Origin of the sequence: Pelagicoccus sp. SDUM812005, assembly GCF_031127875.1 — a bacterium.
Taxonomy (GTDB): Bacteria; Verrucomicrobiota; Verrucomicrobiia; order Opitutales; family Opitutaceae; genus Pelagicoccus.
The window spans coordinates 1-57671 of record NZ_JARXIA010000021.1; the positions used below are offsets into that span (position 1 = coordinate 1).

The 57671-nt window shown below is 59.3% G+C and carries 36 protein-coding genes (1 of these 36 running past the window's edge); 22 read left to right on the forward strand and 14 right to left on the reverse strand.

Annotated features, from left to right (window positions below; genetic code table 11):
- Positions 1-464 precede the first annotated feature (464 nt).
- Genes QEH57_RS20610 through QEH57_RS20620 form a run of 3 tightly spaced genes read left to right on the forward strand, consistent with a single transcriptional unit; the run spans position 465 to position 3769 of the window.
- Complete coding sequence (locus QEH57_RS20610) at positions 465-1280, forward strand: sugar phosphate isomerase/epimerase (protein WP_309008675.1); 816 nt, start codon at positions 465-467, stop codon at positions 1278-1280.
- A gap of 6 nt (positions 1281-1286) precedes the next feature.
- On the forward strand, positions 1287-3248 hold the full coding sequence (locus tag QEH57_RS20615; protein WP_309008676.1) for a CRTAC1 family protein: 1962 nt from the start codon (positions 1287-1289) through the stop codon (positions 3246-3248).
- Complete coding sequence (locus QEH57_RS20620; RefSeq protein WP_309008677.1) at positions 3245-3769, forward strand: RidA family protein; 525 nt, start codon at positions 3245-3247, stop codon at positions 3767-3769. Before QEH57_RS20615 ends, QEH57_RS20620 begins: the two co-directional genes overlap by 4 nt.
- 7 nt (positions 3770-3776) lie before the next feature.
- Here the strand turns inward: QEH57_RS20620 and QEH57_RS20625 are convergent, their stop codons facing one another.
- Positions 3777-5048, reverse strand: a complete 1272-nt coding sequence (locus tag QEH57_RS20625) for an aminotransferase class V-fold PLP-dependent enzyme (protein WP_309008678.1) — start codon at positions 5046-5048, stop codon at positions 3777-3779.
- A 164-nt stretch (positions 5049-5212) separates the two neighbouring features.
- Between QEH57_RS20625 and QEH57_RS20630 the strand changes: the two genes are divergently transcribed.
- The 4 genes from QEH57_RS20630 to QEH57_RS20645 all read left to right on the forward strand — a co-directional run bounded on the left by QEH57_RS20630 (position 5213) and on the right by QEH57_RS20645 (position 12333).
- On the forward strand, positions 5213-5914 hold the full coding sequence (locus tag QEH57_RS20630; RefSeq protein WP_309008679.1) for a peptidase E: 702 nt from the start codon (positions 5213-5215) through the stop codon (positions 5912-5914).
- 15 nt (positions 5915-5929) lie between these two features.
- A complete protein-coding gene (locus tag QEH57_RS20635) occupies positions 5930-7366 on the forward strand; it encodes an enolase C-terminal domain-like protein (protein ID WP_309008680.1) in 1437 nt (478 codons plus the stop codon).
- Positions 7367-7514: 148 nt separating this feature from the next.
- Positions 7515-9821 (forward strand): hypothetical protein, encoded by a 2307-nt coding sequence (locus tag QEH57_RS20640; protein ID WP_309008681.1) that lies wholly within the window; start codon positions 7515-7517, stop codon positions 9819-9821.
- A gap of 100 nt (positions 9822-9921) precedes the next feature.
- A complete protein-coding gene (locus tag QEH57_RS20645; RefSeq protein WP_309008682.1) occupies positions 9922-12333 on the forward strand; it encodes a hypothetical protein in 2412 nt (803 codons plus the stop codon).
- A 217-nt stretch (positions 12334-12550) separates the two neighbouring features.
- On the opposite strand, the gene QEH57_RS20650 is transcribed toward QEH57_RS20645, so the two are convergent.
- Both QEH57_RS20650 and QEH57_RS20655 read right to left on the reverse strand, forming a co-directional pair.
- Entirely contained in the window at positions 12551-15913 is a 3363-nt protein-coding gene (locus QEH57_RS20650) for a TonB-dependent receptor plug domain-containing protein (protein ID WP_309008683.1), read from the reverse strand.
- A gap of 588 nt (positions 15914-16501) precedes the next feature.
- Positions 16502-19831 (reverse strand): TonB-dependent receptor plug domain-containing protein, encoded by a 3330-nt coding sequence (locus QEH57_RS20655; RefSeq protein ID WP_309008684.1) that lies wholly within the window; start codon positions 19829-19831, stop codon positions 16502-16504.
- A 449-nt stretch (positions 19832-20280) separates the two neighbouring features.
- Here QEH57_RS20655 and QEH57_RS20660 point away from each other — a divergent pair, with 449 nt between their 5' ends.
- Together QEH57_RS20660 and QEH57_RS20665 are read left to right on the forward strand one after the other, a co-directional pair.
- Positions 20281-21291, forward strand: a complete 1011-nt coding sequence (locus QEH57_RS20660) for a Gfo/Idh/MocA family oxidoreductase (RefSeq protein WP_309008685.1) — start codon at positions 20281-20283, stop codon at positions 21289-21291.
- Positions 21292-21456: 165 nt separating this feature from the next.
- On the forward strand, positions 21457-22536 hold the full coding sequence (locus tag QEH57_RS20665; protein ID WP_309008686.1) for a LacI family DNA-binding transcriptional regulator: 1080 nt from the start codon (positions 21457-21459) through the stop codon (positions 22534-22536).
- Between the two features lie 115 nt (positions 22537-22651).
- On the opposite strand, the gene QEH57_RS20670 is transcribed toward QEH57_RS20665, so the two are convergent.
- Positions 22652-24757 carry a sodium:solute symporter family protein gene (locus QEH57_RS20670; RefSeq protein ID WP_309008687.1) on the reverse strand — a complete coding sequence of 702 codons (2106 nt, stop codon included), beginning with the start codon at positions 24755-24757 and terminating at the stop codon, positions 22652-22654.
- Positions 24758-24953: 196 nt separating this feature from the next.
- Between QEH57_RS20670 and QEH57_RS20675 the strand changes: the two genes are divergently transcribed.
- Positions 24954-26537: a hypothetical protein gene (locus QEH57_RS20675; protein ID WP_309008688.1), complete on the forward strand. Its 1584-nt coding sequence runs from the start codon at positions 24954-24956 to the stop codon at positions 26535-26537.
- A gap of 159 nt (positions 26538-26696) precedes the next feature.
- Here the strand turns inward: QEH57_RS20675 and QEH57_RS20680 are convergent, their stop codons facing one another.
- Together QEH57_RS20680 and QEH57_RS20685 are read right to left on the reverse strand one after the other, a co-directional pair.
- Positions 26697-28364: a GxGYxYP domain-containing protein gene (locus tag QEH57_RS20680; protein WP_309008689.1), complete on the reverse strand. Its 1668-nt coding sequence runs from the start codon at positions 28362-28364 to the stop codon at positions 26697-26699.
- A 7-nt stretch (positions 28365-28371) separates the two neighbouring features.
- The gene (locus QEH57_RS20685) at positions 28372-28893 is read right to left on the reverse strand and encodes a hypothetical protein (protein ID WP_309008690.1); all 522 of its coding nucleotides are present in this window, start codon (positions 28891-28893) and stop codon (positions 28372-28374) included.
- A 113-nt stretch (positions 28894-29006) separates the two neighbouring features.
- Here QEH57_RS20685 and QEH57_RS20690 point away from each other — a divergent pair, with 113 nt between their 5' ends.
- From QEH57_RS20690 to QEH57_RS20710, 5 genes are all read left to right on the forward strand, one after another.
- Entirely contained in the window at positions 29007-29774 is a 768-nt protein-coding gene (locus tag QEH57_RS20690; protein ID WP_309008691.1) for an amidohydrolase family protein, read from the forward strand.
- Positions 29775-29778: 4 nt separating this feature from the next.
- A complete protein-coding gene (locus QEH57_RS20695; protein ID WP_309008692.1) occupies positions 29779-30537 on the forward strand; it encodes an amidohydrolase family protein in 759 nt (252 codons plus the stop codon).
- Positions 30538-30672: 135 nt separating this feature from the next.
- Positions 30673-32538 carry a sodium:solute symporter family protein gene (locus QEH57_RS20700; RefSeq protein ID WP_309008693.1) on the forward strand — a complete coding sequence of 622 codons (1866 nt, stop codon included), beginning with the start codon at positions 30673-30675 and terminating at the stop codon, positions 32536-32538.
- Positions 32535-34529: a heparinase II/III family protein gene (locus QEH57_RS20705; RefSeq protein ID WP_309008694.1), complete on the forward strand. Its 1995-nt coding sequence runs from the start codon at positions 32535-32537 to the stop codon at positions 34527-34529. Before QEH57_RS20700 ends, QEH57_RS20705 begins: the two co-directional genes overlap by 4 nt.
- Positions 34530-34539: 10 nt before the next feature.
- The gene (locus QEH57_RS20710) at positions 34540-35766 is read left to right on the forward strand and encodes an aminotransferase class III-fold pyridoxal phosphate-dependent enzyme (RefSeq protein ID WP_309008695.1); all 1227 of its coding nucleotides are present in this window, start codon (positions 34540-34542) and stop codon (positions 35764-35766) included.
- 11 nt (positions 35767-35777) lie between these two features.
- On the opposite strand, the gene QEH57_RS20715 is transcribed toward QEH57_RS20710, so the two are convergent.
- From QEH57_RS20715 to QEH57_RS20725, 3 genes are all read right to left on the reverse strand, one after another.
- The gene (locus QEH57_RS20715; RefSeq protein WP_309008696.1) at positions 35778-36842 is read right to left on the reverse strand and encodes a hypothetical protein; all 1065 of its coding nucleotides are present in this window, start codon (positions 36840-36842) and stop codon (positions 35778-35780) included.
- A 12-nt stretch (positions 36843-36854) separates the two neighbouring features.
- A complete protein-coding gene (locus QEH57_RS20720) occupies positions 36855-37901 on the reverse strand; it encodes an NAD(P)-dependent oxidoreductase (protein WP_309008697.1) in 1047 nt (348 codons plus the stop codon).
- A gap of 75 nt (positions 37902-37976) precedes the next feature.
- Positions 37977-38753, reverse strand: coding sequence for a sugar phosphate isomerase/epimerase family protein (locus tag QEH57_RS20725; protein WP_309008698.1), 777 nt, complete (start codon positions 38751-38753; stop codon positions 37977-37979).
- A gap of 161 nt (positions 38754-38914) precedes the next feature.
- Between QEH57_RS20725 and QEH57_RS20730 the strand changes: the two genes are divergently transcribed.
- A complete protein-coding gene (locus tag QEH57_RS20730; RefSeq protein WP_309008699.1) occupies positions 38915-39790 on the forward strand; it encodes a hypothetical protein in 876 nt (291 codons plus the stop codon).
- Here QEH57_RS20730 and QEH57_RS20735 read toward each other — a convergent pair.
- On the reverse strand, positions 39787-40728 hold the full coding sequence (locus QEH57_RS20735; protein ID WP_309008700.1) for an aldo/keto reductase: 942 nt from the start codon (positions 40726-40728) through the stop codon (positions 39787-39789). The two genes, QEH57_RS20730 and QEH57_RS20735, sit on opposite strands and share 4 nt — an antisense overlap.
- 22 nt (positions 40729-40750) lie before the next feature.
- Positions 40751-41176: a GreA/GreB family elongation factor gene (locus QEH57_RS20740; RefSeq protein WP_309008701.1), complete on the reverse strand. Its 426-nt coding sequence runs from the start codon at positions 41174-41176 to the stop codon at positions 40751-40753.
- 854 nt (positions 41177-42030) lie between these two features.
- Here QEH57_RS20740 and QEH57_RS20745 point away from each other — a divergent pair.
- Positions 42031-42933 carry a LysR family transcriptional regulator gene (locus tag QEH57_RS20745; protein ID WP_309008702.1) on the forward strand — a complete coding sequence of 301 codons (903 nt, stop codon included), beginning with the start codon at positions 42031-42033 and terminating at the stop codon, positions 42931-42933.
- A 57-nt stretch (positions 42934-42990) separates the two neighbouring features.
- On the opposite strand, the gene QEH57_RS20750 is transcribed toward QEH57_RS20745, so the two are convergent.
- Positions 42991-43344 (reverse strand): hypothetical protein, encoded by a 354-nt coding sequence (locus QEH57_RS20750; protein ID WP_309008703.1) that lies wholly within the window; start codon positions 43342-43344, stop codon positions 42991-42993.
- A 74-nt stretch (positions 43345-43418) separates the two neighbouring features.
- Positions 43419-44600 (reverse strand): aminotransferase class I/II-fold pyridoxal phosphate-dependent enzyme, encoded by a 1182-nt coding sequence (locus QEH57_RS20755; RefSeq protein ID WP_309008704.1) that lies wholly within the window; start codon positions 44598-44600, stop codon positions 43419-43421.
- A gap of 683 nt (positions 44601-45283) precedes the next feature.
- Between QEH57_RS20755 and raiA the strand changes: the two genes are divergently transcribed.
- Positions 45284-45661 carry a ribosome-associated translation inhibitor RaiA gene (raiA, locus tag QEH57_RS20760; RefSeq protein ID WP_309008705.1) on the forward strand — a complete coding sequence of 126 codons (378 nt, stop codon included), beginning with the start codon at positions 45284-45286 and terminating at the stop codon, positions 45659-45661.
- Positions 45662-46720: 1059 nt separating this feature from the next.
- Here the strand turns inward: raiA and QEH57_RS20765 are convergent.
- On the reverse strand, positions 46721-47623 hold the full coding sequence (locus QEH57_RS20765; protein ID WP_309008706.1) for an AraC family transcriptional regulator: 903 nt from the start codon (positions 47621-47623) through the stop codon (positions 46721-46723).
- Positions 47624-48165: 542 nt separating this feature from the next.
- On the opposite strand from QEH57_RS20765, the gene QEH57_RS20770 reads away from it, so the two are divergent.
- From QEH57_RS20770 to QEH57_RS20785, 4 genes are all read left to right on the forward strand, one after another.
- Positions 48166-51087 (forward strand): TonB-dependent receptor plug domain-containing protein, encoded by a 2922-nt coding sequence (locus QEH57_RS20770; protein ID WP_309008707.1) that lies wholly within the window; start codon positions 48166-48168, stop codon positions 51085-51087.
- A 121-nt stretch (positions 51088-51208) separates the two neighbouring features.
- Positions 51209-52777 carry a sulfatase gene (locus QEH57_RS20775; protein WP_309008708.1) on the forward strand — a complete coding sequence of 523 codons (1569 nt, stop codon included), beginning with the start codon at positions 51209-51211 and terminating at the stop codon, positions 52775-52777.
- Positions 52778-52959: 182 nt separating this feature from the next.
- The gene (locus QEH57_RS20780) at positions 52960-56259 is read left to right on the forward strand and encodes a DUF5107 domain-containing protein (protein ID WP_309008709.1); all 3300 of its coding nucleotides are present in this window, start codon (positions 52960-52962) and stop codon (positions 56257-56259) included.
- Positions 56260-56265: 6 nt separating this feature from the next.
- Positions 56266-57671: the 5' portion of a sugar porter family MFS transporter gene (locus QEH57_RS20785; protein ID WP_309008710.1), read on the forward strand. 7 nt of this gene lie beyond the right edge of the window; the window shows 1406 of its 1413 coding nt (coding positions 1-1406); its start codon is at positions 56266-56268; its stop codon lies beyond the right edge, outside the window.

A 57671-nucleotide genomic window follows, 5' to 3' on the forward strand; every position in this document is an offset into this window, starting at 1 on the left:
CTTTGTTCGAGAAGTTTCACAAGTAAGCATAGTTCGGATACTTCGAGGCTCTAGGGACCTAGATCCAGCATTTGAAGAAGAATGAAGGCCATCAAGTCGCTCCTTACAACTTCGGCCAGCGCTCCGCACTAGCCTACGCGCATCAGCTCGGCTATCGTCGGGACACCAAAAGGGGGCAAACCGCGGGACACCAAAAGAGGTCAAACCGTAATGTTTGAAAAGAACTCCAGATGGGACAGGGCCTCCTCCTTCCCCTGTCGGTAGAAAGAAGCATCTGGGACCGACTCAGAACCGCTCTCGAGTAGGTAAGGGACTATGCCGATCGGAGAAGAGCGGGCGGTTCTTCCTGCCGCCTGACTGTCGGTCCTCTTGTTTTACCGAAAAGCGACTTGGCAACTGGCTCCCCAGCGTCCTCTTGCCCTACCTTGGAAGCTCGCTCCAACTTCCCATTCCCCTAACGCTACATGGAATTCTCAATCCTTTCCGACGAGATCTCTCTCGACATCGAAGAAGCGCTCCAGCACGGAGCCGCCCTCGGCTTTCGCAAGTACGAAATCCGCTGCATCGACGACTACGAACATCGCATTCCCTACTTCAAACCGGGCCGCGAGCAATACCTGCAGGAGAAGGTCGACTCCGGGGAGATCGAGGTGACCGCCGTCACTCCCGGCGTATTCAAGATCGACCTCAGCGATCCTGCCCGCGTGCGCAAGGAACTGGACGAAACCTTGCCGCTGAGCTGCGAAATGGCCGTCCGCCTCAAGGCTCCCACCGTGATCGTCTTCGGCTTCATGCGGGGCCCCGGCTCCGATCGCGAGCAAGCCGTTTCCTTGCTCAAGGAAGCCGCCAGCGTGGCCAAGAAATACAATCTCAAGCTCGCGGTGGAAAACGAGCCAGGCTCCTTTTGCGACACCGGGGCCGCTACCGCCGACATCGTGGAGGAAATCGGCATGGACCACGTCGGTATCAATTGGGACCCGGGCAACGCTCTCACGGTGGGCGAGGTCCCCTTCCCGATCGGCTACGAACGGGTCCGCCCTTACTTGCAAAACATGCACATCAAGGACACCATCCCGATCCCGCCCGACAAGTGGGAAAACCGCCTCGTAGGCGACGGCGGGGTCAACTGGATCGGGCAGCTGCAGGCCGTCATCAAGGACCAAGCCCTTCCGTTCCTCACAATCGAAACCCATGTCTTTCCCGTCCTAGAATCTACCCGCGAAGAGCTGCGACGGCTGAAGATCTACCTCGAAACCATCAAGCAGCTCGACTCCGCCTAGCTCGGTATGGCCCCGCTCTTAAAAGGCTTCGCCCCCGCCGCGCTGGCCCTGATCGCCGTCGCCGTAGCCCCCACGCAGGCGACTGCCCGCGAATGGGAGCGCGCCACCGCAAGCGCCGGACTCGACGGCATCGAGGCGTCCCGACTCAAATTCGTCGACCTCAACCAGGACCGACGGCCGGACGCAGTTATCCTGCCTGACAACAGCGCCTCCGCTCCCCGCATCTTTCTCAACCTAGCCCGCCCCAAGTCGCCACTCGGGTTTCGCTATATCGAAAAAACGGATACAGGCCTCCCGCTCCTCAGCAAGGCCGACATTATCGCCTTCGCCGATATCGACAACGACGGCAAGCAAGACGCTCTCATCGGCCGCAACCTCGACATCTACCAGAGCAACTACGCACCGCCTGCGGAGGCCCCCAAAACCAGCGCCTGGCTGCCGGGGAAAGGCGACGGCTCCTTCGGCGCCCCAATCCCGATTCCCGCCGCAAGCCTCGCGACCACCTGCTCCATCGCAGTCGGCGACGTCAACGAAGACGGACTGCCCGATCTCTTCATCGGCAACTGGTACGAGCGCTACTTTTCTGGATACGAGGCCTTTGCCAACGACCTCCTTTTGCAATACCGCCCTCCCGCAGGCAGCCCCGCCTTCGTTCGCTGGCCATTGCCCAACGAAACCGCCCCCACCGACTACACGACCGACCTAGGGGGACGTCCGACTTACGGTACGGCCTTCGCCCGCCTCGACGACGGTTTGCCGATGCTCGTCGAGCTCAACTACGGCCGCCGCTGGAACCGTCTCTACAAGATGGATACGCGCAAACCGCTGCGCGAGCTCAAGGACTATCCCGCCACGCCCTTCATCCTGCAAGAGCCCAAAGCCCTGGCCGCCCACCTCGTGCGCCACCTCAAAGGCCGCGACATCGCCGCTGAAGCCGGAGTAGACGGCGACGCGATTCGCCATGGCCGTCACCAAAAGTGGCCGCTCGAGCTCGCCAACGACAAACCGCGCTCCCTGCGTCCCGACGAGCCTCCTTTCCGAGCCAACGGGAACACCTTCGACGTCGCAGTGGGCGATATCGACAACGACGGCGACTTCGACCTCTTCGTCAGCACCATCTTCCACGCTTGGGCAGGCGACTCCTCGGACCGCTCCCGCTTTCTCGTCAACCAATTCGCCGACAGCGGAACGGTCGCTTTCCAGGAGTCCGAGCGACTTTCGGTGGACCGCCTTCCCGAGCCACCGGGCCCGGGCGAAAAGTGGCAGTACCACCACGTGCGCCAGAACCAGGGCGACATCTTCGCGGAGTTGGCCGACCTCGACCAGGACGGGCGCCTCGACCTGATCCTTTGCTCCTCCGACTATGCCGACGAAGCGCCTTACGAAGAACGGCTGCGAATTTTCCTGCAGCAGCCCGACGGGAGCTTCGCCGATCGCACGGCCCAGCTCGGCATCGACCATATCGGGGCCGGCATGCCTTCCCTCGCGGACGTCGATCTCGACGGCGACCTGGACTTGCTGGTTGGCCAGAGCTTCAATCGCCTGACCCAAGACCAGCGCCAAGCGGCCTCCGTCGCCAGCGGGGCCCTCCCCCCCAACCACCCGGCAGACGCAGCTCCGGAACGACGGGCCAGCCTTTTCCTCAACCCCGCCAGCGAACAGAACCATTCCATTACCTTCACCCTCGTCGGCAGTCCGGAAGACAACGTCAGCCGCGACGCCTACGGAGCCATCGTCCGCCTGACCGCCGACCTGGACGGCGACCCCAGCACGCCCGAGGTCACGCAAGCGCGACAACTCCTCGGTCCCGGCGGTCATGCCGGAAAGCAGCACCCGCTTCTCATCCACTTCGGGCTCGGCCGCGCCACGCACGCTAGCGCGGTAGAGATCGTCTGGCCCAATCCGCAACGCGAAACCACTCGCCTCACTCAGCTCGCCCCCGGGCACCACGAAATCACGTATCCATGAAATCACGACTCATCGCATCTACCTTGGTCGCCTTCTCCTGCCTATCGCTCGCCTCTTGCGCCGATACGCCGGAAAGCCGGCTCCAAGCCCTCGACATTACGCTCGTCACCAAAAGCGCGCCCGTAGCCAACTACGTCAGCGCCGTGCGCTCCGGCAATCTGATCTTCCTCGCCGGGCATCTGCCCAAGCGGGAGGATGGGGCCCTGGTGACAGGCAAGCTCGGCGACGGCCTCGCCACGCAGGAAGGCTACGACGCGGCCCGACTCACCGCCATTGCCCTGATCGCAACGCTCAAGTCTGAACTCGGCGAACTCAGCAAGGTAAAGCGAATCGTCAAGGTATCCGGCATGGTCAACGCAACGCCCGACTACACCGAGCACTCGCAAGTGATCAACGGCTGTTCGGACCTCCTGGTCGAGGTATTCGGAGATCGAGGACGGCACGCTCGGGTGGCTTGCGGCTACGCTTCGCTTCCCCTCAACGCCGCCGTCGAAATCGACCTCATCGTCGAGGTCGAGTAGAACGTATTTATAAGCTCGCTACGGTGGAGCGAACCGCATCCACGTAGCGAAGCGCGTCCGCTTCCTGATGATACACGTGCCAGGAAGCACGTACCCCGTTGAGATCCTCTTCCGTGACCACGCGGGTGCGGAACTTGAATTCCTTGGACAAGCGGCTGCTCACATCCATGCAGCTGACGCCCGGCACCCGGAAGGTCAGGATGGAGCTACGCATGGCGGAGTCGAGCGGGCTGAGAAGCTCCACGCCCTTGATTTCCTGCAAGCCTTGCGAGACCAGCTCCGACAAGCGAGCTCCGTGCTCGGCGATCCGTTCCCGGCCAATCTGTTCCTGCAGGGCGATCGCTTTCTCGAGCCCTACGACACTAGCCGCGTTGCGGGTGCCATACTCGTGGCGAGTCGCCGCTGCCGCGTACTCCAAAGTGTCCGGCAGTTCGTAGGCCGAATCTGAATACGCTCCGATGTGGCTGCATACGACTTCGTCGTTTCGCTCGGCTGCGATATAGAGAATGCCAGTCTCGATCGGTCCGTTGAGCCATTTGTGGCCGCTGGTCGCGTAGGAATCGCAGCCAAGATCCTTCACGTCGAAGGGAAACATACCGGCGCTTTGGGCCCCGTCCACATGAAACCAGATCCCACGCCGCTTCGCTTCCGCCGCGATGGCCGGGATATCGAAAATCAATCCGGTAGTGGCCGTCACGTGACTCACTTGGATCACGCGGGTGCGGCGGGTCACCTTGGCGAAGAGTCGCTCCAGGTTTTCCTCCACGCTGCGGGAAGACGGCTCGAAGATCTTCACCTTTACGCCATCCAGCTTTTGGCGATTCATCCAAGCGAAGGAGCCGCCAGGATGGGCGTGCGACTCGAAGAGCACTTCGTCGCCCTTGCGCAACTTCAGGCCGCTGGAGATGATGGAATTTCCTTCCGAGGCATTGCGCACGAAGGCGATCTCGTTCGGCTTGGCCCCCAGGAAAGCCGCCGCGCTTTCACGAGCCCCTGCGAAAAGCTTGTGGTAGTGCTCGCCGATGCGACCCTGCAGCTGGCACTGCTCCGCGACCGCGTCCAACACGGGTTGGGAGGCCGGCCCCAGACCGCCCGTATTCAAGTAGGTCACCTCGGAACGCAGCGGAAACAAGGCTCGCACCTCGTCCCAGTTGCCGACCGCCAAGCCGCTCGAGCCCGCGCTCTTTTGCGGGGTCAGCTTCGCCCCGAAAACCTTGGCTCCCGCCAGGGCGCTTGCTCCGCCGGCCGCGACCGTTCTAAGAAAACGTTTCCGATCCATATTTCCCATCCAAGCAACTTGAGAGATGAGCCCGGGAAATTGAAAGAAACTTCCGGTTTACGGTAACGAAAACTTCGCTGGCAAATCCTCGCCTCGGGCCCGGGCATGAACTAGAGTGTGCCGCTCACAAACAAGCCCTAGCTGGGTTCCGCTTTTACGTTATCATGATTCGCAAGCAAATCATCGCCATGGGGGGAGGCGGTTTTTCCATGGAGCCGGACAATCCCTTGCTCGACGCCTACATCGTAGCCGCTTCGCCCCAAAAACAGCCCACCGTCGGCCTGCTCCCTACCGCGAGCGGCGACTCCGACTGGCTCATCTCGCGCTTCTACCGGACCTTCAACAAGCTCCCTTGCCGACCGAAGCACCTGCCCCTTTTTCGCCAGCCCCCTGATCTTGCGGCCGAAGTCGCGGAATGCGATATCCTCTACGTGACGGGAGGCAATACCCGCAACCAACTCGCCATCTGGAAGGCCAGCGGCATGGACCTGCTGCTGCGGGAAGCCTGGGAACGCGGCGTAGTGCTGGCCGGGCTGAGCGCCGGCGCCATCTGCTGGTTCCAGCAAGGGCAGACCGATTCCACCGGAATGCTCACCGCCATCGATTGCCTCGGCTTCCTGCCCGGCAGCTGCTCGCCGCACTACGATGGCGAAGCCGAACGCCGCCGCTCCTACCACGCCCTGTTGAAATCGGGCCAGATTTGCGATGGCATCGCCCTCGACGACGGCGTCGCCGCCCACTATCACGGCACCAAGCGCGTCGCCATCGTGAGCTCCCGGCCCCAGGCTCGGGCCTTCGAGGTGAAACGGGTCGGCGACTCCATCCACGAAGACGCCCTCGAAACGCAGTTCCTTGGAAGAGCTTAACCACACCCCGAAACCATGATCCGACTCATCGATAGCCGTATCCACTTTTTGCCTATCAACACCCGTATGCCCTTCCGCTACGGAATTGCGACCATGACCCACCTGCCGGTCGCCTTCGTGTTTCTCAAGTTCCGGTTTGGTAAGGACAATGCGGATACGCAGTGGGGATTCGCCTCGGACCTGCTGCCGCCCCGTTGGTTCAAGAAGGACCCCCAACAATCTCCCGATGCGGAAATCGAGGAAATGAAATCCGTCCTGCAGCATGCCCTCGCGGCCGCGGCCAAGCTCGAGGCGGAAATCCCCTTTGCCTTTTGGGACCAGCTCTACCGGCTGCAGCTCGAATGGGCCCAAGGGCAGCAGATCCCGCCTCTCCTCGCCAACTTCGGTACCACCTTCGTGGAACGGGCCTTGCTGGACGCCTTCGCTCGCTTCCAGCAAAAACCGTTCTCCCAGTTTCTCCTCACGGAAAAGCTGAAAGTGGAGCTCGGCCCGCTGCACCCCGAACTTTACGGCCTCTCCGCCGCCCAGCTGCTTCCCTCCGCGCCCTTGCCGCGTATCCAGGCAAGGCATACGGTGGGCTTCGGCGATCCCCTGCTCGAAGCCGATATCTCCGCCGAGGATCGCGTAGCGGACGCTTTGCCGCAATCCCTCGAGACAGCGATCCAGCGCTACGGGCTTTCCCAGTTTAAGGTGAAGATCAACGGACGGCTGCCCGAAGACCTGGCCCGTTTGCAGGCCCTGACTGATATCTTTGCCCGGCTCTGCCCCAGCGGCTACGCGCTTTCTTTGGACGGGAACGAGCAGTTCGAGTCTTGGAGCCAGTTCGCCGACTTCTGGAGCGCCGCCCAAGCTCAGCCTAAGCTGCGTCCGCTGCTGCAAAACGTACGCTTCATCGAGCAACCCCTTTCCCGCCAAAGCGCCCTTTCCTCCACCCAAATCGGCCGGCTGCCGGACGGGTCCGCAACGCCGCCGGTGATTATCGACGAATCCGACGATGGGCCGGAAACCTTCCGCCATGCTATCGACTGCGGCTATCGCGGGGTGAGCCACAAGAACTGCAAAGGCATCTTCAAGGGCATCGCCAATCGCTGCCTCATCGAATACCGCAACCAAAATTCGGATACGCAGCTATTCATGAGCGGCGAAGACCTTTGCAACATCGGTCCCGTCTCCCTGCAGCAAGACCTCGCCATGCAAAGCTTGCTCGGCAACGCCAGCGTCGAGCGCAACGGTCACCACTACTTTTACGGCCTTTCGCAATTTCCAAGCTCCGTGCAGGAACTGCTCTGCGAGCGACATCCGGAGCTCTACCAGCGGGACGACGCAGGCACCGCGACCTTGCAGATCGCGAAGGGCGAGATCCCTACCGCGGACCTTCACCAGCTTCCCTTCGCAAGCGGATTCAGTCCGCAGGAGCTGGCGGCCTCCCTCGGCTTGCCGCCGTTAGGCTAGGCCACCCGTTTCCGCCCGCCTCGTCCCAGACTTTATCGTAAACTCAAAACCCTCTCGATTCCCCTCTCCACCTAGGGTCGGATAGGGCTCCTCATTCATGCCCCAGGACCCCTTCCCGGCGACAATCTCAAACGAGGCCTACTTAAAAATGAAGCTTTCAGAACTCTTTCAAAGCGCCAGCGACATCCAAACCGTCCACGACAGCCTACCCGTGGAAAAGACCGCGGCAGCGCTGCTCCAGCAACACCTTCCTGAGGCGGGATCCGCCCCAGGAACCAAGGGCATTCCGGTCACCGTAGCCGTGCTCACTCCCGCGGAAGCAGCAGAGCGCAAGGTCGATCCGCAAGGCAAGGAGGAGTGGATGTACCTGCGGGCCAGCGAAGCCTCCGGTATCGAACTCTACGCCTCCCACACCTGGTTCCTCTACCGGCTCGCCTACCAGTTCCTGCACGATTTCGGCGATCGGGAGGTCCAGGAATTGGCCCAAGGCGAAGTCCGCCAAGCGACTTTCAAGAACCTGCGTCCTTCCTACGATTCCCTGCTCAACAACCACGCCCGTACCGCTAAGGATTTCGACGCGGAAGACCATATTCGCGAAATGGCCCAGCTCGGCTTCACCCATGTGGAAGTCAACGGCCTGGCAACGACTTTCCCGGCCGAGGAAAACGCTCCCGGCGAACTGCTGTATTTGTTCTACACCTACTGCGCCGCGCTCGACCAGTTCGTATACAGCAAGCTGAACAAGGGCATCTACCCTTACCACTACTTGCAGGCCAACCTCAACAAGCTCGTGCGCTCCGCCCAGCTTGCCGAGAAGTACGGCCTGCGAGCCGGACTGGTCTGCTTCGAACCACGCTCCGTATCGGAAAAACTGCTCGAGCGCTACCCGATGTTGCGCGGAGCCCGCGTCGACCATCCGCTGCGCAGCTTCCGTCCGCGCTACAACCTTTGCACGTCCCACCCGGTGGTGCTCGACCACTACCAGGAGATGCTGGAAAAGATCATGCGGGCGGCGCCCAACATCGACTTCATGTCCATTTGGTCCAACGACAGCGGAGCGGGCTTCGAGTACACCGCCTCCCTCTACGTCGGCCGCAATGGCGGCGGCTACGAGATCCGCGAGTGGAAGGGCGAAAACGAGATCGTGGAAGCAGCCGCCAACAACATCCTGCGCTTCATGAAAACCTTGCGGACCGCGGGCCGGAAGGTGAACCCCGACTTTCGCTGCATCCTCAAGAACGAAGTTTTCTACGCGGAGCAGGAGCACCTGCGAGCCAACCTCGAGCCCGGGCTCGAATTCGAGACCAGTACCCTGGATACCAAAGGCTTCGAAGGCGGCTACCACCATCCGAAATACGATTGGGCCGACGACTTCATGTTCACCGGGCTCTTCAACCAGTTCCACGAAAAGGAGCGTCGCCACATGGACGCCATCCAGGCCAAGGGCTCCAACGTGCACATCTATATCAATTCCGGCGCCTTCTGGAACCTGGAGCCCATCAAGGCCGTTCCCTATCCCAAGCTGATGTGGGAAAAGCTCCGCGACCTGCGGCAGCAAGGCGTCGACTACGTGGCCAACATGACCGGCACCCTGCCCGAATCGCTGGCCCCCTACAACATCAACCAGGAAGTCCTGCGGGCGTTCCAGGCCGATCCCGAGCTGCCGCTCGACGCGGTGCTCAAGCGGGCCGCCCGGCGCTGGATCGGCGAAGAGGACGCCGACTTGCTGGTGAAAGCCTGGCTCTTGGTGGACGAGGCCTACCGCAGCTATCCGCCCCCTGTCAGCGTGCTGTCCTTCTGGAGCACCTGGTACCGGATCCTAGTACGGCCTTTCGTGCCCAACTTCGAGGCCCTCAGCGAGGAAGACCGCGCCTTCTACGAAAACTTCCACCTCGGCCACGCCAACAATCGCGTGCGGGTCGATTTCCGGCGCGAGGTCAACTTCGACTTCTGCACTCCGGAGTACGGCAACAAGTGTCGCCACGCCATCACCGACAACGTCTTTCCCGCCATCGAGCAAGCCATCGAGCTGGCTCGCAACGCCCGCAACCGGGCTCCGGAAGGCTCCCAGCGCCGCGAGGTCTGGACCGTGCTGCTGGACCGCTTCACGCCCATGAAGAACTGGTTCCGCACCCAACGCAACGTGGCGGCCTGGATCGAAGGCGTGCACGGCTACATGGAAGCAAGCGACGAGCAGGCCAAGGCCGCGGCCCGTGAGCTGACCAAGCTCACCGTGCTCGACGAAAAGCAGAACGCCATCGAACTGCTCGAGCACGTGCGCACGGCTACCACCGAGTGGATGATCCAGTCCGCGGTGGGCGAAACCACTTTCATTTACGGGTCCAACCTAGAGGAGCTGCTCGAAAAGAAAATCGCCCTTATGGAAGGACGCGAGGAGGACGAACCGTTTGTCGACCCCGACTACATGTGGCGCGTCCCTGGAATCAACTGCTAAGTTAGAGAAGAACTCGGGGATCCAACAAGCCAATCCGCTCTGCGCTACCAACCCGCAGGCGGATTGGCTTCAACTTTTATAAACAAGACCTGCTGCCATAATGCTCCAGTCCGACAACCTGCTCGACACGCCTGACCTCGATCCCCCCATGGGGGACCTCTTTTCCTTCCGCACCTTGTCGGAATGCCGTTCGCTCTGGACCGCTCCGCTCCCGTCGGAAGACAGCGCCCCCGCCCGGCGCATCATCCACTGCCGAGCCTTCACCCCCAGCGGGAAAGCGACCGTAAGGAGAGTTGGATACAAAAGCGCCCAAGGCTACCACAAGTGCGGAAGCCACCAGGAGAACGACTGGATCGTAGACCTGCGTATCCTAACGCTCGATACGCCAAACGGGGATTGGCGAGAGCTCGCCTACCTGCAGGACCTGCCGCCTCAGGAAGAAGGACAAATCGAATGGATCGAACTGGGCGAGCTGAATACCTACGGCCTCATTCTGGAAATACGCCGCTGCGGCATCGACGATTGGTGGACCCCTTGGAACCTCGCCGCCCAGGCCTTTACGGTTCTCGGCGAGCTGCACGACCCCATCGCGCCGCGAAACGAAACCCTCATCGAAACCAAATCCATCGATCTCGCCGGACTCCCTGAGGGCCTGCGAGCCGAACGCAAGGACGGCCAGATCCGTTTCCGATCCGACTACCTGCAGGTCGGTTTCTACCTTAGCCGCAGTGGATTTTCCCACTTGGGAATCGACCAGTCCGGTAAGGGGCAAACGGATACGAACCTGCTGCAAGTTGGCCCCGGATCCTTCCACCAAGGCCCCATGCTCAGTCCGCTCGGCGACACGCCGGTTGCCGATCCGGCGGTTCGCTTTCGCTTCACCGGCAGCGTTTCCGTAAAAGCCAACACCTTAGTCTACGAGCTGCGCAACGAGCGCTGCGACCAGAGCTACCGGCTCGAGTGGACGGTGCTGCCCGACAAGTTGCGTTTCACCTCCCTGCGCCAGTCGGGCAAGCCTTTGCGAGCTTGGAATAGCGCCGCGTGGAGGATGAGCTTCCACGCTCCGACTTCTCCGAGCCAAGTGATTGCCAAAGTCGACCCCCGCGGCCAAAGCGGCAGCTTCCAAAGCCCAGCCATCCTGCACGCTCCCACTCAAGGCAGCCTTGCCATGACAGCGGAAGGAACAACCTCCGCCAGGCTGGAGGTCTTCCGACCGAGGGACCGCATCGAGCTCGAACTGAAAACCGGCGAAAGCCCTTGTCCGGAAGGAGATTGGCTGCTGGAGGCTGGGAGCCACCCTGCGAGCTGGATTCTCGAAGTCACCCACCCGAGCTTTCCATTGATCCCCGAGGCGCCTGCCAGCGCCCGAGCGGCCTTGCGGCAAGCTGGCTTTACGGGCCTTAACTTTCGTCCCGATACCGCAACGCTGAGCAACAACGGGGCCTCGATCCACTGTCCTATTTCCATGGATACCTGGGCCTGCCAGTGCTTACGCATGGGCGAGCTGCAGCCTGGGCTGCGCAGCGAAGACCTGCTGCGCCTTTCTCTTGAACGCTGGTTGGACGGCGGTCCCGGCTACGCAGGCGGCAACCTCAAGCAGCAAGGGGAACTGCACTCCGGCGAGGACGAATACCTCATGACCGGTACCGCGGCCCTACTCGGACTGGCGGAGTACCTGCGCAAGTCCGCCACCCTCGAGTGGAAACGCGAATACGCCCTCCCCATCGAGCGCAAGCTGCAAGAGATGCAGGCGCGCGACCTAGATGGCGACGGCCTCGTCGAGAGCGCCTACCGGACCGGCACATCCGGCTCGCTGCAGTGGAGCACCTGCTGGTACGACGTGATTTCCTACGGCTGGAAAGATGCCTTTTCCAATGCCTTGCTCTACGAGGCCCTGGCCCACCTTTGCCAAGCGGTGCCGCACTCTCCCCTCGCCCATTGGCAGGATCCGCTCACGCAGTGGAAAGAGAAGCTCAAACGGGCCTACGCTCCCACCTTCCTCACCCCGGAAACGGGTTGGCTGGCAGGCTGGGTTTGTCGCGAAGGAAAACGGCACGACTACGCCTTTCTAGCCTGCAACGGAGCTGCCGTGGCGGCCGGTCTCCTCGAAATGGATACAGCGAAAAAGGCCATGCGCGGCTTGCTCGAAGATGCGAAAGCGGTCGGCATGCCATCCGCTCGCCTTGGCCTCCCGGGCAATCTCCGTTCCATCCCGGACCACGACCTTTCCGACATTATCCAAGGGTATCCGTTCGGCTACTACCAAAACGGAGGCCGCACTCATGCCCAGGCCCGCCATTTCCTGCGAGGCCTTTACGCAGTCGGCCTGCAAGCGGAAGCCGACGCGCTGCTGGAAGAGCTCTGCGAAGGTTTTGCCGAGGCGGAAGTATTCGGCGGCTGCAAAAGCGGTCTGGATTGGCGCTACTGGGACGATCGTCCCTGCGGCTACGAAGGACTGCTCACCGACCAGTTCGGCATCATCGGCCTCATCCTGGAACGCTACGGCTGCTGAGCCGCGTCTCAGGCTTGTTTCTAAGCAGGCCGCAGCGCGATCGCCATTTTCTAAAGCAGTGGGATTGCCCTCTTAGCTGTAAGGAGGCCTCCCATGGCGCCAGCCCTGCACTCGAGAGCGGCTCCCCGGAAAAGGGTTACGAACGCAAAAATAGGGGCTCCCTTGCGGGAGCCCCTATTGCAAAGCTACTACCTAAATTTTTGGATACGCTCGAGGCTTACCACTCGTAGGTGGCGGAGAGCGATACCAGGCGTCCGCGCATGAAGCGGTAGACCATGGAGCCGTCCGGATTCGCGTAGATGGGCACCAGGTCGTCGTTGTCGAAGAGGTCCTTGATGTTCAACTGGACCGCCAGACTCCGGTCGTCCTTCAAGCTGTATTCGGAACGGAAGAACAGGTCGATGAAGTCCTGGGATCCGGCGTAGAACGGCTTGTTGGGATCGAAGTCCATATCGCCAAACTCGTTTTCGCTGATGCCGAAGCCGATACCGGCCTTGTCCTGCCAGCGGTAGCCGCCACCCACGGTGAACTTGCCGAGGAAGTCGGGGATGGATCCGCTACCAGCTTCGAAGCCGTAGCTGGTGTTCAGGTTGAAGCGCCACTCTCTCTGCTCGATCGAAGGAATGCCTTCCTGCGTCAGGGCGGCCGCTACAGGGGTGACGATCGCATCAGTCGCTTGCTCGGCCAAGGTCTTGGTGCCGAGATCGTCGATGTAGTAGTTCTTGGCGAAATCGCTGTTGACCCAATTTGGAATGACGAAGTCGTTAACGTACTGGCGCAGCGTCGGGTAGATGTTCGAGAGAACCGTCTGCTGCTTGCCTACGGTGACCATGGTGGTCCAGCGCTCGTTGGGATTGAGGGCGAGCTCGAGCTCGTAACCTTTCGCGGTGAAGTCCTGGGTGCCGGTATCGCCGGAGTTGCGATCGGTCGTGGCAGTGAAGTTCGTCCAGTCTGGCACGAAACCATTGACGTCGATCACGCCTTGCGGAGGAAGCACCGCTTGCGCATCCGCAGCGGTGAAGCCCTGCACTGTGTTGGCAGGATTGTCGAGCTGCTCGACGAGACCCTTCAGGATGCCTTCGCTGGCGGAAACGCCGCCGGCGTCGAAGGTGTTGTTGAGGATGCCGGTTTCGTACTTGTTCAAGCGAGCGGAGATCTTGCCGTCCGAACTGCGGTAGATGATGCCCTGCTCCTCGGTGGAACCGGTTACCGGAGCGATGGACTCGTTGAAGACGTTTACGCGGCCGCCGCTAGGCTGGAAGTTGTCGGACTCCGTCATGTAGAGGGAGATGTCCGGCACGTCGCCGCCAAACATGTCGCGCAGGTGCACCGTGGCGCTCCAGGAGGTGGTGTCATCGTTGGCGTCTTCCTCCAGGTCTTCCGCGAGAGGTCCCACTTGGAAGGTCGGATCGTAGAGCCTATCGCCTTCGCTAGTGATGCCCACGCCGCCGGGGGCGCTGATGGAGGTGCTGCTCAGCTTGTCGTTGCGCCAGGTACCCATCAGGACGATGGAGTTGTCCCAGAGGTAGTGCTGGGCCACGACCACTTGCGACTCGAGCTCTTCGAGGCCTTTGCCGGCAAAGAAGGAAGCGGGATAGTTGCCGCCGTCGTCCATGTTGTAGGTGGTGGCGTCGAACTCGACGTATTCGCCGGCGCTTTGGGACCACCCGGTCCAGGTACCGCCTACCACGGGTCGATCCCGCTCCTGCCCGAAGGGCACGCCGCCAATGTTCGCTCCCTTGAGGTCGTCGAGGGAAGTGATAGCGAGGTAGTCGATGTTGGGATTATGCGGCAGCTCGAAGATGCTGCCGGTGCGGATGGTGGCGAAGCTGAGGGGGGTGTCGCCCTGAAGAGCTTGCACGACCGAGTTGGGATCGATCTTGTAGCGACCGTAGGACTCGGAATCGCGCAGCTCGCGCTCCTGCAGTACGCCGGTGAACTTCAGGCGGCCGAGGATGCGGGACAGCTTGCTCTCGTCCATGAAGTCCTCGAAGCGGATTTCGCCGTAGCCGGTGAGGCGGGTCGAATCGCGATCGGCGGACAGGTTGTTGCCCTGCCACCAGCCGCCGATTACCGGCTTGCCGAAGTGCGGATTGGGAACCAAGGCCCCGTCCGGCGTGCCGTCTACGGTGGCGTTGAGATACATGTTGGGATCGATGTAGATCGTGCGCTGGCTCAAGCCTTGCAAGGGGTTGGAGGACTTGGAGAACTGCTCTTGCTTGAACATCGCCAACTCGAAGCCGAGCTGGTTGTCGAACCAGGAGCCTTCCAAGGCGGCATCCATCACGCTCCAGTCGGAGTTCTGGGAGTGGGCCCCACCGGTGTAGAGGTGCTTGCGATAGTCGAAGATGCTGGTGTCGGTGAGCTGGGTCGCCACGAAGCCGCCGATGTAGAAGCCTCCCGTGCCTGCCTCGACCGGCGTGCCGTCGGGGTAGTGGCCGGAGCGACGGATGATGTCCTCGCGAGTACGGGGCTGGAAAAGCATCAGCTCGCCAGTGACGTCCCCGCCGGGAGCGCCGCGATTTGCTCGGATGAAGGTGTTGCCGCCGAAGAAAGGCGCCACGTCCGTGTTGTTGAAGTAGCTGACGAAGCCGCTGGACGCTCCTGGGCCGGCGAGATCGAGGAAGGCGTTGTTGGCGACGCCGGGCACGAAGTCGCCCGAGCTGCGCCAGAGATCGGAACCGTCGGCTCCTCCCATGGAAATCGGCTTGCCCATCTCGATCCAAGGCGTGATCCCGTCATTGGGAGGCGTCTGGTCCGGGTTGGCGGAGTGGCGGGAACCGGCCTCGATGCTCGCATGGGCCCGCAGGTTCTCGTTGATCTTCCAGGTCACCGCCGCGTAGATGCGCTCGTCTTCGAGGAAAGCTTCCTTTTGCTCGTATTCGCGGTCCTCCATGAGGCCGGCCACGCGGATGGCGAGCTTGTCCTCGATGATGACATGGTTGTGCCTGAAGGAAGCGCGACGCGTACCGTGCTCGTCCGTCTCCAAGCGTACGCGTCCAAAATCTGAATACAGGTTCGCCCGCAGTGTAGTGTTATTTACAATACCGCCTGGACTGCCGATGCCGAAGAGCGCGGAGTTGGCGCCGCGCTGCACTTCCACGCGTTCCGTATTGTAGGTGTCGAAGGGAACTTCCGTGTTGAAGTAGTTGCGAGTCAAGTCCGCCTCGGCCAAGCCGCGTACGCGGGAGGTTCCGCCTTGAGGACGGTCCGTTTCCGTTTCCGGAATCGCGTTTCCCGCCGAGGATTGGTAGCCTGAAAAGTTGCCGTTGATCCCGGATACTTCCGTGTTCGGGGTAAACAGGAGGGCGTCGCCGATCGTGTTGGAACCGGTATCGTCCAGGAAGTCCTCGTTGAGGATGGAGACGGACGCCGCAATGTCTCGCATGTTGGTGCTGAGGCGCGTGCCGGCAAGGGACGAGGTCGATAGATAACCAACATCCTGCGAGCCATCCACCGAGAAAGGCGAAAGCTCGAAGACCTCTTCATCGTCAGAGGCGGCGTTTTGGGCATATAGTCCCGAAAACGCGGGTAGACTGGACGCCATGAGGCTCAGTCCGAGTATTTTTTGTAGGCTCATAGTCAAACGTAACTTACGTAGATTGTAGGTTGAGGTTAGGGGTGTATAAGGGGTTACGGGGTAATTCTCGTTGCCCTATTCAGGAGCCGAGGAACGTTTCGACGTTCGGTGTCGGAATAAGGGGTCGTTCCGACAAGGGGTTCCCTTTTCAGGGAAGACGATACTCGATCATCAAATGAGGGCGGGGGTTAAATATGGGTAAAACCTAGCTGACGAGGGCCCTGCCCGGCTAACTCTTTACTGTTTTACGGTAATCCGTAAGACCGAAGCAGAAGTCGCTCGCCCATGGAACGATGGCGCCATGGGCCGAATCTAGCAACTTGCTGGCCTGAAACGGCTAAGCCGCGAGCCGTGCTCCGCGCGCTTGCGCCTGCCTAGCAGCGCGTAGAAACGCGGCGAACGCTTGTATTCGTTTTAAAAGCACAGCCGAGAAATCGCTCTTACGGCTAAAATCGATTCCCTCTGCGAGGCGCTTCGCTCGCGTGGCGCCGACGCGCAAAAAAGGCGAGAGCTCAACGCCCTCGCCTTCTTGAATTGCGATTTCCCGCTCCCGCCGCAGCGGAAGCGAGCCTTGCTTAAATCTTCGACCTAGAAGCTGTAGGTCGCGGACAGCGATACGACGCGACCTTCCGAGATGCGGTAGGTCTGCGAACCGTCGGGATTCGCGTAGATGCCCACGAGGTCCGTGTGGTCGGTCAGGTCCGAAACGTAGAGCTGCAAGGACAGGTCTTGCTCGAACACCTTCGTATCGAAGCTGACGAACATGTCCAAGTAGGTTTCGGACGGCGTGTAGTAAGGATTCGAGAGGTCGCGAATAACCTGGCCAGCCACGTTGGTGGTGGCCGCGAATCCGATGATCGCCTCGTCCTGGTAGCGTACGGTACCGCCTACTTCGAAGTTGGATATGTTGTAGTCTCCGAGGAAGTCCTCGAAACGGTACTTGGATGTCGCGATCACGCTCCACTCGCGCTGCTCCGGAGCGGGCGAACCGTCCAGTTGCTTGGAAGCTTGCAGCGGGATGGCGATGGCTTGCTCGGCGTACTGGGCCAAGGTCGTGTCGGAGGTGTCGTTGATGTAGTAGTTCTGGGCGAAGTCGCTGTCGATCCAAGTCGGCTTCACGAACTCTTCGTACCACTGGGTGAGCACGGGAGAGGTGTTGTCGAAGCTGGTCTTTTGCTTGGAAACCTTGATCACGTTGGTCCAGTTGTCCGTCGGGCTGTAAAACACTTCCACTTCGACGCCCTTGGACAAGGTGTCCTGGGTGCTGTTGCGGAAGGAGTTGGCGTTGGAGGTAGCCTCCGCGTTGGCCCAATCGAATATCACGCCTTGCAGGTCGATGACTCCTTGCTCCGGCAGCATCGCTTGGGCGTCGGCCGCCGTGAAGCCTTGGTCGACGTTGTCCGGGTTGTCCAGCTGTCGAGCGAGGTTAACCAGAATGTTTTCCGGGGCAACTACGGCGCTGGTGTAATAGGAGCTGTAGAGCGTGCCGGTCTCGTACCAGTTGAACTTCGCGAGGAAGTTCCCTTGCGGGGACGTGAGGGAGAAGCCCATTTCCTTGGTGCTGCCGGTTTCGGGCGTGATGTCGCCATTGAGCACGTTCTTGCGACCGGAGGTCACGCGGAAGTTCTCGCCGGTGCCGTAGTGCAGGGAAACGTCCCAGTTCTTCAAGCGCTCGAGCAGGAAGTCAGGGGTGTGCATCACCACGCCCCAGGTGCGGATCTGGCCGGAAGTCGGATCTCCGTAATCGCCCAGCACGTAGCTGTCCGCGTCGAGGTTGTCCAAGCTGGAGTAGTCCGAACGGCCCGGAGCGCCGACTCCGACGCTCTTGACGGTGTCCTCTCTCCAAGCCCGCTGAACTACGATGTTGTCGTCCCACAGGTAGAAGATCCCGTTGAGCACCTTGGACTCGATCTTTTCGCGATTCTTGGAAGCGCTGAAGGTGACGTTTTCGTAGTCGCCGGCCCTGGCGGTGTAGGTGTTGATGACCGCGTCGTCCCAAGTCTGGGTCGCCGTGTTGAACAGCTGGAAGGTCCCGCTGGAAGGCAGCACTTGGGAACCGTTGATGGGCTGGATGTTGATGCCGCCCAACTCCGAGATGTCGTTGTAGTCCAGCAAGCTCATTCCGTCCGGCAGGCCGGGGATGCTCAAGGCATGGTACTGCCCGAGACGGCCGCCCCAGGTGTCGATGGTGCCGACGGCGCCGACCATGTCGGAGATGTCCGGCGAATCACGCGTGTAGAACTCCTCGGTGCTGAGCTCGCGCTCCTGGTAGACACCCGTCAGGTCGGCGTGGCCGAGCAGGCGTTCCCAGAAGGAATCTTCCTCGAAGAAGTCGGAGAAACGGAAATCGTAGCCGACCGTGCCACGCAAGGACGAGCGGTCCGCCCAGCTGATGCCGTTTTCGGCTCGGCTGACCACCGCGACGCCGCCGTAGTTGGGATTGGGGATCAGTTCCCCGCCAGTGCTTTCCTCGGAGATGCCGAGGTACGGGTTGAAGTCGATCATGATCGATTCGCCCGATGGGTCGCCGCGCAGGATGTTGAACTGCCCTTCCTGGAATTCCTCGGAATTGTAGGCGAGCTCGAAGGCCAAGCGATTGTCGAACATGAGCTTTTCCATGGAAACGCTGTACTGCTGGAAGTCCGAAAAGCTGGTGCTCAGGCCGCCGTCCAGGAGGTGCTTGCGGTAGTCGAAGATGCTGCGGTCCGTGATCTGGGCGCCGGTGTATTGGTCGTAGAGCGAACCGCTGCCGGCGTACGGGATGGGCGTACCGTCCGGATAGATGCCGAGTTGCTGGATGGTGTAGTTGATCGGACGCATGGAGAGCATGGTCGAGTACCAGGAACCGGCCGCCGTGTCGGATCCTCCGTCCACGAAGCTAGTCGGCATGTAGATGCGTCCCGCGTAGGTCGGCTCGGAGCTGTTCGGATCCATGAAGAAGTACGTCGGACCGAGCGAACCGAGCGGAGCTACGATCTGGCGGCTGTTGGCGAGGCCGTTGATGCCCTCCGTCTCGAAGTAGGCGTCGGCCGCTTCGGTAGGCGTATCGTAGATGGGCTTGCCGAAATCGTACCAGCCGGAGATCAAGTCGCCGGGAGGAATGGCCCGCGGCGAGGCTCCGGAACGTTCGCCGTCCTCGATGCTGGCGCGGATCGAGAAGGTGTCGTCGAATGGGCGAAACAGGGCGCTCAAGTAGAGGCGGTCGTCGTTGTAGTAGGCTTCCTTCTGCTCGTACTTCTCGTCTTCCTTCAGGCCAGCAACAACGATGGCAAACTTGTCCTCGACGATTTCCTTGTTGTAGCGGAATTCGCCGCGAAGAGTGCCGAACTCGTCCGTCTTCAGCTTCACGTGGCCGAAGTCGTACATGCGGGCCTTGATGAGGCTGTTGTTCACGATGCCGCCGGGGCTGCCGAGGCCGAAAAGAACCGCGTTGGCCCCTCTCTGTACCGTGACGCGATCGATGTTGTAGGCGTCAAAGGCGATGTCGGTGCGGAAGTAGTCACGGGTCAGGTCCGCCGAAGCCAGACCGCGTACGCGCGTCACGCCGCCTGAAGTATTGTCGCGGGCCAGTTCGCCGATAACCAAGCCGGTGCCGGCTCCCTGGGATCCGGAAAAGTTTCCGCCCAGGCCGCTCACTTCCGTATTGGCTTGAAACAACAGGACTCCTTCCAAGTCCGTTGCATTGGTGTCCTTCATGAAGTCTTCGGTGACGATGGAGAGCGAAGCCGACAGGTCCTTCGTTGCAGTCTTCAAGCGACTTCCCGCAAGGGTCTGAGTCGCGTAGTAGCCATTGTCCTCGCGGCTACTGACAGTAAAAGGAGACAGCTCGAATATTTCGTCGTCGTCGTCTCCTTCTGACAGGGTAGAATTTTGGGCGTAGCTGCCAATCCCCGTAAACAGACCAAAGGCCAGAGGCACTAGTCCAAGTTTGTTATTTAAGCGCATATTAGATATTTGATTTCGATTGTTTGATGCTAACCGACTGCCACGCGCAGAAACTCGATAGAAGAAGATCTTCCACTCGAAGACAACCTAGAGAGAGGAACGGGGTTTTCGATGATGTTTCCTAGCTTCAAGCTTCGTGCTTAGTGGTAATGTAGCGTGCGTTCGAGGCTGCACTATCCGCATTCCCACGGTCTCCACTAACCCTTTGCCGTTTTACAGTAATCCGTAAACCAACGGAACGATTTGCCAACAAAGCCCCCGCTCCGCCCGCGAACAAGGCTCCCTACCCTTTGACCGCGCCTTCGACCGCGCAAAGCGCTTTACAGTAAAGCGCAGCTCGCTATTTAACCTTACGGGTGCCCGCGTTGTTCTTTGCCTGTCGGCGACTATCGTCCGGCGCGACCACCAGGACCGTTCTTACAATGAGTATCAAGACAGCCATCGTCGGCTTCGGGCAAAGCGGAGAGCTCTCCCACGCATACGGAATCCAAGCGAACCGTGAATTCGACCTCGTCGCCACCTGCGACCTTTCGCCCGAGCGTCGCAACTACGCTCGGCAAAACCTCTCCTGCGAGAGCTACCCCGACCATCGCGAACTGCTCGCGGCCCGCTCCGACCTCGAACTGGCCGCCATCGTCACTCGCTCGGATACGCATTGCGCAGTCGCCTGCGAACTTCTGGAAGCGGGAGTCAACGTTCTGGTAACCAAGCCCTGGGCCCTCAACGCCATCGAGGCCGAAAAGATGATGCAGGCCCAGCAATCAAGCGGCAAACGCATCTTTCCTTGGATACCAATGTATTGGTCGCCCGAATACACGAAGATCAAGGAACTGGTCGCCGACGGGGCGATCGGCCGCGTTTTCGCGATCCGTCGCTACATCGCCCAATTCAGCCAGCGCTCGGACTGGCAAACCCACCTCAAGTACGGCGGCGGCTACCTCAACAACTGGGGAGCCCATATCGTGCAGCCCTTGCTGGACCTCGCCGACAGCCCCGTAAGCCGCGTTTCCGGACACCTACAACAAGCGATCAACGGTGGCGACGGGGACGACAATTTTCTAGCTGTCATGGAATTCGAAAACGGCATCCTCGGCATCGCCGAATACGCCCAAGCCATGGAGGGCTTGCCCTCCTTCCTGGTCCAGGGCACCCACGGCACCATCGTATCCGACGGAAGCGCCATCACGCTGCTGCAGAAAGATCCGGCCCAAAGCGGCGATGCGAAGCGTTCCCAATTCGCTATCCACGGCAAGCGCTTCGGCGACGAGGCCGACATCTACCGCGACGTAGCTCGCAGCTTGCTGGAGGGAGTTCCGTTTCGCGCGAGCGTGGAGGACGCCTACTACGGAACCGACGTGCTCGACGCCATACGCGAGTCCCATTTGAAAAAAACGGCCGTATCCAAATTTCCGTCACTCAATTCCCTCGTTTGAACGTATCCAAAGCATTGAAACACGCCGCACAGCAAACTTCCTCCGCCGCTAACGTAAACGCCCCCTTCCTGGCTGACGCATTCACCCCTCGTCACTACCGCGCAGCCCCTAAAACGCTTCTCGAAACCCAATCAAACACCCCAACGAACTAGCCCCCAAAAAACGATGAACAAAGTACAACCATCCTGTAAGACCATCGCGAAAGAAGCCGGCGTAAGCCGCATGACCGTATCCATGGCCCTGCGAGATCACCCTCGCGTGGCTCCGGAGACTCGCGAGCGCATCAAGGAAATCGCCAAGCGCCAAGGCTACACCCCCGACCCCAACCTCACCGAGCTCATGCGCTACCTGCGCAAGCGGGACATCAGCAAGGAAGAACCCGTCATCGCCATCCTCAACCCGAAGCGGGCCCCCTTGAAGAAACTTTGCAAAGACTCCCTCCTCATCCGCGAAGGCGTCAAGCAACGCGCCGAGGAACTGGGATTCAAGACGGAAGACTTTTGGCTGCACGAACCGGGCATGCGCCTCAAGCGCATCGTGCAAATCCTGGAAACGCGCGGCATCCGCGGCATCGTAGTCCTCCCGGTCGAAGACTTGCACGACGTCTTTTCCTTGCCGGAAGAAAATTTCACCGGAGTCGCCACCTGCGGCGTAGCAGCGAAACTTGGATACAACCAAGTTCATCCTCACTTCTACCAATCCATGCACATGGGCGTGTCCAGCTTGATGAACCAAGGTTTCAAGCGTATCGGATTTTGCATTACAGACTCCGAGGACGAACGCTCCAACCACCTCTACCAAAGCTACCTGCTCTGGCATCAGAAGAATACGCCCGCGAAAGACCGGGTCCCCATCCTCTCCAGCAAGGAGATCACCAAGGACGCCCTGGTGAAGTGGGTGAAGAAGGGCAAGCCGGACGTGGTGCTCAGCCCCAACGTGGAGCACTACCAGTGGCTCAAGGAGGCGGGTTTCAACATTCCCGAGGACCTCAGCTTCGCCGCCCTCAATCCCGCTACCGACGACACCGGCGAAATCGCCCAGGTGCGCATCGGCTTCCGCAAGATCGGAGCCACTGCCGTTGACCTGCTCAAGTCCAAGCTGGCCAACGAGCAGGTCGGTCCCCTGCAGAACCCAGCCGTCACCCTCATTCGCGGCGAATGGGTCGACGGCAAGAGCGTCAAAGCTCCCAAGGCTCCCGAAAAGCAGGACAAGGACGCCTCCGCACCCCTGCAGAAGGCAGGCTGATTCTTTTTTAGTTTGGTTCCTACACGAAGGAAGCGACCTTCCCGGTTTCGGGAATGGTCGCTTCTTTTTTCCTAAAGCGGGGCAAGGCGCCCCGCCTGCGTCAATGCAGTCGGCCCTAGTGGATCGACACCATCGCCCACAGCAGGAGGATAACGCCTCCGACCGCTAGCCAGCTGCCGCCGAAGCCGAGGATGTCCATCTTGTCCGGCTTGGCGATTTCCCAGTTGCTGTTCGGAAACATCTTCTTGGCCTCGCGCTCGCTTGGGTTCTCGGCCGCATAGGCGACTGCCTTAGCATCCTCTTCGGGCGTGGGCTGCACCGGCGTATAGATCTTGCCGAAGAAGTAGTCGAGGCGACGCTTGCTCACCGGTTGGGTAAAGAGCGAAACCACGATCAGGATGACGAAGGGGAAGATCGCGTTGAAGAAGAAGCGGGCCGCTACCAGCTGCGACTTCTTGAAGCCGGTGAAATCGACTCCGAACCAGCTCAACACCCAGAGCTCCGACTCGAAGCGTCCAATGCCGATCAGCGGCGAGTTCGGATCTTCCGGATCCTGGCGGGCCACCTTCTCGAAGAAGATTCCCTTCGGCTCGATAAAGACTTCCTTCTCGACGCTATCTCCCACCTTGTCCGCTCGGCCGAGCTCCACGTCCTCGTTCAAGGCCGGAGCCTTGTAGACGTGCGAGTACGAATCGGTCTGCACTAGAAAATCAGGATTGGTGCGAGCCCAGTCCAAGGACATGAATACGTTGGGCACGATCGCGAAGATCGCGAAACACACGACCACTTCCACCATGACCGCGACCTTCGTCAGACGGCGCCAGATGAAGCCTAGCCAGATCGGCGCTCCGAAGATTGCCGGAATGGAGATGAAGTACTTGAAGAGCTCCAGGAGGTTGTCGACGTACACCGCGGCGCCAATGCCTCCGAACAAGGTGACGCCGATCACGGCTCGTCCCACCGTGATGTAATGCTTCTCGGTTTTGTCCGGACAGAAAGGCTGATACAAGTTCTTGATAAACAGGGCGGAATTCGAAACCGACAGAGCGTCCAGGGTCGACATGTTCGCCGCCAAGATCCCCACCAGCATCAGGCCAATGGCCCCGGGCAAAAGCAGGTCGCGACTCATATGGCCCCAAGCCAAGTCAGGGTCGTGCAGCTTGCCCGCATACAGGCCTACCGCTATCAAGCCCGCCAGGATCCACGACAGCATCAGCAAGCGCTTGAAGAACATCCCGCCGATGATACCGAAGCGGGCGGAGTTTTCGTTGGTCGCGGATCCGGCCGTCTGCATGCCTTGGGCCACTGCGACGATGGCCACCAAGTTGGAGCAGGCCATCGCGGCAATCGTGTACCAGCCGTATTCGCTCAGCGACACGGAGCCGAACAGTTCGAACTTGAAGGCCGGCACTGCTGCATGAAGTCCCGAGAAGCCGCCTAGCTTGGCGAGTCCCAAGGGGATCAGTATCATGGAAAACAATACGATCAGAAAGCCCTGTATGACGTCCGTAATGGCTGCCGCTCGGAAGCCGCCCATCATCGTATAGATCGCCACGATCAAGCCGTAGCCGATATAGAAGACCAAAGGATCCGTGTAGGAGTAGAAGGAGCGCAGCTCGCCGCGCAGGTTCTTCTGGTGCAAGACTTCGTAGCGAAGCTGCTGAGCTTCCGTGCGCTCGTTCATGGTCAAGGCATCCAGCTCGTGGTACTCGTTGAACTCCTCCACTGTCGTGCGCTCTTCCACGGTCAGCACTTCCGCTGGCTTCGGCGTGATCGCCATCATGGTCTTGCCTGCTACCATGTAGCCGACTCCTCCGCCTACGAAGGCCATCAGCAAGGTGAAGACCGCGTAGCTTCCGCCCAAAAGCGGACTCTTGAACCGCTCCGTAAAATAGTCTCCCAAAGTGGTGAGGCGCACCCGACGAAAGAAAAGCGCCGTGAACCAGTAGAACGGCGTGATAAACAGCACCAAAAACTGTATCCACATTCCTCCCACGCCTTGGCGATAGGTTTCGCGGGTTACCGCCACGGCTTGGTCCGCATTGGTCGATGCCCCGAAGTTGAGGAAGAACTGGTAGAACTTGCCCAGCGAACGGCCTGCCAGGAAAAACTCGGACGTGTCCGAATTCCCTTCGCCAGCTTTCTTGCCCAACCACAGGATCACTACGAGGTAGATGAGCAGAACAATGATATCAAAAACGTGAAGTCCTAGAAATTCCATAAGGGGTATTGTAGTGTAAACAGCTATACCGAACCTCCCTCGCCGCGCCGGCGACACAAGGAGGATCGCTCGATTTCAACACAGTGTCACCAATTCAACCTACGTAAACAACCGATCTGAACGATGTACGGTAAACTGGGCCGCCCCTTGGGAAAGCCCTCGGGCCGCGGATAATCGAGGCCTTAATTCCACTTCTATGCAAAACCTCACCTACACCAAGACCGGACGCCCGGAATTCGATACCCTCATCCCCCAGATTCGCGGATTCCTGGAAAAGGACACCATGGAAATGCTCATCGACGGAGACCGCATCCGTGGCTACCGCTCGCCCGACACGCCCGCCGTTTGGATACGCGACCACAGCGACATCATGCGCGGGGCCCGCTTCTTCGAGCAGGACCTGACCTCCGCCGTAACCCACTTCGCCGATACCCAGGCCCGCAACGGTCGCATCTTCGACTACTTCACCGTACAACCGGAAAAGGTCCCCTGCGAAAAGGAGAACTGGACCAAGTACGTGCGCGTGCCCGTCGAGGCCGACGTGGAATACCGCTTCATCAAGGCAACCTTCCTCGCCTGGCAAGCCACCGGCGACGACCTCTGGATGGCCTCCCTCATTCCCTCCATGGAAAAGGCCCTCAACTACGCCTTCACCCACCCGTGGCGCTGGGATTCCGAACTCCAACTGGTCAAGCGCCCCTACACCATCGACTCCTGGGACTTCGCCTACTCGGCCGGCAGCCACGATTGGCTGCAGTTCCAGATCGACGAAAACACCTTCTGGGGAATCATGCACGGCGACAACAGCGGCTTCTACGAAGCTTGCATCCTGCTGGCCAAGATGCTTACCCGCGACCAGCAGGAAGAAAAGGCTGCCCACTGGACCCGATTCGCTGGCGAGCTCAAGAAGCGCATGAACGAAACCTGCTGGAACGGCAGCTTCTACACCCACTTCGTCAAGCGCACCCCGGTGGAAATCGAAGGTCTCGACGAAGCCAGCCAGCTAAGCTTCAGCAATCCCATGAACGTCAACCGCGGCGCCACCAGCCACGAGCAAGCCGTGTCCTTGCTGAACGAATACCAACGCCGCAACGCCGACGGCAACGCTTTCGCCGAATGGTATTCCATCACCCCACCCTTCCCGGACGGCATCTTCGGCGAGGAAAAGATGGTCGGCGGTGCCTACTGCAACGGCGGCATCATGCCGCTCGTCGGCGGGGAGCTGGCTCGAGCCTACCTCGAGCACGGTTTCGAGGAGCAAGGAATCAACACCCTCAAAACCTACCAACAGCTCATCTCCAAGAACAACGAAACCTATCTCTGGTACTTCCCCGACGGAACCGCCTCCAGCATCGACACCAGCACGAGCCCCGACGCCATGCCCACCGACGGTTGGGGCTCCAGTTCCATGCTGCACGCCTACATCGAAGGACTGGTCGGAGTGCAGGACCAGCAAAGCCTCCTGCAAGACCTCGTCATCGCTCCCCGCTGGCACGCCGCTGGCGTTGCCGAGGCGGAAGCGGGCGTTGGCTACGAATGCTCCGGAGCTCAGCTCCAATACGCGTATCGCGAAACTGGAGACAGCGTTTCCCTTTCTTTGCAAAGCTCCCAAAGCCGCTGCAAGTGCCACCTGCAGATTCCGGAGGGCGTCACCGTCGCCAGCGTAAAAGCGGCCGGCGAATCGATCGACTTTCGACAAAGCAAGGTACAAGCCAGCAACTACGTCGACTTCAGCCTCAAGGTTGCAGGCGGCGCCGACGTAGAAATCAGCTTCCAATAGCTACCGACCCAGGCGAGCGAACGTTCGCCGCATTCAGGACAATCACAAAAAGGCCGGAGCTCTGCAGCTCCGGCCTCTCACTTTTTATAGACGCTCCCCAGAACGTCTAACCCAATACCGATAAACAAACGGCGAAATTGGTCATCCCTTCCTCTCCCATCAGCGATACGCGTTGTAGTCCACCGGGTCCGACTCTTGCAGGTAGCGGCGTTCATAGGTTTGGCGACTAGCGGCAAGCTTCAGGAAGACGTCGAGCGGCACCACTTCCATCTCCTCCGAAACGCCTTCCAAGATATCGGCAACCCGATCGATCGTAGTCGATTCCCTCACGTGGATGAGGAGGAAATAGGGCCGCTTCCGGTTGAGTTGGATCAGCTCCTCCAGATCCGCGATGGCTTCCACCGTAGGGCGATGCAAGCCGAGGTAGTAGTCGTAGGAAAGCATCGGACGTTCCCCTCGAAGATCGAAGGTGCGAGCCGAACCGTACCCGTTCACGAAACCGATGACATCCGGAAAGGCCTTGTAGTAGCGGTCTACCAACTCCCGGGGCAGATCCGTATTCCCCACGTGTCGATTCCCCTCTGAGTAGTCCATGATCTCCATCACTCGAAGATCGAGCGTATCCATCAGCTCCCTCGCCTCCGCCATCAGCGGCCAGAAACGCCGCTCGGGAATGGGCTTGGGATACATGTAGCCTGGACCGGAGAGGCCCCCGATAAAGTAGTCGTTCGGAGTCGCCGCCTCCGCGAAATACTGCAATGCCCCGGGCGAGGTTCGACTCCAACTCATGGATACTTGCCAAGCGTAAGGAATACGCCCGCGGCCGGGCTTGGTCCACGCTCCGATCCCCATGCTATCGGTTTGGATGAGCGACACGTAAACCTTGCCCTCCGCCTCCAAGCGCTGGTCGGCTTCCACGTTGTGGTTATTTTTGAATACAAAGTCGTCCGTAAATGGGATCTGCGAGTTAAAGCTGATATTGGGCAAGCTGTTCAGCCCTTCCATCTTCAAGCCGTAGCTCGAGAGCAGGCTGACGTGCTGCCCTTCCGTATCCTTAGCGTAGGAATGCCAACCCATAATCGTAGCATCGGGCTCGAGCCCGTCCAGGATGCGCTTGTGCAAGGCGAGCTCCTCCACGTCCTCCGGACTCGCCGACAAGTCGCAAAAGAAGGCCCCGCGATAAATTCCATAGTCGGCCAGTCCCGGCTCCATGCGAGCGCCGTGGACGCCTCCCATCCAGATTGCCACCTCCTTGCTGGTCCGGTCCCAATAGCGATCGTAGGCGATGCCATAGATCTCCGCGTCGTCCATTCCCCGGAATTCGCCTCGCAAGTCGGCTACGCGGCTCAACCCCGCCGCCTCGACCATCGGAATCAGATCCTCGCTTACCGCGATCGCATTTTCCAAGCCGCATACCGTGAAAGCCACGATCAAAGAGGTTCGAACCTCCTTGTCCCAGACCACGTATCCATCCACTTCCGACGCGTAGGCTTCCAGGGCGGCCTTCGCGCTCGGCAACGCTTCAAACTCAATACCGTGTCGCGCTTCGTAAAATCCCTTTAGCTCGCCCGTGATCTTCCAAGGCCAGGAATCTGGATACAGAAAATACAGCTCCGGACCGTCTTTGTTCACCACGCCCTGCAAGCTGATCAGCATCGCCTTCTCCGGCAAGCCGCCTGCCAGGTTCCACTCGGAATCGAACTCCATCACCCTGGCTTCCTTCGCTTGACCGACGCCAGCAAACGCCAGCCCGAGGGCCAATACCGCAGCTCTGCCCGCCCTGCTCGTACGAGCCGCAACGCCCAGTTTCCTTATTCCTTCAATCATCTCAGTATCAGTTCTCGCGGTTAAAGACATAAAGAACAGGACGGGGGCGGGAGGAGCGAAGCTCCATCACTATCAGTTGGTCTCCATCCGCCGATGGACGAAATTCCTTATGGGAGCGAACCGGAGTCGAACCTTGAGACGTATCCAAAACGTAGTGACACTCCAGGGCCAAGGTGCGTCCTTCGTCTACGAGGTCCGCATCCACCCGCATCGTGCCAGCCCCTCCGATGTAGGCGCCGATATGGCGGTTGCCCGTCCAAAGGGATACGGGAACCACATTGCTCGCCTTGCCCAAATCGAGCTCGTACACCTGAGCGCTCCGCCGCCGCCCCGTCGTATGGAGTTCCTCGATCGTAACTCGAGACCCATCGACCTCGATCTCCAGCTCGATGCTTCGCCAGGGGTCGAAGGCCGTGCTCAAATCCCTGTCGATCTTCCATTTTCCCGCAAGCTGCGGATTGGCCTCAGCCAGCGAAAGCGCAAACAAGGACAAGAAGCAGAAAATGGGGGCAATCTTCGCTTTCATCATACGCCACAGCATCGCCGATAAAAGCGCTGGCGCACACCTTGCCGGCGTTTTACGGTCAAACAGTCCAGCAGTGTCAAAGGCCAGGATGCTCTGGCAGGCTCCGATAAACTCGCATGAAAATCATCGACGTCCACGCCCACCCTGTCTTTTTCGGAAAGGGAAAAACCAAGCCGGAAACGGACAAACTGGTAGCCTACGCCAAGTCTCTCGGCATCGAAAAGATGGTCTGCCTGGGCGACGTCCTCGTGCATGGCCCCAATCCCTCCGCCGAGCAACTCGAGGCCATCAACACGCAAAGCGAGCAACTGCTGGCCTGGCACCCGGATTTCTTCATTCCCTTCTGCTACCTGAATCCCACCCTTGGAGAGAAATCGCTGCGAAGCGAGCTAGACCGCTGCCTCGCCGCCGGTTTCCAAGGCATCAAACTGGAGATCGCCAACAACGCCCGCGATCCGGTCATGGAGCCGCTCATGCGAGCAGCAGCGGAACACGACATCCCCGTGCTCCAACACACCTGGGACACCCTCGGCAAAGCCATGCGAAAAACGCACAGCGACCCCAGCGACACCTGCCTGCTCGCCCGCCGCTTTCCCGACACCAAGGTCATCATGGCCCATCTCTACGGATTCGGAGTCCGCGGCGTGCTGGAAGCCATAGGCTTGCCCAACCTCTATATAGATACGTCCAGTTGCTTGCCCTTTGCTGGGCTTATAGAATACGCCGTCGAAAAGCTGGGGCCGGATCGCATCCTCTACGGTTCCGACATCCCCATCCGCGAACTCGGGCAATGCATCGGACGGGTCACCGGTTCCGACATCAGCCCATCCGCCAAGGAAAAGATCCTGTATTCAAACGCCCATACGCTCTTCAAGCTCGCTTAGCCGCATGACCTTCATCGATAGCAACCTTTCCCTAGGACCCTGGCCCTTCGCTAGCCTTCCCAAGCGCAGCCCTGCCCAACTCGTCGCCCACCTGAAAAAGCACGACATCGGAAGCGGGCTCGTTTCGCAGCTCGAAACGCTCTTCCTGCCCGACCCCGACCCCGCCAACCAGGAACTCATCCGGGCCTGCAAAAAACAGCCCAAGCTCATCCCCGTCCCCGTTCTCAACCTGAGCCTGCCGAACTGGCGAGACCAGCTCGAAGGCTATCGCGAGCAAGCCGACATAAAAGCCGTCAAGCTGTATCCAAATTTCCATAACTATTCCCTCGAGTCAAAGGCCTGCAAGGAGCTAGTCCGATACCTGCAAGGCTCGAACATTCGCCTCGTCGTCAACGCTCGCATGCTGGACGAGCGCCACCAATACCACGGGCTTAAAGTGAGAGGCCTCACCGTCAAGCAGCTCTCAGCCTTCGCCAGCCGTTTCCCCGACTTCGAATTTCTCTGCACCGGACTTTTCCGTCCCGAGATTCTGGAGCTCGCCCCCCAGTGCCCGAACCTCTGCGTCGACCTTTCCTTCGCCGACTGGCACGACCTGATAAACGGCCTCCTGGAAGTGATGGCCCCGGAACGCCTCTTCTTCGGTTCCCACACTCCGCTCATGGTCACCCAAGCCAATACCTACAAGCTGCAAGCTTCCGACATCCCGGCCGCCCTCAAGACCCAAATTGGCAGCGGAAACGCCAACGCCTTCTTCGGCCTCTAACTCGTAGGCAACTTTGCCGAGACGGGCCTCCGGCTCCGCTTCCGAAGCCCTTCGATCGGTTTACCATAAAGCGGCGTGCCGGTCACGATTCGAGCCCCACTACCCTTATATGGTGACCTTCCTCATTGGATCACCATGCCTGAACTCCACTTTCTCAACGCGCTCGACTACACCATTCTGGGCGGATACATGGTCATGATCGTGGCCATCGGACTCTACGTCGCTCGCTTCAACAAGAAGACGACCGACTATTTCAAGGGCGGAGGACACATCCCTTGGCAGCTTTCCATGGTGTCGCTCTTCATCTCCGGCTTCTCCGCCTTCATGTTCGTAGGCGCCTCGGGCATCACCTACCAAAACGGCGGCGGAGCCATTCTGCTGTTCAGCCTCGCCCTACCGGCCTACCTCATCGGCTACTTCTTTTTCGCGGTGCTGTGGCGCCGCACCCGCCTCGACACCCCCTTGCAGTTCCTCACCCGGCGCTTCTCCCGCGAGACCACCTACTTCTACACCTTGCTCGCCGTCATCCCCAACACCCTGGTGCTGGGCATCATGATCTACACCCTTTGCATCTTCACCTCGACCGCACTGGGCATCAGCGAACAAGTCTTCGACCTTGGACTATTTACCATAAAAGGCTTCGAGCTCTCCATTCTGATCACAGGGGGCGTCATTGTGATCTACACCACGCTCGGGGGACTCTGGGCCGTCATGGTAACGGACGGGATCCAATTCCTGATCGTCCTGCTCGTCACCCTCATCATCACGCCCCTCTCCTATTCCTACATTGGAGACGGCAACCTCATCGAAGGCCTCAAACGAATGGCGAGCGACACCCCAGAAGGCTACTTCTCGATCAATCTCGAAGGAAAGCCGCTCCTATTCTGGCCCGTGTATTTCGTGTATATCGTTTTCGGATACAACGTGAACTGGCATATCGCCCAGCGCTACTATAGCGTGGCGGACGAGCGCGACACCCGAAAGATGGCCCTCTGGTGCGCCGGGCTGTCCTTCGTCCTGCCTATGCTTTGGATCCTGCCCATCTTCACTACGCCAATCATCTTCCCGGATATCGCCAGCCTCTGGCCGAGCCTCACCAACCCCGAGGAAGCGTCCTTCGTCACCCTGGCCTTGGCCGTGCTTCCCCATGGCATGCTGGGACTGCTCACCGCCGCCATCTTCGCGGCCACCATGAGCTCCACCGACACCCTTTTCAACTGGCTCGGCGCCGTGATCACCAAGGACGTCTACGTGCCGATATCCACTTCGCTCAAAGGCGATGCTCCAAGCGAGAAAACCCAGCTCTGGTTCGGCAAGGCCACGGTCGCCTGCCTGGGCGTCTTCTCCATCTTCGTCGCCTTCAATATCAAGCGCTTCGGGGGCGCCTTCGACGTCTACATGAAGGCGGAGTCCCTCTACAAGATCACCCTCTTCATTCCGGTCTTCTTTGGCCTGCTCTACACCAAGACGCCCTGGTGGTCGGCGATCGCTTCCGTTTCCGCCGGCGTGATCGGAGTCCTTGGAGTCGGCATCGCCGCGGCCATGGGCGCCGCGGATGGCTTTAGCGTGATGAACATTCTCTTCGCGGACCTCAACGTGGTTTGGCTCGGCTTCGAGCTATCGCGCTACGAACTCAACGCCATCGTCGGCATCCTTACCAGCGGCAGCGTATTCCTCGCTTCCGCCTTCTTCGACAAACGGGAAGGGGCCTTCAAAACCAGTATCGAGTCTTTGGAGACAGACTTGAAGACTCCAGCCCACGCCGCCGTCGACGCCAAGATCGGTTCCGAAGGCCTCATCGCCTATCGCCTCCTCGGCTACCTTTCCATACTGATCGGCGTCGTTCTCTTCCTCGTGACCTTTCTCACCATCGACCGCAACGGTTGGCTCAACTCCCTCGCAGGACTGATCGCAGCCGTCATCGGAATAACGATTCTCAAGGCAGTCCGCTCCTACGAGCGTCGCCACCTCGCTCCACCACCAGCACCCGTGCAACCATGACCCGACGCGACCTAATCCGCTACGCCAGCTCCAGCCTCCTCCTTGCCAGCTTGCCCAAGAGCCTAGCTGGTCGCACGACAACGCCCGCCGGAGGCAAAGCGCGACTCTTCTTCGACTTGGAGGAAATTCCGCAAATCAGGGCAAACGCCCGCTCCACCCTCCTAGCCCCGACCCTGCGACTGTGGAAGCAGCGCACGCCCGAGGACTTGGAGAGGGCCCTCGCCACTTTCGAATCCTCAGGCGACATCGTTCGACACTTCGCCACCATCCTCAATCTCCTGACCGAGATCTCCGTGGCCCAACTGATCGATCCGCAAGCCTCACGCCGCGACGCCCTCCTTTCCGGCATCCAGCGTCTGATCGGATACGAAAAGTGGGACTACTTCCTCGACGGCGACCAGCCCATCGGCATCCAACGAGCCTCCATGGCCACCGTTCGCATCCTCTTCGCCCGTGAGGTTCTGGATGCCGAAATCGACGCCGCCTTCGACAAAGAGATTCTCAAGGCCGTGGCCGACAAAGGCTGCCTCCCCTGCTATCGGGCCGTTTACGGTATGGACCATCCGGATACGGTGATCGGCTGGTCCTTCGACGAGAAGCACGAAGGTTTTTACGACCTTTCCATGGAACGTTGGCCCATGATACTAGGCGACAACAACCTGCGATCCGCCCCGAGCAGCGCCCTCGGCATCGGAGCCATCGCCTTGCTGGGACAAGATCCGCGGGCCGAGGAATGGCTCGCCACCGCGGAGGCTAGCTTCGACCGCGTACTCAGACTTTTCTCTTCCGATGGAAGCTACTTCGAAGGGCTCAGCTACGCGGGCTACACCTTGCGCACCGCCCTCAACTTCTTCGATGCCCACGCCCGCAACCTCGGCGACATCGACTGGATCAAGAAAGCCAACTTCGACGGCATGCTCGATTTCATCGCGACCATGCAAGCCGGACAAAACGAGGACGGAACTCCGGATATCGTCAACTTCAGCGATGCCCGCAACAGCGTCTATTCCTGCGTTCCGGCCTGGATCGGCAAGCGAACCGGCAATCCGCTGGGACAATTCGAGGCCGAAAAGCTCAGCCTGCCCATCTACTTTCTCGACTTCCTTTGGTACGAACCGGGAAAGCCATCCTCGCCGCCTCCCAAAGCCCTGGAAAACGTGCGCAACAACCTCGATTGGGTGCTCTGCCGCAGCGGCTGGGAGCCTCAGGACGCGGTGCTCGCTTTCCGGAGCGGCGGCCCCTGCAATCACGAACACGCCGACCGCAACCACATCACCTACAAGATCCATGACGAGCGCCTGCTGACCGATCTCTTCGGGGCCGCCTACGACAGGCGCCACTCGGGATGGGAAATGCGAAAGACCAAGGCCCACAACTCCGTTCTGGTAAACGGCATGGGCAACCACTACCACGACGGGGCGGAAGGAACCAACGACAGCAAGTCCTACGCAGCCATCACCCAATTCGAGGACCACGGCGATACGGTTTGGTGGACGAGCGACGCCTCCGCTGCCTACCTGATCGACAACGACCATATCACCAAGGTTTTACGCACCATCGTTTTCGCAAAGCCGGACATCATCGTAGTGCTGGACCAAGTACAGCTTCACCTCGGCGCCCAGCCAATGAGCCTGCGCTTCTTCCCCGACAACCGCGACGGCCTCGCCGAACTAAGTTTCGACAACGAGCAGTTCACGATCCGTCGTCCCCAAGCCACCTTGCACGGCTCCGTGCACTGCAAAACTGAAACCGCGATCGCCGCCTCGAGGCTGGACGTCACCCCCGAAACGGGAGACTTCCCCTTCATCGAGATCAGCAAGGCACCCGCCTTCTCGCATGAGATCGTAACCGTACTGCGAGCCGCTCCGACGGGCAAAAAGCCCCGCGCCGTGAATATCAAGCCAAGCCCGAACGGGTGGCAGGCAAGGGCAGGCCAGCTCAAAATCGACATCGACACGCGGCGCACCACACCTGCGATCTCGCTCCTGTGAACCGACTTTCATGAACCCATCCATCGACCTCTCCTCCATGAGCCCCCGCCACGCGGCTCACTATGCAAGCGCCCTCAAGCGCATTCCTTGGGCGACCCAAACCAACGCCAAGCGCTACGACGGCGAACTCGTTCCCTCGCGCCCACCTTTCCTGAAACGGGCTAAAGGATGCCGCGTTTGGGACCTGGACAACAAGGAATACATCGACTACAAGGCCTCCCTCGGCCCTATCATTCTCGGCTATCAGTATCCAGATGTTGACGACGCGGTATCAAGGCAGATGTTCGAAGGCGTGCTTTTCAGCATGGCCAGCCCACTCGAACTCGAAGCGGCGGAGGCGATTCTCAATACCTTAGGTTGGGCGGACAAAATACGTTTCATGAAAACCGGGGCCGACGTCTGCGCCTCCTGCCTGCGACTAGCCCGCAGCAAGACGAAGCGAAACCACTTCCTCTCAAGCGGCTACCACGGCTATCAAGATTGGTTCGCCCTTGCCTGGCCGAACAATGGTATCCCTCAAGATTTGAACGCCTACTCCCATGCAATCGAGTACGGAGATCTTCAAGCGGTTGACGACGTATTCGAGACCTGGGGACACGACCTAGCGGCAGTCATCGTCTCTCCGGTTGAATGGCACAAGGAACCGGACCCTGCCTTCCTCAAGAAGCTGCGCGAAAAATGCGACGCTTACGGTTCCGTTCTAATTTTCGACGAAGTCCTTACCGGTTTCCGACTCGCCAAAGGCGGAGCCCAGGAATTCTTCGGCGTTACTCCGGATCTCGCAGCGTATGCCAAAGGCATCGCAAACGGGTATCCGCTCTCCGCATACGCTGGCAAGGCAGACTTCATGAACGCCTTAGACCAGACCATAATCACTACCACCTACGCGGGAGAAACCCTCTCCCTCGCCGCCTCCAAGGCAACCATGCAGGTTTTTCAGCAAGAGCCGGTCTTCGAACACATCGCGAAACTCGGGCAAACGCTAAGGGATGGCTTCGATTCTATCTTCCAGGAATTCAGCTATCCGGCTCGCACCGTTGGACTCGCTCCTGCGGTCACCATCCGGTTCGAAGGCGACAGCGCCGCGCAAAGCGCCGCCCGCATCAAACTCTTCGACCAGCTCTACCAGCGCGGCATCTTTGCCAACAAGGAATGGTTCATCACCTACTCCCATCAAGAGAGCGACATCGCCGAGACCCTCGAAAAGCTTCGAGACTCCCTTAAAGCGATCCTCTAACGCTAAGCTGCCTAACTGAGCCAACGATCGATGTTTTCCTTAACGAAAGCATCGTCGTTGAGGCTTGGATACGCCGCGTAAACCCGATCCAAGGCTTCCATCTGTCCGGGCGAAAGCTCCTCATGCGGATTCAGGCACCATCGCCCTTCCAGCAAGCCTTGACGGCGTAGGACTTCATGAATGCCGGGGATGCACCCAGCGAAGCCATTGGCGACGTCGAAGATCGCGGCGTTGGCATCGGTGAGCTGGTGAGCGCGGGTCAGCAAGTCTCCTGACAAAGCTCCGCCTTGCATGGCTTTGACCGCTTCGAGATCCCGGACGGCTTGATGCGTCCAAACCGCCCACTGCCCCAGCAACCCGCCGCGAATACGTAGCGGTTCCTCTCCCTCCGAAAAGCGGAACTCGCTCGCTAGATCCACGATGATGTTGTCGTCATTGCCCGTGTAGAGAGCGATTTCCTCCGCTCGCCCTGAATCTCGCACAGCTCGGATGACGTTCAAGGTTTCGTAGCGGTTGAAGGGGGCCATCTTGATCCCCACTAGGTTCTCGACCTCCGCTGCTTTACGCCAAAACGCATAGTCGAGAGGAATCCCTCCGACCGAAGGCTGTAGGTAAAAGCCAAATACGGGAATGACTTCCGACACTGCCCTCAAGTGATCGACCAGCTCCTCGCAAGTCGACCCTTTCATGGCCGCTAGGCTCACAAGCCCGATGTCGTAGCCCAGCTCCGAGGCGATCCCGGCCTCGTCTACCGCTTGAGCAGTCTTTCCAGCGATACCAGCCACCCGAACTAGGTCTCGCGGCGTTTCGCGCTCGCAGGCATCCATCGCGGAAGCCGCCAGCTCGAGCACGGGACGATACAGTCCATACTGCGGCTCGCGAATCTCGAACTGAGTGGTATGCACTCCCACCGCGATTCCCCCCGCTCCCGACTCGCTGTAGTAGCGAGTCAGGGCTACCTGACGCCGTTCGTCCAGCTTTCGGGAGCTATTCAAGGCCAAGGGATGGGCCGGTATAACGATCCCTTCCATCAATCGCTGACGGAGGGAATTCACGCGAGTCTCTGCTCTGCTCATGTATTCAAATTTCTAGAATTTACCATCTCGCTTCTCGAATCCAGTCGGCTTCCCGTAGGTTCCGCCTCCTGAAGTCAGCCAAGCCGCCACCCAGTCGATCATGGTATCTACCTCGACCGAAGGCTCTCCAAACAAGCGATGGGACCGGGCTGCATTGCTGAGCCAGGCCGTTTCGCCTTCTTCGCCGTCGATCTTAACCGGACGGCCAAACTTTTTTCCGAACTCCTCCGCCAGCTCCCTCACGCTCAAAATATCGGCGCCCGTTATATTGAGCGGGATCGCTGGCGCTTGGGCCAGGGCCAAGGATTGAACGATTTGGCAAAGGGCATCGTTCTGCCAAATGAAGTTAACGAACCCTGTGGATACGTCGACCGCTTCCCCGCGCAGCACCTTGGAGGCGATGTCGACCAGAACTCCGTATCGAAACTCCACCGCGTAATTCAGGCGGATCAGTACAACCGGCGTGTCGTAGCGTTGCGAGGCGGCTTCGAAGCAGGCCTCCCGCTGCAGGCAGGATTGCGCGTATTCACCCACTGGATTCGTCGGCGACCCTTCGTGGGAGCCACCGGAGCCTGGCGTGACGAAGGAATATACGCAGCCTGTGGAGAATGCGACGATGCGAGCGTTGCGATACCGATACGCCAAACGTTCCGCCAGCACGACATTCGTTTCATGCAACAGGTCGGGGCGGTCGGCGGTACCGAACTTGGCTCCCACTAAATAGAAGACCGTGGGCGCCTCCGGCAGCGATTTCACGAAAGCCTCGTCCCGCAGGTCTCCCGCCACCGTTTCGATTCCGTGCTGCTCGTATTCGGTTTTCGACTTCAGGTTGCCGAATCGCGACACAGCGATTACCCGGTTGGCTTGACCGAGTTCGTCCACCGCGAACTTCAGCATCAGGCTCAGGTGCAGGCCCATTTTTCCTCCTGCCCCTAAGACGACGATATCGCCTTCCAAGTTGCGGAGCGCGTCACACACTGCCTCGTTGGGCCGAGAGAGAAATAAGTCGATTTCGGCGGGCGAGACAGGCAATTCAGGGGTTGCTTCAGGAAATGCCATAAGGGGAATTTTCAAGGATCCGGATGCAGTCCCGCAACCTTGCCCTCGGTTTACAGAAAACTCTGCGGAGCGTCCCTAGCCCTTGGCCCATTTCCGCAAGGTTTCCGCGTCCTTGCGAAAGTTTTCGACCGAATGGTCCTTCACGTGCTCGATACTGATCCATCGCTCGCGACCATCGGACCGCAAAATCTCCAGATACTCCGACCAAACCTGCTCCCCCTCGCTCAACAACAAGGAGTGCGGCCACCCTTCTTTGGCGAAGTGGTTGCAATGCACGTTGCCAATCTTGGCAAGGAGCTGTCCTAAGCCCCGCAACCGGTAGTCCTGCTCCACCGACAGGTACGGCTGCCACAGGGTGAAAACGTTCTCGTGCCCAACCTCCTCCAGGAAGCGAGCCGTCGACTCGTTCGAGTCGGTCAAGGTATTGTCGTGGAACTCGAGGCCAACCGCGACTCCGCGACGCTGGGACTGCTCGCCGATTTCGCGGCAACGCTCGACGATGCGCTGCCGATGTTCGCCAGCAATCTCCTTCGACCCCAACGTTCCCGCCCAAACCCGAATGCTTGGAGCCCCCAGTTCGCAGGCCGTATCCAACACCGCATTCCACGAAGGTTCATCCTCCGCCCAACGCGAAACGCACCCGTCGAAGCGATAGTAGGAACCGTAGCAGGATACCGCCAGGCCCGCCGCCTCTGTCAGCAGACGCACTTCTCTCGCTCGGGCCAGGTGTCCGTGCGGGACATGCACATCGCCGCCCCACTCGATTCCTTCGAGTCCCGCCTCGGCGACTAGCCGCACCAGCTCCTCTACGTCTAAGTCCCTAAAAGTGATGGATACTAAACCTGTTTTCATTTCGAAATCCGCTCGAGCTAGCCATTCAAGGGCCGGCCCCGTAGCGACCACCACTTACGGAGGCGCTTCGACCCAGTGACGAGTTTTTCCAAGGCTTACGATAAACCGGAGACCGACGGGACAGTCCGCCTTCTTCACAGCACTCTACTCCGTACAATACGATGAGTATCCCCAATACCAACGATCGCTCTCTGCGCCCGCCAGCCCTGAAGCTCTTCCTGAACAGCGGCACCCTGAGAGACTTGCCGGAAGACTGCCCGCTCGCCGGGTTAAGCGTCCCGCAACAATACGAGGCGATCCGGACCGCTGCCTTCGTTGGCCTGCAAGATGGGGATAAGAGCGCCTGCTCCCAGCTGGGACTCGAACGCTGCGGCAGCGGCAGGATCAACCAGCCGTCGGAACTCGAAGCTCTCGTCGAAAGCCACCTGAGCGAAGGCTTGCTCGCTACCACCTTGCACGTCGGCTGGGGTAACGAAAGCGATGCCGAAATCGATCGCTTGCTTTCCAAGATCATCGAAACCGCCAGCGCCTACCGCTATCCACTCTACTTGGAAACGCACCGGGCCACCATCACCCAAGACAATTGGCGCACCGTACAGTTCACCAAACGTTTTCCTGACATTCGCTTCAACGGCGACTTTTCACATTGGTACACCGGGCACGAAATGGTCTACGGCGATTGGGAGGAAAAGCTCTCCTTCATCCAGCCCGTGCTGGAACGGGTGCGCTTCCTGCACGGCAGGATCGCAAGCCCCGGATCCATACAAGCTCCACTGACGAGGTATCCGGAACCAGACTACGTTGAACATTTTCGCCAACTATGGCGGCTTTGTTTCGAAGGCTTCCTCAAAACGGCCCAGCCCGGCGACACCCTTATCTTTGCCCCCGAGCTCCTGCCTCCCTCCATCTACTACGCACAGACTTACGCCGACGCTGCCGGGAATATGCGGGAACACTCCGACCGCTGGACCGACGCTCTCGCTCTCGCAAAAATCGCCGAGGAGGAATTCGAGAACGCCCGAAAAAACACCGCCTAAATCCGCAGCGTTTGCCAGTCCGCTTCCTCCAGGGGCTCTTCGCCATCACCGCTCAGGACGAACTCTTCCGCTCGCGGACAATGGGGCGGAAGGGCGCACTGCAAGTAGGCGTCTTCGATACTAGCCAGCGCCTCTGGGGCGAACTCAACGCGAGCCGCTTCGATGGCCGCGAGCAATTGCGACTTCACCTTGGGGCTGAATTGCACCGAACAGATGCTCTCCCTCGAAAACAGCCACGCCATTCCCACCTGGAAAGAGGTCCTGCCAAAGACCCTGCGGGCCGCGCTGAACAGCGGCTCGTAGCCGTCCGTGAACGGCCAACGAACCACGAGCGAAACGCGATGTTCCTTCGACAATTCCTCCAGGCAACAGCGAGTAAACGGTCCGTCCAAGTGAGCGGACTCAAGCCGCATGCGCGAAGGTTGCGCTCCCCTTCCCAACCACTCCGCGATGCGCCAGCACGGAAATCCGATCGAACCCACGTGACGCAAGAGTCCACGATCCGACAAGCGCTCCATCACCGACATAACCTCATAGGTCGGAAAAAAGCCATTCGACCAGTCCAAAAGGGCGATGTCCAGGTAGCCAACCCCTAGCCGCTTGGCGGCAAGCTCTACCTGCTGCCGCATCGAGTATTCCAGTTCCAGTCCGCTGGCTCCTTCGGGACAACGTATTCTCGTACTCAATACAAGTTCATCCCTTAGGTTTGGATTTCCCCTCAGCCATTCGCCCACCAGCGATTCGGACTTATCGGGATTGCACTCCAAGGAAGGCAGATAGGCGTGAGAAGTGGTTTGAATGAAATTCCCCCCTTGCTCCAGGTAGGTATCCAGCACCTCGAACGCGGACGACCGATCGCTTAGATAGCCAATCCTTCCCGTTCCTAGGCAAAGATTCGAAACGCGCAGATTCGTTCTTCCGTATTGATTCTTCTTCATAAGGCGCCGATATTTTGCCTGCCTAAACCAGGCTGTAGGGACCGTGAACCGATGCTTTCTTCGATTCTCGCGTTACGCGAACCACCCGTAACCGCCTCAAGCCTCCCGGCGTATTCCAAACGAAGTCCTCGCCTGCCCGCACGCCCAGCAAAGCCACCCCCAAAGGGGCAAGGATAGAGACGCGATTCAAGTCGGGATTCGCTCGGCTCGGCAAACTCAGCTCGTAGGTCTCCACTTCGCCTAAGTCCAAGTCCTCGAGCTCGACCTTGCTATTCAGGCCAACCGAATCGGAAGGCACCTGAGAATCGCCCAAGACGATCGCTCGCGAAAGCTCTTCTTTCAGCTTCAAAGCGGACCCTTGCGGGAATTTTATCGAGCGCAGCAATAAGGTAATCACTTGATGGTCCTCGGTCGATAAGTACAAACTTGGGTTTTCTTTCATTTTCATATTCTGAATTTAGTTATCGCTGTTCCTGCCTCCTCATCCGGAAGCTCTTGTTTTCATATTAATAAATCCTGACCGATCGCTTCTTTGAGCGTGTTCCCAAACATTATAAAAGCCACCGGACCCCTAGATCCGGTGACTCCTTATTCCACTAGCGGGACAACCAGATGACCATGACAGCACCTGTATCTGGCTCCTCTCGCCCTTTCTAGTTTGCTAACAGCGCTCCAATAACGCTGTACGCGGAAAGTCTTCTCCCAGGTTCGGTTTCGAGTGAACCAAGGCTAATTGCAACGAAGGCAACTCCAGCATCGCGCTTCGTCCAAGAACATCACCCCAAACCAGGAGGCAGCGAGGCTGACCGACGACGCGCCTAAGCGCTGCTCGCCACCGTTTACCCACAGTTCCCCTCAACTTAGAACGATTCAAATAATACAAAATAAACATAATTCACTCTTGGCCTTTTAGGCACACTTACCCCCTTAAACTGCAAACACAGTTATACAGTCCCCCGAATGGGATTCTATAAACGACAAAGTTGGTCATCCTCGGCCTAAGCAGGCAAGACGACAAGCAGGTCCACCTTCACGAATTAAAATTCATCGAAGGCGTATTTATTATCATAACAGGAAGCGGTACCCGCCCGCGACGCCTCCCGCCGATCGAGCCACCAAGGCGTTTTCTACACAGCGAATCCAATTCGCTTGCTGCAAATCAGCCTCAATCAAATTTTCGCTATAACCAATGTTACAAATCGTTTTCATTCCTGACGCCGCTCATAATACCCGAGACTCTATCCTTTGTCTATTACTATAAATGAGTTGTTATCTTAGTTTTAAGTTATACGTTCCTTCAGCATGGACTTCCTGAACTATCATCACCTCCGCTACTTCTGGACCGTTGCCAAGACGGGGAGCATTCGAAAATCCGCAGAAGAGCTCGGCGTGTCCCAACCGTCCATCAGCGCCCAAATTCGCTTGCTCGAGGAATCCATCGGGGAAAAGCTTTTCCACCGCAGCGGACGCAATCTCGTATTGAGCGAAGCGGGCCAGGTCGCCCTGACCTATGCCGACGAAATCTTCTCGCTGGGACGCGAGCTGACCAACGCGGTGGGCAACGATTCCTCCAGCCGATCCCTGCGACTGAACGTCGGCATGACCGACTCGCTCTCCAAGCTGATCGCCTTCGAGTGCTTGAAGCCAGCCTACCATTTTCCGCGCTCCACCCAGATCGTCGCCAGGCAGGGCGAGCTGTCCGTCTTGATAAATCAACTACAGGCCCACCGCTTGGACCTGGTCCTTGCGGACGAACCTGCGACAAGCATCCACAAAGCGAAAACCTACAACCACCGACTTGGACGCTCGGGCGTAACCTTCTGCGCTGTCCCCGCCCTTGCCCGCAAGCTCGCCCGCAATTTCCCGCAATCCCTGCACGAGGCCCCCGCCTTGCTGCCCAGCGAAAACATGGGCATGAGATGGGCCCTCGAGACCTGGTTCGACAAACAGGAGATTCGCCCCCGGATCGTAGGAGAATTCGAGGACTCCACCCTCATGGAAGTCGCTGCGGCCGGCGGTCTCGGCTTCACCACCGTCCATACCGTAGTCGATCAAGCGGCCCTCAAGCACTACGGCCTAAAAGTCATCGAAAAGGTGGAGGAATGCGGAAGCGACTTCTACGCCATCACGGGCGAACGCCGCGTCAAGAATCCCGTCGCCGCCAAGATCACTGAACACGCTTTCTCGCAGCTCTTTACCAACTGATCCCTCCAGAGAGTGCCCCATTCGGGAGTCGCTAATTGAAGGCGTCGCCTCGCCGAACTAGGACTCTCCTTCCGCGTCGCTAAGCTCGCGCTCGTGGGATTGGGAGCCGTTCACTTCAAGCTCCAGGGCTTGAATTCCCGCTACCGTTTTCGACAGCAAAGGGCTAGGCCCGTAAATCCAGCTTGCCATCGATACCACCAGCAACTGCTTCGAAACGCGCTTCTTCCAGGCTATGCCTCCGGAGCGTACCGTTTTTAAGATTTGAGGTAGCTCCACCGCCAGCAGTCCTCGCAGGCTAATAGGCAACCAAGATTCCTTTGCCAACGAGCTCTCGAGCTCCTCAACGCGCTGAGCAATTCGCTTCCCCAGCAAATTTTCTTTCCCCGCAAAATACCATCTCTTCGTATTCATTTTTCCTTCCCCTTGCTCAACGGCCCAGCGCCGGCTTCTACTTCAAGCAATCGCTCCTTTCCTCCTTTAAAATCCTATTCCCCCAAGGCCCGCTCCAAATCCTCCAGCAAATCCTCGATCGCCTCGGTTCCTACTGAGAGGCGGATCAAGCCTTCGGCGATCCCGGCAGCCTGACGCTCCTCGACGCTTAAACCCCGGTGGCTCGACATGGCTGGCCGCGTCGCCAAACTTTCCATACCGCCAAGGCTCACCGCATGAGTGATCAATTCCATACGATCCAAAAAGCGCTCCGCCGCCGGACCGCCTCCTTTTAGCTCAAAGGCGAGAAAGCCGCTCCCGCCCTCCATCTGCTGCTTGAAGATCTCGCCCTGCCTGCTCCCACCCAAGCCCGGGTAATAAACTTTGGATACAGCTTTCTGCTGCCCTAACCACTCCGCTACGAGTCGCCCGTTTCGATTGTGAGCCTCCATGCGCAAGGCGAAGCTACGCATTCCGCGCAGTACCAACCAGGCCTCCATCGCGTTCACGGTTCCGCCTAAATTCTTATGTATCCGACGGTCCTGAGCCGTCAGCTTCTCACGCTTCACCAAGCAGCCCCCTACGACATCCGAGTGTCCGTTGAGGTATTTGGTAGTCGATTGCACCACCCAGTCCGCCCCGAAGGAAAAGGGCTTTTGGTTGAAAGGCGTGGCCACCGTATTGTCCACGATCACCGCCGCGCCGTTGCCATGAGCCGCATCGACCGTCGACTTCAAGTCGATCAAGCGCATCAAAGGGTTCGAAGGGGTCTCCAGCAAAACCGCCCCCGCTTGCCACACCGCCTTCAACCACCGAGCCTCGTCGCTGGGATCCACAATCTCTACCGGCAAGCCATAGACTTCCCTTAATATAGAAAGCAGCTCGTGACTCCCCCCATAAAGGTCCGGGTGGGTAACCAAGCTGCCCTTGCGTCCGGCCATAGCTATCGTCACCGCGCAGAGCGTCGCTGCGTTTCCGGAGCTCGTCACTAGGGCGCCGGAGCCTCCTTCCAGCTCTTGCACTGCGTCGGCCAGCTTCTGCACCGTGGGGTTTCCGAAGCGCGTGTAGGCGTAACCCGGCGTCTCTCCGGCAAAGATAGCCTCCGCTTCCGCCGCCGTCCCTAGGTTGAACACCGTACTCTGGGCGATGGCAGGTACGAACGGTTCGTTACCGGTCGGACGTCCGCCCAAGTGGGCGCATTGCGTTTGCATGCGGGTCGAGTTCTCCTTGCTGCTCATCTGTCGCCTAAGCTTGACCACGCTCGCTCCTTTGCCAAGGTTTATATCGCATTACGCTATTTAATTAAGAGAATGAATCTCCACCTTTACTCGGCCCTGGCCGCGCCCCCTACCTAAGCGACCGTGCGGGCAAGTTGAGATTTGGCCAAAGCGTTCCACTCTCTGCATTCAGAAACCGGCAACGGTCGTAGCCTTAGCAAGCGCGCGCAGGTAGCCGGAGCGCGCCTCCAACGCCCTTTCCCTATATTTCATCATTATATATTGTTTTTAGGGGAACAATTTGCGCAGGCCTTGACTAAGATCTTAGCGAAACGCTATATAAGAATGCCATGAGTCCAATGAGAGCAGAAAACCGACGCGTCTTTGCCGAAGGCCAAAACGCCCCGCTCATCTACCTCGACTAGGCCGGTAGCCCTATCGGCGGTTGCACAGCCGCGCAGAGAAGAGGCACGGAGGCTACCGGACACGCCAAACATCGCCTACGCCGCTTGCCCATTTAGCGAGTGGGCCCTGTTTTCAGCCTACACAACCGGCATATCAAGAGCGCCGCAGCGCCACGCAGCCGTACCTGGCTATGCCCAGTCGCGTCTACTGCATTCCATGTGGGCGCACCCCTTGGCGGGAGGCGATCGTCGCCTCGCCTAGAACGACAATCAACAGCCCTAATACGCAATAACTTAAAAATGAATAGAATTATAATAAGCTGTAACCACTTCGAAATCACCGACTCCGTAAAAACCTTCGTAAACTCAAAATTCAGTCGCCTGTTCCACCACTACGATGACGTGATCCGCATTCGAGTGGAACTCGACCTCGACTCGGGAAACGCTGCCGATAAGCGATTCCAGACCCGCACCATCACCGAACTGCGGGGACCTGACATCGTGGCCAGCGCCGAATCCGAAAACGCATACGCGGCTCTCGACGCCGCATTCGAGAAGACCGAGCGCCAACTGCGGCATCGCGTAAGGCTCGCTCGCTACAAACGGGAACGCGTCATCCATCGCATGAGGCGCACAGCTCGCTTGCCGCGGGCCCTGCGTCAGCTCGCCAAAGCATAGCGCCACCAACCCGCAAGGGCGCCAGGCCAAACCCTGCAGGAGCGAAACCAACAGGAGCGACCCATCACAGTCGCTCCTTTTTCGTGCCAACCCGTTACCGGCCTGCTTCGCTTTCGCCTTTTGAAGTCACCTGCGCGTTTAGCGCAGTTGACATGCCCCCTTCGTTCGTCATCAAAACCTGAGTTACGGGAACCCGACAAATACTTTGAGCGCACTTTGGCAGTTAATCATAGCGGCATTTATCGCATTCGCGCCGAGCGGATACGAGAGCCCTAACCTGCCCTACGCCAGCGACGACGCCACGGCCACGATCTCAAGCCCCAGCCACCCCGGCTGCCGGGCGATCGGTCGGCACGACGATATACCGACGCTGCAAATTCCCCTCCTAAAGGAATCCCCGCAGACGGATTTCTTTTTCGCGAGCGAGCGGAACAGGCTGAGGCCTCCGTCAACCGCCATCGCCCCACGCCGCGCCGAGATTGCAGATTCGCCGCATAGCGCCTTCGCTCCTTCGAGCACTGGCTGTCGGTCACCGCCGCCTTCCGCCATACTTCCAAGCTAAAAGCAGTCCCACAGCACGCGCGCCGCGATGCTAGGGTAACGGGTTCGCCCATCGGTTGATCGGGTTCCCCGCGAGCGAAGCCCTCGCCTTGCCACCGCACTTTCAAGTAGCGGAGCGAGCTCTGCGACTGCGACTAAACCAAACCTTCGGCATGGCGGCTCCAGGACAGCCGTCCCCTGCCAACCCATTTTTATATAAACTGATTTTACCATGATAAAACAATGGTGGAGGCGATTAGCATCCCTCTATGAAGTAGCAACCGACAACGTGTCATTGAAAAATCAATACGCGTCCAAGACTACGGTTTACCTGCAACAACTCGATCCGAAGCAGCTCACGCCACAAGCGCGATCGCTTCTTGCGGAGGAACTCGCACGCCGAGAACAAAAGCGACAAAAGCGAGCACGAGCTTTGGCTCAGCAATAACATGCAGGAGGGAGAGACGCCAAGTCTCTCCCTTCTTTGCGGCGTCCGCATCGGCCTCAGCCACCGCGAACCTAGTGTTGGTTTCCCTTCCGATACTGGGCCGGCGACACACCCATGATTCGCTTGAACACTCTGGAAAAGTAGTAGGGATCAGCGTAACCGAGAGCGGCCGCCACTTCCTGCACTGCCATGTCACTAAAATCTAAATACTGGCAGGCTCGCTGAATCTTCAGACGAATAAAGTAGTCGATCGGAGCCTGTTCGATGCGCTGCTTGAACAGGCGGCAAAAGTAAGTCGGAGTTAGGCCCAGCTCGCTCGCAAGCTCACCCAGCGTCAGAGTCTCCTCCACTCGGGCCTTCATGATCTCCAAGGAACGCTCGATCACCTTCCCTTCGCCTCCCAAATCGAAGCGGCGCCGGTAAACCATATCGCCCAGAAGGTGCCAAAGCCGGGCGTTCGCAAAGGAGTAAGCCTCGCGGGAAGCCTCCTGCTCGAGGTCGGAGATGGTCTGCTGGAACAACTGCAATAGCTCCCGCCGAGGAGCCAGCGGAATCCCCACCCCATACCTGCCTCCGCACAGGCGCTCCGCCATTACCACCGATTGCTCTCCTCTAAAATGCACCCAGTAAATTTCCCAGGACTCTCCTTCCCGGTTGCCGTAGGCGTGGGGAGCGCCGGCGGGAAGCACCACGAAGCTGTGCCGCTTCACCCACTGGCGACGGCCTTCAAACTCGCACCACCCTTGGCCACCGACGCAGTAGATCAAGACGTGGCTCTGCAGCGCTTCACGTCGATCCACTCGATGCAAGTCGACCGGCGGATAGAAGCCCACATCGGTTAAATAGAGCTGCCTCGACATCTGGCCTTCCGCGAAACTCTGCTCCAAATCCGCAGGGATGCGTATCAACTTTTGACCGCGAAATCCCTCCATGCGAGTCGCCGCATCAGCGCCATCCGAGAGCTTCCGTTCCATTCTTTCTACGCGATCGGTCATTTTATCAAGTTATACCATTAGGATAATTTCGTCTAAAAGAAAGGAGCATTCCTTTAACAGGCCTCGTCATTTTCGCGAAGCAAGCAATCACTTTTGCTGATTTTTCGAATGAACTCCCCTACTGCTGACAGTCAAAAGGAGCGGCAAAATCACCGGCGACAGGACGGAACGCTGCCGTTTCGAGCCTTCGCGGTCAACGTATCACTGGGGGGAATCACGTTTTATACAACCACTTCCGCATTCCGACATCCCACAACCCTGATTCGAACGCTCCCACCTGGTAGGTGCAAAATATTCCATTATTTCGTTATGTTTCATCCATTCAATTTTTAGGACAAACGATTTATCATACTGCGACGAACACCCCCCAAAGAAAGCGATGGCCCCTGATCGAGCTGCTAGAGAACGTAGCGTCTCCCCTTGCCCCTCATTGGCTACCCGCGCTCCGAACCGCGAGCTCTCGCTTGCCCCTTTCACCCCCTATCAAACTCACCCGACACATCAGGTTAACAAATAATCACATGAAAGACACCCCCCCACGAAATACCTTACGCTGGAAAAGCCTCTCGCTTTGTCCGCTTGCCCTGCTCGCCCTCCCGATCGCCGCTTTCGCCCAAACGTCAGACGAGGATGAAGTCTACGAACTTAGCCCCTTCGTAGTGGATGGATCCGAGGACAACGGCTACCGCGCCGCAAATACCTTGGCCGGCACCCGCATGAACGCCCAGCTCAAGGACACCGCCGCCTCCGTATCCACTTTTACTAAAGCCTTCCTGGAAGACCTTGGCGCCACCGACCTAGAGTCGGTCATGAACTACTCCGCCAGCGCCGAAAAGAGCGTCGGCGACACGTCGCCGAACCCAGGGGGTAACGACAACGTGGATTCAAAGCCTGGATACAACTTCCGCGTACGCGGATTCCAGTCTTCCCGAGCGCGAAACTTCTTCCGCTACGATCTTCCAGTCGACGTGTTCAACACGGAACGGCTCGACGAATCCCGCGGCCCGAATTCCATTCTATTCGGCGTCGGCTCCGCCGGCGGCATCGTGAACGTTGCTACCAAGCAAGCTTTCACGAACCAGGACTTCACCCGCCTGCAGTTCCAGCTCGCCTCCGAAAATGGACGCCGCGGCGCCCTCGACCTCAACAAGACCTTAATCGAGGACAAGCTCGCCATCCGTTTCAACCTGCTCAAGGACAGCTCGGACGGCTGGCGCTACAGCACCAACGAGGAAGACGAACGTATCCACGCTGCCGCTACCTACAAGCTTGCCGAAAAGACGACCTTGCGTGCCGAATTCGAACTGGGCGCGGTCGACGACGTAGTCGCTCGCCCCTACCAGATCACCGACGACTACAGCCAATGGGACGGCACCACCTTCGCCTCCGGCGTGTGGACAACCCCTCCCGGCGCCCGTCGTTCGCAGTGGTGGGGCGGCACGGTTCCGACCTACGTTTCCAATAGCGGGACTGTGGTGGACACCCGCTCCCAGATGGAAACCATCAATTCCCACAACCCGATCAGCGACTTCCCCAACTACTCGGCATGGTGGAACGCAGCCTCGGGCGATACCAACGTCATTCCGGAATCCATCATCCCCGCCAGCGTCAACGTTGCCGGCCCTGGAGCAAAGCGGGAACTCGACTACAATACCCACACCTTCATTGCGGAGCAACAGCTCGGCGACCTCTTCGTCGAGCTCGCCTACCACCGCACCGAGTCAGACTGGGTAAGCCATTGGACGGAATCCAGCAGCCTGCAGATCGATCCCAACGAAAATCGGATCGACGGCAGTCCTAACCCCTTCGTTGGACAGTACTACCTCGAAGGCCGCTGGGACAAGCGTACCCGTAACATCTCCTCGGATACGTACCGAGCCACCCTCGGCTACAAGCTCGATACCGAGCGCATGGGTACCCATAACTTCGTAGCCATGTGGTCCAAGGACGACCAAATCCAGGCCTTCACCAACGAAACTTTGGCGATAACAGACGAAGACATTATCGGCTCTTGGGGCGCCACCCCCGACAACGCTCGCTACCGTCCCGCATTCCGCCAGTATTTCACCGAACTGGGAGACTGGGAAAACTTCCACATTCCGAGCTGGGAAACGCGTATCAACGGAGCCCCTACGCTGAGCAACAACGCGCTCTACGACGACAAGACCGTATCCATGGACTGGATCATTCGCGACCAGAACCAAAACGACGACCGCGTCGATACTGACTCCATCCTCCTCGGGGCCCAAAGCTACTGGATGGACAAGAAGCTGGTCACCACCCTCGGTTACCGCAGCGACAAGGTTGAGAACCTCACCCACGACACCGTGCGCGGCGACGATGGCTACTACATGATCGACTACGACTCCCCTAACCTGCAGGATTTCGATTCGGAAACGATCACCGCAGGCGGCGTTTACCACCTCACCGACACGTTCAGCCTCTTCTACAACCGTTCGGAAAACACCAACTACCCGAACTTCCTCATCTCGGTTCTGCCGGAAGACCTCACCCGTCCCATCCAGACCGGAACTCCCGAGCCTCCGCAAGGCAGCGGTTGGGACGCTGGCATCATGTTCCAATTGATGGACAACAAGATCACCGGCCGCCTCACCTACTACGAAGCTGAGGTGATGGATACGGAAAACTGGTCCTACGGCTGGAACATTACCACCTCCCGCGAAAATGGCATCCTCAACCTCCTCGTCGATCGCGATTTCATCGACCAGGAAACCGCGGACATTCGCTACATCGATTCCAACGGCACCCTCTTCGACGAGGAATCCTCCGGTTGGGAGCTAACCTCCACCGCGAATCTGAGCAAAAACTGGCGCCTGAACTTCAACGCCTCCTCCACCGACCGCATTCGCTTCAACGCCTATGCAGACGCGGAACGACTCTTGGATTCATCCAAGGAATGGGTGCTCGGCCTAGACGGAATCAACGGCAGCACTGAAGTTGGCTCTTCCCCCACTCCTGGCGAGCCCGGCGAAACGGTCGACCAATTCTACGATCGCTGGATGAGCGACCTCCTCTTCTACCGTCGCGGCGAGGAAGTGAAGCGTGGCCTGCGCGAGTTCAAGTACAACCTCTTCACCGCCTACGACTTCACCGAGGGCAAAGCCAAGGGACTCACCATCGGAGGCGGCCTACGCTACCAGAGCGCCAACATCGTAGGCGTCGACGGAGAGGGCAACATCCTCAAGGGCGACGACCTAAGCTACGTCGACCTCATGCTCCGCTACCGCTTCAAGCAAAAGCTCTTCGGCAAAGCGGCCACCAGCATACAGCTGAACGTGAACAACCTCTTCGAAAAGGAAGGCCTAATTCCCGTTCGCTACGCTCCCGTCCAAGGAGAGAACTACAGCAATCCAGACATCGTCGACGCGGCAACCTTCCACGACCCGCAATCGGTTCGTCTCACCTTCAACGTCCATATGTAGTCGATGGTCTGATACGATAAATTTCTTTTAAACGGGGCTCCTGGGACCGAGATCGAAATCTCACCTTGGAGCCCTTGCTATTCCCGCTTTCGAAAAAACCGGTATCCACACGATCAACACAATGATTAACAAACTCACGCTCTTAACAATCGGCCTCGCGCTTTCGAGCCCACTCGCAACACCGCAGGCCCAAGCCGCCCAGAAGCGCCCGAACGTAGTGCTCATCGTCGCCGACGACCTCGGATGGAAAGACCTTTCGGTCCAAGGCAGCGAATTCTACGAATCTCCAAACTTGGACCGGCTCGCTAATTCCGGGGCCCGTTTCACCGACGGCTACGCCGCCTGCCAGGTCTGCAGCCCCTCGCGCGCCAGCCTCATGAGCGGACAGTATCCCGCTCGCCTCGGCGTCACCGACTGGATCGGCGCTCCCGAAGAAGAGGAGTGGGACCGCAACACCCGCATGCTTCCGCCTACCTACCGACACGAACTCCCGCACGAGCGCACCACCATCGCCGAAGCGCTCAAGGAAGCCGGATACGCCACCTTCTTCGCGGGCAAATGGCACCTCGGCGACCGCGAAACCGATTGGCCCGAGCACCACGGCTTCGATATCAACAAGGGTGGCTTCGACCGCGGAGGCCCTCCTGGCGGCTACTTCTCGCCCTACGGCAACCCGCGTCTCGAAGACGGCCCTGACGGCGAGTACCTGCCGCTGCGCCTCGGCCGCGAGACCGCCCAATTCATCGAGAGCAACGCAGACCGTCCCTTCTTCGCCACCCTCTGCTTCTACTCCGTGCACGGTCCCGCCCAAACCACCAAGGAGCTCTGGGAAAAGTACCGCCAAAAAGCCGCCCAACAACCCCAGCCCGCCCATCGCATGGGAGTCGAAGCCCGCAATCCGATCCGCATCGTTCAGGACAACCCCATCTACGGCGGCATGATCGAAGCCATGGACCAAGCCGTCGGCATCGTGATGGAAGCCCTCGAGAAGAACGGCCTCGCGGAAGACACCATCATCGTCTTCACCTCCGACAACGGCGGCGTCGCTTCCGGCGACCACTGGGCCACCTCAGCCCTGCCCCTGCGCGGCGGCAAAGGCTACCAGTGGGAGGGCGGCATACGCGTCCCCTTCTTCGTCTCCTGGCCCGGCACCATCCCTGCCGGTACCGTATCCGACCAGCCCGTCATCGGCACCGACGTCTACCCAACCATCCTGGACCTCGCCGGACTGCCGCTCCGTCCCGAGGAGCACGCCGACGGCGTTAGCCTCGCCCCTGCCCTCCAGAACAAGCCCCTTCCCGACCGAGCCCTCTACTGGCACTACCCGCACTACGGCAACCAAGGAGGCGATCCCGTATCCATTATTCGTGACGGACACTGGAAGCTCGTCCTATTCCACGAAACCAAGTCCATCGAGCTCTACCACCTCGACCAGGACCCGGGCGAACGCAACAACCTCGTCGCCATGTACCCAGAGCAGTCCCAGCGACTCCACCAAAAGCTCCAAAACTGGCTCTCGGGTATGGACGCCAAAATGCCGCTGCCTAACGAAAACTTCGACGAGAAGCGATTTGCCGAAGCCCAGGCCCGCATCCCCGGTCCCTACAAGGAGCGTCAGGAGAAGGCCGCCGCCCAAATCCTCGAAGAAGACTGGAGCCCGAACCCCAGCTGGTGGGGCAGCCAAAAGTAAGCCTAACTTCCAGCGTCGCCTCGCTTCGGGGCGACGCCACCTTACTTAGGCAATATAATCCATCTTTTCTAACAGTTTAGGATATTGGGATTTGGGCAGTTTTTAGCTAATATCGTCCCGTCCTCCGCTCACCCCATCGAGCGAGAAATCTCACCCGAACCTCAATTTACCTTCAATCACGCATGAGCACAATCAAGCCAGTCGAAATCTGGGAGGAAACCGTATCCCTCCCGACTTACGGAATCGGAAAGCCCAACCGCAATCCGATGTTTCTCGAGAAGCGCGTCTACCAAGGCAGCTCCGGCGCCGTCTACCCGCACCCAGTCATCGAGAAGATTTTCGACGAAAAGCAGGACAAGGACTATCAAGCCGTGTACCTTGAAAACGAATACATCAAGGTCATGCTCCTTCCCGAGCTGGGAGGCCGCGTCCACTCCGCCTACGACAAGACGAACGACTACAACTTCGTCTACCAAAACGACGTCATCAAGCCCGCCCTCGTCGGGCTCACCGGACCCTGGATCTCCGGCGGCATCGAATTCAACTGGCCGCAGCACCACCGTCCGAGCACCTTCGACCCGACCGACCATCGCCTAGAAAAGCACGACGACGGATCCGCCACCGTCTGGATCGGCGAAATCGAACGCATGTTCCGCACCAAGGCGCTTGTAGGCTTCCGCCTGTATCCAGGAAAGGCCTACCTCGAGCTGGACGTTCGCCTCTACAACCGCACCAGCGAGCCGCAAACTTTCCTCTGGTGGGCGAATCCCGCCGTTGCCGTCAACGACGACTACCAATCCGTATTCCCACCCGACGTGCACGCTGTCATGGACCACGGCAAGCGCGCCGTATCCGATTTCCCGATCGCCACCGGCGAGTACTACAAGATGGACTACTCTCCCGGCACCGATATCTCCCGCTACAAGAATATCCCGGTGCCAACCTCCTACATGGCCTACCACTCCGACTTCGACTTCGTGGGCTGCTACGACCATGGCCCGCAAGCAGGCATGCTGCACGTCGCCAACCACCACGTGGTTCCCGGCAAGAAGCAGTGGACCTGGGGCAACGGCGACTTCGGCCGCGTCTGGGATCGTCAGCTCACCGACGAAAACGGCCCCTACATCGAGCTCATGTGCGGCGCCTATACGGACAACCAACCGGACTTCACCTGGCTCATGCCTGGCGAGGAGAAACGCTTCACCCAAATCTTCATGCCGTACAAAGGCATCGGCCCCGCGAGCAACGCGGACAAGAACGGCGTGCTCAGCCTCGACCGCAAGGGCGATTCCGCTCGTGTCGGCGTGTATCTAACATCCCATGACACGGTTACCGTTACCTTAAGCGCCAAGGGCGACCAGATCTGGCAAAAGGAGCTGGAGCTGGATCCGACCTCACCGTTTATCGAAACCCTCTCCGTCGCCAAAGACCTCGCCGATCAAGACTTCACCCTCACCGTCCGCTCGGCCAAGCGGAAGCTCAGCTTTACGCCGCTCCCCGAAGAAAAGCCCCCCGTACCCGACGCCGCCACACCGGCCAAGGTTCCGCAGGACATCGACTCGGTCGAAGAACTCTTCCTCAACGGCCTGCACCTCGAGCAGTACCGCCACGCCACCTACCGCCCGGAGCCCTTCTACGAAGAAGCCCTCCGCCGCGATCCGGGCGACAGCCGTTGCAACAACGCTATGGGTCTCCTGCTCCTGCGAGCCGGGAAACCCGCCTGCGCCGAAACCTATTTCCGCAAAGCGGTCGAACGCCAAACCCTGCGCAACCCGAACCCCTACGACGGCGAAGCCTACTACAACCTCGGCCTCGCCCTGAAGCGCCAAGGCAAGCGCCAGGAAGCATTCGACGCCTTGCACAAGTCGGTCTGGAACGACGCATGGCAGTGCGCCGGCTACTTCGAGCTAGCCCGTTTGTCCTGTCTCGACGGCAACTTCGAACAAGCCCTCGAGCAAGTTGACCGCTCCCTCAGCCGCAACATCCACCACCACAAGGCCCGTCACCTAAAAATCGCGGTCTTGCGTCAGCTGGATCGCGAGCAGGAAGCTAAAGCCGAAATCGAAACCGCCCTTTCCCATGACGCCATCGAATTCGGCGCCTTGCGCGAAAAGCTCCTGATTACCGGCCAAAGCGAATTCGCGTCTCTCATTCGTGGATACGTGCACAACTACATTGAAATCGCCCTCGACTACACGGAAGCGGGCTTCTTCGAGGAAGCTGTAGCCCTCTTGGCGGAAGCGCCGCAAGACTACCCGATGGTCAACTACTACGCAGGCTGGATCGAGCTCGAGCGCGGCAACCAAGAAGCTGCAGGGGAAGCCTTCAAGAAAGCCTCCGCAGCCTCTCCCGACTACTGCTTCCCCAATCGCTACGAGTGCGTAGCCGCTCTCACCGCGGCGATCGAGACAGTGCCCGCCGACTCCAAGGCTCCCTACTATCTCGGAAACTTCTGGTATTCGCGTCGTCAATACGACGATGCCATCCAAAACTGGGAACGTTCCGTCGAGCTGGATCCGAACTTCGCCATCCCTTGGCGCAACCTCGGCCTCGCCTACATGAACAAGCGCCAACACGCCGAAGCCGCGGAGCAAGGGCTGGAAACCGCCTTCACCCTGGCCCCCGACGACGCCCGCATCTTCTTCGAGCTCGACCAGCTCCGCAAGAAAACCGGCGTCTCGCTCGAAGAGCGCCTCGCCTCCATGGAGGCCCACCGCGAGCTGGTCCTGGAACGCGACGACCAAACCGTAGAACTCGTTTCCCTCTACAACCTGCAAGGCCGCTACCAGGATGCTCTCGCCATCCTCGAAACGCGCAACTTCCATCCTTGGGAAGGCGGCGAAGGCAAGGTCGCCTACCAGTACACCGCCAGCCTGCTCGGCCTCGCCAAGCAAGCCCTGCAGGACGGCCAGTTCGCCGAGGCCATCGCTCACCTGGAAGAGACCCGCTCCTATCCAGACAACCTCGGCGAAGGCAAGCTGCACGGAGCCCAGGAGAACGACATCCTCTACTACCTCGGCTGCGCTTACGAAGGGCTGGGCGAAACGGACAAGGCGCGGGAGTGCTTCGAGTCCGCCTCCGTCGGCCTCACCGAACCCACCACCGCCATGTACTACAACGACCAGCCGCCGGAAAGCATCTTCTTCCAAGGCTTGGCCAAGCAAAAGCTGGGCCGCGAGGCGGACGCCCGCGCCATCTTCCAACGCTTGGTCAGCTACGCGGACGAACATATCGACGACGAGGTGCAGATGGACTATTTCGCGGTTTCCCTCCCGGACTTTCTCGTGTTCGATGAAGACTTGAACGAGCAGAACCGTATCCATTGCCTCTTCATCTCCGCCCTCGGCTACATCGGCCTCGGCGAAGCGGACAAGGCAAGCGAAACATTCGATCGCCTCCTTGCAGCAGCTCCCTTCCACCGTGGAGCGCTCCTGCGCAAATCTCTGCTAAACCTCGACACAAACGCTCCCGTCACCCCTTAGAACCCCGTGCAAACAAACCATAACTTCAACGGAAAATACATCTTCTGCATCTCCCTCGTAGCCGCCATGGGCGGTCTGCTCTTCGGCTACGACTGGGTGGTCATTGGCGGGGCTCGCGCCTTCTACGAGCCCTTCTTCGGCCTCACCGGAGAGGAAAACGCCTGGATGGCCGGCTGGGCCGCTGGATCGGCCCTGCTCGGCTGCCTTGCGGGAGCTATCCTCTCCGGCGCCATCACCGACCGCTTAGGCAGAAAGCGCATCCTCATCCTCGCCGCCGTCATGTTCACCGCCTCCGCGGTTTGGACCGCCTTGGCGGGCAGCCTTACCGGATTCGTGCTCGCCCGCATCCTCGGAGGCGTGGGCATCGGCCTGGCTTCCAACGTCTCGCCCATGTACATCGCCGAGGTTTCGCCTTCCAGCATGCGAGGCAGGTTCGTATCCATAAACCAACTCACCATCGTCATCGGCGTGCTCGCAGCCCAGCTGGTGAACCTCGCCATCTACAACTACGCGCCCATCGACACCGCCGCCACCGCCGCGACGATCCTCGAATCCTGGAACGGACAACAAGGCTGGCGCTGGATGTTCGCCGCTGAAGCCCTCCCGGCCGCAGGTTTCCTTGTATTGGCATTTTTCATACCGGAATCGCCTCGCTGGCTGATCAAGAAAAACCGCCGCAGCGAAGCGGCCACCGTTTTGGAAAAGATCGGCGGCAAGGCCTACGCGGATTTCGAAGTCGACGACATCGGTCAGACCCTCTCCAAGGACACCGACCGTTTCCGCCTCCGAGAACTGCTGCAAAAGAAGCTCTTCGGAGTCGTCCTGCTGGGCGTGTTCATCGCCATGTTCCAGCAATGGTGCGGCATCAATACCATCTTCTACTACGCCAGCGAAGTCTTCGCCTCCGCCGGCTACGACTTGAGCGACCAGATGACCAATATCGTCTGGACCGGCGGCGTAAACCTTGTCTTCACCTTCGTCGCCATCTTCGTGGTCGACAAGCTGGGTCGCCGCCCCCTCATGCTCTTCGGAGCTGGCGGCTTGGCCGTGATCTACGCCATCATGGGCGCCCTGTATCTCTTCGAAGTGGAAGGCGCTTTCGTGCTGGTCATCGTACTCGCCGCTATCGCTTGCTACGCCATGACCCTTGCCCCGATCACCTGGGTACTACTCTCCGAAATTTTCCCCAATCGCGTTCGCGGAGCCGCCATGGCGGTTTGCGTATCCAGCCTGTGGATCGCCAACTTCCTGCTGGTGCAGACCTTCCCACCGATCAACGCGGCCCTTGGCGCCTCAGGCACCTTCTGGCTCTACGGAATTATCTGCGCCGTCGGATTCTTCGTATTCGCTCTGAAAGTACCGGAAACCAAAGGCAAATCCCTCGAGGACATCGAACGCGAACTCACCTCTCA

What these genes read in the sequence shown, in the direction of transcription:
- QEH57_RS20610 (WP_309008675.1), top strand. Translation starts at nt 465, where the DNA reads ATGGAATTCTCAATCCTTTCCGACGAGATCTCTCTCGACATCGAAGAA.
- QEH57_RS20615 (WP_309008676.1), top strand. Translation starts at nt 1,287, where the DNA reads ATGGCCCCGCTCTTAAAAGGCTTCGCCCCCGCCGCGCTGGCCCTGATC.
- QEH57_RS20620 (WP_309008677.1), top strand. Translation starts at nt 3,245, where the DNA reads ATGAAATCACGACTCATCGCATCTACCTTGGTCGCCTTCTCCTGCCTA.
- QEH57_RS20625 (WP_309008678.1), bottom strand. Translation starts at nt 5,048, where the DNA reads ATGGATCGGAAACGTTTTCTTAGAACGGTCGCGGCCGGCGGAGCAAGC.
- QEH57_RS20630 (WP_309008679.1), top strand. Translation starts at nt 5,213, where the DNA reads ATGATTCGCAAGCAAATCATCGCCATGGGGGGAGGCGGTTTTTCCATG.
- QEH57_RS20635 (WP_309008680.1), top strand. Translation starts at nt 5,930, where the DNA reads ATGATCCGACTCATCGATAGCCGTATCCACTTTTTGCCTATCAACACC.
- QEH57_RS20640 (WP_309008681.1), top strand. Translation starts at nt 7,515, where the DNA reads ATGAAGCTTTCAGAACTCTTTCAAAGCGCCAGCGACATCCAAACCGTC.
- QEH57_RS20645 (WP_309008682.1), top strand. Translation starts at nt 9,922, where the DNA reads ATGCTCCAGTCCGACAACCTGCTCGACACGCCTGACCTCGATCCCCCC.
- QEH57_RS20650 (WP_309008683.1), bottom strand. Translation starts at nt 15,913, where the DNA reads ATGAGCCTACAAAAAATACTCGGACTGAGCCTCATGGCGTCCAGTCTA.
- QEH57_RS20660 (WP_309008685.1), top strand. Translation starts at nt 20,281, where the DNA reads ATGAGTATCAAGACAGCCATCGTCGGCTTCGGGCAAAGCGGAGAGCTC.
- QEH57_RS20665 (WP_309008686.1), top strand. Translation starts at nt 21,457, where the DNA reads ATGAACAAAGTACAACCATCCTGTAAGACCATCGCGAAAGAAGCCGGC.
- QEH57_RS20670 (WP_309008687.1), bottom strand. Translation starts at nt 24,757, where the DNA reads ATGGAATTTCTAGGACTTCACGTTTTTGATATCATTGTTCTGCTCATC.
- QEH57_RS20675 (WP_309008688.1), top strand. Translation starts at nt 24,954, where the DNA reads ATGCAAAACCTCACCTACACCAAGACCGGACGCCCGGAATTCGATACC.
- QEH57_RS20680 (WP_309008689.1), bottom strand. Translation starts at nt 28,364, where the DNA reads ATGATTGAAGGAATAAGGAAACTGGGCGTTGCGGCTCGTACGAGCAGG.
- QEH57_RS20685 (WP_309008690.1), bottom strand. Translation starts at nt 28,893, where the DNA reads ATGATGAAAGCGAAGATTGCCCCCATTTTCTGCTTCTTGTCCTTGTTT.
- QEH57_RS20690 (WP_309008691.1), top strand. Translation starts at nt 29,007, where the DNA reads ATGAAAATCATCGACGTCCACGCCCACCCTGTCTTTTTCGGAAAGGGA.
- QEH57_RS20695 (WP_309008692.1), top strand. Translation starts at nt 29,779, where the DNA reads ATGACCTTCATCGATAGCAACCTTTCCCTAGGACCCTGGCCCTTCGCT.
- QEH57_RS20700 (WP_309008693.1), top strand. Translation starts at nt 30,673, where the DNA reads ATGCCTGAACTCCACTTTCTCAACGCGCTCGACTACACCATTCTGGGC.
- QEH57_RS20705 (WP_309008694.1), top strand. Translation starts at nt 32,535, where the DNA reads ATGACCCGACGCGACCTAATCCGCTACGCCAGCTCCAGCCTCCTCCTT.
- QEH57_RS20710 (WP_309008695.1), top strand. Translation starts at nt 34,540, where the DNA reads ATGAACCCATCCATCGACCTCTCCTCCATGAGCCCCCGCCACGCGGCT.
- QEH57_RS20715 (WP_309008696.1), bottom strand. Translation starts at nt 36,842, where the DNA reads ATGAGCAGAGCAGAGACTCGCGTGAATTCCCTCCGTCAGCGATTGATG.
- QEH57_RS20720 (WP_309008697.1), bottom strand. Translation starts at nt 37,901, where the DNA reads ATGGCATTTCCTGAAGCAACCCCTGAATTGCCTGTCTCGCCCGCCGAA.
- QEH57_RS20725 (WP_309008698.1), bottom strand. Translation starts at nt 38,753, where the DNA reads ATGAAAACAGGTTTAGTATCCATCACTTTTAGGGACTTAGACGTAGAG.
- QEH57_RS20730 (WP_309008699.1), top strand. Translation starts at nt 38,915, where the DNA reads ATGAGTATCCCCAATACCAACGATCGCTCTCTGCGCCCGCCAGCCCTG.
- QEH57_RS20735 (WP_309008700.1), bottom strand. Translation starts at nt 40,728, where the DNA reads ATGAAGAAGAATCAATACGGAAGAACGAATCTGCGCGTTTCGAATCTT.
- QEH57_RS20740 (WP_309008701.1), bottom strand. Translation starts at nt 41,176, where the DNA reads ATGAAAATGAAAGAAAACCCAAGTTTGTACTTATCGACCGAGGACCAT.
- QEH57_RS20745 (WP_309008702.1), top strand. Translation starts at nt 42,031, where the DNA reads ATGGACTTCCTGAACTATCATCACCTCCGCTACTTCTGGACCGTTGCC.
- QEH57_RS20750 (WP_309008703.1), bottom strand. Translation starts at nt 43,344, where the DNA reads ATGAATACGAAGAGATGGTATTTTGCGGGGAAAGAAAATTTGCTGGGG.
- QEH57_RS20755 (WP_309008704.1), bottom strand. Translation starts at nt 44,600, where the DNA reads ATGAGCAGCAAGGAGAACTCGACCCGCATGCAAACGCAATGCGCCCAC.
- raiA (WP_309008705.1), top strand. Translation starts at nt 45,284, where the DNA reads ATGAATAGAATTATAATAAGCTGTAACCACTTCGAAATCACCGACTCC.
- QEH57_RS20765 (WP_309008706.1), bottom strand. Translation starts at nt 47,623, where the DNA reads ATGGAACGGAAGCTCTCGGATGGCGCTGATGCGGCGACTCGCATGGAG.
- QEH57_RS20770 (WP_309008707.1), top strand. Translation starts at nt 48,166, where the DNA reads ATGAAAGACACCCCCCCACGAAATACCTTACGCTGGAAAAGCCTCTCG.
- QEH57_RS20775 (WP_309008708.1), top strand. Translation starts at nt 51,209, where the DNA reads ATGATTAACAAACTCACGCTCTTAACAATCGGCCTCGCGCTTTCGAGC.
- QEH57_RS20780 (WP_309008709.1), top strand. Translation starts at nt 52,960, where the DNA reads ATGAGCACAATCAAGCCAGTCGAAATCTGGGAGGAAACCGTATCCCTC.